Here is a 56057-nt window from a genome sequence, read left to right as displayed (position 1 = left end):
GCGCGTACGGAGGTGCCAGTTAGACGAAGGCAAGTGGGGTGGATTTAGGGGAAGGCAGTCAGTGAGTTGCTGAGAATAATTATAATTTGTAAGATCGCACGCTGATATCATTCAGACCTCGTCCCGGCCAGACAGGACGCCCTCAGGTGCCGTCGTGGAACATTACTATCGCGAACTGGTGAGTTTTCTTTCAGCCCGCCTGGGCAGTCGCCAGGCAGCTGAAGATGTGGCTCACGATGCCTATCTGCGGGTGCTGGAACGCACCGATCCACAGCAGATCGAGCACCCACGCGCGTTCCTCTACCGCACGGCGCTGAACCTTGTGATCGACCGCCATCGGCGCCACTTGCTGCGCCAGGCCGAGCCGCTCGAAGTGCTGGACCTCGATGAGCGCTGGCATAGCCCGGCACCCACGCAGCACATGCAGTTGGACCAGCGCCTGGCCTTGATGCAGAAGGCACTGGACGAACTGAGCAAGCCCTGCCGCGACAGCTTCCTGTTACGCAAGCTCGATGGCCTGTCACACCAGCAGATTGCCGATCACCTGGGCATCTCCCGCAGCCTGGTGGAAAAGCACATCGTCAACGCCATGAAGCATTGCCGCGTGCGCATGCGCCAATGGGAATCCTGAAAAAGCGGTGAAAGGCCGGTGAAAATTCTGTGTGCTGGCAACTTGATTTCTAGATGTTTCACGACAACTATCTAACTTGACCCCTCCAAGTGTTCAGCCTTGGTGGTTGCCTGTTGCTGGCGCAGTTTGGTCAGGGAGCGTGCCCTATCTACCTGACTGCCCAGGTCCGACAATGACCAACAAGACCCTGCGCATCCTCATTGCCGACGAGCACCCGTCCCAGCGCTTGCAGCTGGAAAGGCTGCTCAATGGCCTGGGCTATTACCGGATCGCTCCGGTCGAGTGCTTCGATGAGTTGCAGCGCCTGGTGCACTGCGCGCTGCAGCCGTTCAACCTGCTGGTTGGCAATATCGAGCTGGCCAGCCATGCCGGTGTCGACCTGGCACGATTTTGCCGGGTCAGCACGCAAATCCAGCATGCCCTGCTGTACCACTCCCGCCAGTTGAAGGTGCCTGCAGTGCCGCAGACCGAGCGCCAGGCGGTGAACGTAAGCCTGCCGCAGGTGCCGGACAACGAGGCCCTGGAGTCTTTCATGGCGATCATCGACGCGCCGGTAGTGGTCGGCAAGCTGGCCTTGCCGCCCGGCCTCGCCAGCGGCGGGCCACCGGCCTACCCGCGCAGGAACTTCGCCCACACGGTGTTCAGCCGATAGCGGGGGCGGGCAGGGCGGCGAGGATTTGCTATCCTCCTGCCCTTTGCCGATTTGCGGACCCTTGTCATGACTGCCATCGATACCGCTCGCCCGCCCCGGTTCAGCCGCGGTGACCACCGGACCCTGGGCCTGGCGGCGCTGGGCGGCGCGCTGGAAATCTACGATTTCATCATCTTCGTATTCTTCGCCCTGACCCTCAGCCAGCTGTTCTTCCCGCCAGAAATGCCCGAGTGGCTGCGCCTGCTGCAAAGCTTCGGGATTTTTGTCACCGGCTACCTGGCCCGGCCGCTGGGCGGCATCCTCATGGCGCACTTCGCCGACCACCTGGGGCGCAAGCGGGTGTTCAGCTTGAGCATCCTGATGATGGCCCTGCCGTGCCTGCTGATCGGGGTGATGCCGACCTATGCCGACATCGGCTACGCGGCGCCGCTGATCCTGCTGGGGCTGCGCATTCTGCAGGGCGCCGCAGTCGGGGGTGAGGTGCCAAGCGCGTGGACCTTCGTTGCCGAACATGCCCCGCACGGGCGGCGCGGCTATGCCCTGGGCTTCCTGCAAGCCGGCTTGACCTTCGGCTATCTGCTGGGTGCGCTGACCGCCACATTGCTGGCGCAGGCCTTTACCGCGCAGGAGATTCTCGATTACGCCTGGCGCTACCCCTTCCTGCTGGGCGGGGTGTTCGGTGTGATCGGTGTGTGGTTGCGCCGTTGGCTGAGTGAAACACCGGTGTTTCTGGCCTTGCGCGAGCGTCAGCAGCAGCCGGTGAAGTTCCCGTTGCGGCGCGTGCTGGGGGAGCACCGTCGGGCGTTGATCCCGGCAGCGCTGCTGACCTGCGTGCTGACCTCGGCAGTAGTGGTGCTGGTGGTGATCACCCCGACGGTGATGCAGCAGCGTTTCGGCATGACCGCCGGGCATACCTTCGCCTTGAGCAGTGTCGGCATCGTCTTCCTGAACATTGGCTGCGTGCTGGCCGGGCTGCTGGTCGATCGCCTGGGCGCCTGGCGTGCGCTGATGATCTACAGCCTGCTGCTACCGCTGGGCATCGGCGTGCTTTATGCCAGCCTGGTAGGGCAGTGGGGCCTGACCTGGCTGGCCTATGCGCTGGCAGGGCTTTCGTGCGGTGTGGTGGGTGTGGTGCCGTCGGTGATGGTCGGGCTGTTCCCGGCCGAGATCCGGGTGTCGGGTATTTCCTTTACCTATAACGTCGCCTATGCACTGTGGGCCAGCACCACGCCGTTGGCGTTGATTGCACTGATGCCGTGGAGCCCGTGGGTGTGTGTCGGGTTCTGTCTGATCATGGGTACTGTCGGGTTGCTGACAGCATTGTATTTCGGGCGCCGCGAGCCATTGGCGTTCGCGGCCGAACCCATGCCGATCATGTGTGGTGACAAATGACACCCTAAGTGTTTGCAGGTGATGAGGCAGACTTTCAGGTGGAGGCTATTGGAATAACCTATTAGCCAAATTTAACCTAGAAGGTTAATTTCTCATGGAAAAGAGAACGCCTCATTGCCCGCTGGAGCGGGTAGGGGCATTGATTGCGGCGGGGCGCATTCGCACGACTAGCACCGCATTGCAGGGTGCTCAGGCTTTTGGAATGGATTACCCATGCATGCTCGAGGTCATCATGAGTTTGAAGCGCACGGATTTCCACAAGAGCATGACCAGCCATGTCGATCACCGAATTTGGCAGGATGTGTATCGTCCACAGACTGCACGGGGAAGCGTTTACCTCAAGCTGTCCGTAATCGACGACGTGCTCATCGTGTCTTTCGAGGAGCTGTGATCATGAGATGTCCTATTTGCGGTGGTGCGGAGCTCGCACCTGACACCCAGGATATGCCGTATTGCTACAAAGGTGAGTCGACGCAGATCCCTGATGTCAGTGGCGATTATTGTTCTGTCTGTGGCGAGTCTGTACTGAGCCATGATGAGGCCATGCGTGTCAGTAACCTGATGTCGGCTTTCAACCGCCAAGTGAATGCTATGGCGGTCGATCCTGGATTCATCACCTCGGTGCGCAAGAAATTCGATCTGGACCAGCGCGAGGCTGGGGAAATTTTCGGCGGAGGGGTGAATGCTTTCTCACGTTACGAAAATGGCAAAACCAGGCCGCCAGTGGCTTTGGTCAAACTGTTCAAACTGCTGGATCGTCACCCCGAACTGTTCGAGGAAGTCAGGACTGCCTGACACCGCACATACAAAAAAGCCCCCTTACCGCGAGGCCAGGGGGCTTTTTATTGCCGCAGGGGCGGGCTTACATGTTCGGGTAATTCGGCCCACCTGCGCCTTCAGGGGTAACCCAGGTGATGTTCTGGGCCGGGTCCTTGATGTCGCAGGTCTTGCAGTGCACGCAGTTCTGCGCGTTGATCTGGAAGCGCTTGTTGCCGTCTTCCTGGGTGACCACTTCGTACACGCCCGCTGGGCAGTAACGCTGCGCCGGCTCGTCGTACAGCGGCAGGTTGCTGGCGATCGGGATGTTCGGGTCGGTCAGTTTCAGGTGGCAGGGTTGTTCCTCTTCATGGTTGGTGCTGGAGAGGAATACCGAGCTGAGCTTGTCGAAGCTGAGCTTGCCGTCCGGTTTCGGGTAGTCGATCTTTTTCGAGTCGGCCGCGAGTTTGAGGCAGGCGTAGTCCGGTTTGGTGTCATGCAGGGTGAACGGCAGCTTGCCGCCGAACCAGTTCTGGTCGACGTAGTTGAACGCGCCGCCGAGCAGCGGGCCGAACTTGTGCAGTGCCGGGCCGAAGTTGCGGCTGGCGAACAGCTCTTCGTGCAGCCAGCTGGCCTTGAAAGCATCGACATAGGTGTTGAGGGCGTCGCCGCCCTCGCTGCCTGCGATCAGCGCGTCGGCCACGGCGTCGGCCGCGAGCATGCCCGACTTCATGGCGGTGTGGCTGCCCTTGATCTTCGAGAAGTTCAAGGTACCCAGGTCGCAACCGATCAGCGCACCGCCGTTGAACACCATCTTCGGCAGCGAGTTCAGGCCGCCTTTGCAGATGGCGCGGGCGCCGTAGCTGATGCGCTTGCCGCCTTCGAGGTACTGCTTCATCACCGGGTGATGCTTGAGGCGCTGGAACTCATCGAATGGCGACAGGTAAGGGTTGGCGTAGGACAGGTCGACGATCAGGCCGACCACCACCTGGTTGTTTTCCAGGTGATAGAGGAACGAGCCGCCGGTGTTGTCGGCGCTTACCACGTCCAGCGGCCAGCCAGCGGTGTGCACCACCAGGCCCTGCTCGTGCTTGGCCGGGTCGATTTCCCAGATTTCCTTCAGGCCAATGCCGTAGTGCTGGACGTCAGACTCGCTGTCGAGGTTGAAGCGCTTGATCAGCTGCTTGCCGATATGGCCGCGGCAGCCTTCGGCAAACAGGGTGTACTTGGCGCGCAGCTCCATGCCGGGGGTGTACAGGCCGTCTTTCGGGTTGCCTTCACGGTCGACGCCCAGGTCACCGGTGACGATGCCGCGGACCACGCCGTTGTCGTCGATCAGCGCTTCCTGGGCGGCGAAGCCGGGGTAGATTTCCACGCCGAGGTTTTCCGCCTGCTGGGCCAGCCAGCGGCACAGGTTGCCCAGCGAAATGATGTAGTTGCCCTGGTTGTGCATGGTCTTGGGCACGAACAGGTCAGGCACCTTGGTCGAGCTGCCGGCATCCTTGAGCACGTAGATGTCGTCGCGCTTGACCTCGGTGTTCAGCGGCGCGCCGAGTTCCTTCCAGTCGGGGAACAGTTCGTTCAGGGCGCGCGGCTCGAACACCGCGCCGGAGAGAATGTGGGCGCCGACTTCGGAGCCTTTCTCGACCACGCAGACGCTGATTTCGCTACCGGCTTCGGCGGCCTTCTGCTTCAGGCGGCAGGCGGCTGACAGGCCTGCCGGGCCAGCGCCGACGATGACCACGTCGAATTCCATGTATTCGCGTTCCACTGGTTCTCTCCTACTCATCAAGGCTGGTGCTGTTGCTTTGTCTTATGGGTGTGGGGTGATCATGCGCACCGCGCTTCACGGGAGCGGAGCTGTAGCAGCGCAGAGGATGGACTACACCGTTTTGTCTTGGCCGCGCATTATATCTACACCACTTGGCGGGTCCAATACAAACGTTTGTTTGAATTTGCCGCAGGCCAGTAAAATCACAGGAACGCGGCTGAAGGGTGACCGATTTGCCGTATTGACCGGATTGGGTGTTGCAGTCAAGATAGGAGCGGTTTTACGTTCGCCGTAGGCTTATCGCCGGGCGCAGGTACACCTCTAAAAACCAGGTATGGAGCAGGGCTTTCGGGCCAGATCACGGTTTGTAGTGGAGTTTACACGCCACCACAGAAAATGACCCGCAGCTATTTGCCGCAATGGTCTGAACAAGACTGATTGGTCACGCTGAAGTTTGCGCCCCCCGGCACGTTTTTAGAGGTGCCCTTGTACCCACGCGCATCGCCGGGCATAGCCCCAGGCGACTATCTATTCACCGGAGAGTAACGAGGAATCCATGAAGGTTCTTGTAGCTGTCAAACGAGTGGTCGACTACAACGTCAAGGTTCGCGTCAAGGCGGACAACTCCGGCGTCGACCTTGCTAACGTCAAGATGTCCATGAACCCCTTCTGCGAAATCGCCGTGGAAGAAGCCGTACGCCTGAAAGAGAAGGGCGTGGCGAGCGAGATCGTCGTCGTCTCCGTCGGCCCGACCACTGCCCAGGAGCAGTTGCGTACTGCGCTGGCACTGGGTGCTGATCGTGCCATCCTGGTCGAAGCCGCCGATGAGCTGAATTCGCTGGCCGTGGCCAAGGCGCTGAAAGCCGTTGTCGACAAAGAGCAGCCGCAGCTGGTCATTCTCGGCAAGCAGGCCATCGACAGTGACAACAACCAGACCGGCCAGATGCTGGCCGCGCTGACCGGCTACGCCCAGGGCACCTTCGCCTCCAAGGTCGAAGTGGCTGGCGACAAGCTGAACGTCACCCGTGAAATCGATGGCGGCCTGCAGACCGTATCGCTGAACCTGCCGGCGATCGTCACCACCGACCTGCGCCTGAACGAGCCGCGCTACGCGTCGCTGCCGAACATCATGAAGGCCAAGAAGAAGCCGCTGGAGACCGTCAAGCCTGACGATCTGGGCGTTTCCCTCGCCTCCACCAACAAGACCCTGAAAGTCGAAGCGCCTGCTGCACGCAGCGCGGGTATCAAGGTCAAGTCGGTGGCCGAACTGGTCGAGAAGCTGAAGAACGAAGCGAAGGTAATCTAAATGACTATCCTGGTTGTCGCTGAATACGAGAACGGTGCCGTAGCCCCGTCCACCCTGAACACTGTTGCCGCAGCCGCCAAGATCGGTGGTGATGTGCACGTGCTGGTCGCAGGCCAGAACGTCGGTGGCGTTGCCGAATCCGCTGCCAAGATCGCTGGCGTTGCCAAGGTGCTGGTGGCTGATAACGCCGCCTACGCCCATGTCCTGCCGGAAAACGTCGCCCCGCTGATCGTCGAGCTGGCTACGGGTTACAGCCACGTGCTGGCCCCGGCCACCACCAACGGCAAGAACATCCTGCCACGCGTTGCCGCGCTGCTGGACGTCGATCAGATTTCCGAGATCATCTCGGTCGAATCCGCCGACACGTTCAAGCGCCCGATCTATGCCGGTAACGCCATTGCCACTGTGCAATCGAGCGCTGCGGTCAAGGTCATCACCGTGCGTACCACTGGCTTTGATGCCGTGGCCGCCGAAGGTGGCTCGGCCGCTGTTGAGGCCGTTGGCGCTGCGCACAACGCCGGTATCTCCACCTTCGTCGGTGAAGAGCTGGCCAAGTCCGACCGCCCAGAGCTGACCGCTGCCAAGATCGTCGTTTCCGGTGGCCGCGGCATGGGCAACGGTGACAACTTCAAGCACCTGTACAGCCTGGCCGACAAGCTCGGCGCCGCCGTGGGTGCCTCGCGCGCTGCGGTCGACGCAGGCTTTGTGCCCAACGACATGCAGGTCGGCCAGACCGGCAAGATCGTTGCGCCGCAGCTGTACATCGCCGTCGGTATCTCCGGCGCGATCCAGCACCTGGCCGGCATGAAAGACTCCAAGGTGATCGTTGCGATCAACAAGGATGAAGAAGCGCCGATCTTCCAGGTGGCCGACTACGGGCTGGTCGCTGACCTGTTCGAAGCGGTTCCAGAGCTGGAAAAGCTGGTCTGATCCGCCTGCTTCACTTATAAAGAAGCCCGGCCCTTGTAACGAGGGCCGGGCTTTTTTTATGCGGGCAAGGAGTAAAGGATGGCGTTTCGCAAAGCAGGCAAGGTGCTGGCATGCACGGTGGCGATGCTGTCGCCGCTGGCAATGGCGGCAGGCAAATGTGAGCGCCTGGTGGCTACCGGCAGCCCGGATGCCCCGCCTTATTCCTGGCAAGACCCGAAAGACCCTGAACACCTCGTCGGCGCCAACGTCGACCTGTTGCGCCAGGTGGCCGGCGAGCTGGGCGTGAAGGTGGAGGTGTTGAATGCCGGCAGGCGCGACCAGGCTTTGGAAGAGGTGCGCAGCGGGCGCATGGACCTGCTGCTCGATACGCCCATGCAAGTGGAGCAGCTGACGGCACTGGACTACATTCACCCGCCCTTGCAGCTCAACGAATACCTGGTCTGGACGCGGCATGACGCCGAGGTCGACTTTGACGGGCCGGCGGACCTGGCGAAATACCAGGGCACGCTGTCGGAACGCGCCCGCCTGACCCCCGCTTTCAGCGCCTTTGCCAAGGCGCAGCTGAAGCTGGTGCCCGCGCAGAACCTGACCCAGGCGTTTCAAAAACTGGTGCTGGGCCAGGTCGATTATGTGCTGGCCGGCCGCTACTCGGGCATGGCCATGACCCAGAGCCTGGGCATGAGCAACGACCTTATCGCGCGCGGCCTGCCGGTGGATCGCCCAGGGCTGTACCTGGCCGTCTCGCACAACTCGGCGTGCAATGACGCGTGGTTGCGTGGGCAACTGGCAAAAAAACTGACAGAATTGCCGATCTCCGGTGCGTCTGAAGCCGTGCTGCAACGCAATGTCGAGCGCTGGAAAGCGCAGATGCACGTGCAGGCGGATGCCCCCAAACAGTAGGAAGAGTGCGTGAGAACCCAATCACTGATCCTTGCCGTGGCCATGCTCGGCCTGGCCGGCTGCGCCAATGACCCGGCGCCCAACGAGCAGATGCGTATTTCCGAGCAGGCGCTGGAGCAGGCCAAGGCGGTCGGTGCCACCGACCAGGTCGAGGAGCTGAAGCTGGCCGAAGACAAGCTTGCCCGGGCCAAGACCAATATGCTGACCGAAGACTACCGCGACGCCCGCATGCGGGCCGAGCAGGCCGAGCTGGATGCGCGGCTGGCCGAAGCCCGTGTGCTGAACCAGAAGAGCGACGAGCAACTCGACGCGCTGCAGTCTCGGGTCAAGCGCTTGCGCAAGCAGCTGGAGGTGCAGCCATGATGCGCTACAAGCCAGTGGCCGCTCTGGCCCTGCTGGCACTGACCGCCGGGCTGCAAGGTTGCGCCAGCCAGCGCAGCGAGTCGGCGCTGGATGACGCCGCCACGGCGTTTCAGAAGGTCAAGGATGATTCCGATGTGCTGCGCAGCGCGCCGCGTGACGTGATCCGTGCCGGTGAATCGCTGGCCCGCGCCGAACGCCTGTCCAGCTACATCGGTACAGGCACCGACGTGCGCCACTATGCCTACTTGAGCCAGCGCTACAGCGAGATCGCCAGCGAGCACGCCAAGCTGGCGCTGAACCAGGAGCGCCTGGCCAAGCTCGACCTCGAACGCCAGCGCCTGCAACTGGCCCTGCGCGAGGCCAAATTGGCCAGCGTGCAGCAGCAAGGCAAGTGGGTCGAGACGCAGATCGCCGCGTTGGCCTCCGAGCAGGCTGACCGTGGGTTGGTGATGACGCTGGGCGATGTGCTGTTCGATACCGGCCGCGCTGACCTGAAGAACTCGGCCAGCCGCACCGTGCTGAAGCTGGTGCAGTTCCTGCAGCTCAACCCTCGCCGCGTAGTGCGGATCGAAGGTTACGCCGACAACACGGGCGCGCCGGAGGACAACCTCAAACTATCGCGTGATCGGGCGCAAGCGGTGGCCGATATGCTGGTCGATCTGGGCATCAACGAAAAACGCCTGCAGGTCGAGGGGTATGGCGATCAGTATCCGATCGAGGCCAATGCCTCCGAGCGGGGCAGGGCGCAGAATCGCCGGGTCGAGATCGTCTTTTCTGACGAGAAAGGCAAGCTGGCGCCAGCGCGCTGATCATTGAAAAAAGGGGGGCTGCATTGCAGCCCCTTTTTTATCGGCGCGTGACGGGTTAATCGTTTCGACAGGTGTTACGCAACTGTAATGTCGACTATTCTGCAATCTGTCCCAGTACACTTCGCAACTGTTACGGTATTCTCTGCCGTCAGTGAGTCGCACAAGAACAACGAGCCCGTCCGCGCGTCGAGATATCGCCATGACCAACCTGCTGTTGTACCAGCGTATCGCCCAGCAACTGGCCGATGACATCCGTCGTGGTGTCTACCAGCCAGGGGAGCGGGTACCGTCCGTGCGCAAGATGAGCGCTCAGCTCAATGTCAGCCATGCCACGGTGCTGCAGGCCTATGCCAATCTCGAGGATCAGGGGCTGATCCGCGCCCGGCCGCAGTCGGGGTACTACGTGCACCAAACGCCGGCGCTGACCGCGCAGACACCAGACATCGCCAGGGTCGAACGCCCCGGCCTGGTGACCCGGGCCAGTATCATCCAGCAAGTATTGACCGAGGCGCGTCGTGATGGCGTATTCCCCTTCGGGGCCGCCGTGCCCCATGTCGATTACTTGCCGGTGCGCGCCCTGCATCAGCAGATCGCCAAGGTCACCCGGTTTCACAGCCCGCGTGCGTTCAGCTACATGTTCAGCCCAGGTTTCGAGCCGCTGCGCCGGCAGATCGCCATACGCATGCGCGATGCCGGCGTACTGGTTGACCCGCGCGAGGTGATCGTCACCCATGGCTGTGTCGACGCGCTGCAGATGTCGCTGCGCGTGCTGACCCGCCCGGGTGACCTGATCGCCGCCGAGTCACCCACTTATTACGGCCTGCTGCAGTTGGCCGACCTGCTCGGCCTGAAGGTCATCGAGATTCCCAGTGACCCGTCTACCGGCATCAGCCTGGAGGCCTTGCAGCTTGCAGCCAATCAGTGGTCGATCAAGGCCCTGGTGCTGACCTCGCGCCTGAGCAACCCACTGGGTGGTACCATCCCCGAAGAGCGGCAGAAGCAGTTGCTGCGCCTGGCGTCGGACTTCGACATACAGATCGTTGAAGACGACATTTACGGCGAACTGATGTTCGAGCAGGGCAAGACCAAGGCGCTGAAAGCATTCGACCGGCTGGACCGGGTCATCTACTGTTCGAGTTTTTCCAAGACGCTGTCGCCCGGTGTGAGGGTTGGCTGGATGGTGGCGGGGCGCTACCAGGACGAGATCCAGCGGTTGCAGACCTTCACCACGCATTCCGCGTGCAGCGTCACGCAGATGGGGGTGGCGGCTTACCTGGAAAACGGCGGCTACGATCGCCACCTGCGGTTTATCCGTCAGGAGTATCGCAAGAACCTCAGCGCTTACCAGCTGGCGGTGCAGCAGCACTTCCCGGAAGGCACGCAGATGACCCGGCCCACGGGTGGGTTCATCCTTTGGGTGAGCCTGCCGGGAAGGGTCAATACGCAGGAATTGCACGTGCGCGCGCTGGAGCAGGGTATCAGCATCGCGCCGGGGCTGATCTTCAGTAATACCGAGCAGTTCAATCACTGCATCCGGCTGAACTGTGGCATCCCGTGGAACAAGGAGGCCGAGCGGGCGGTGATGACGCTCGGGCTGCTGGCACAGCAATTGTGCAGGGAGTCGCAACCCTCACTTTTGTAAGGCTTGCCAGGCGCGGGCGGAACGGAGAGCATACGCACATTTCCTGCCTTGCTAGCCGGTGTCCATGAAACTGTTGCGTTGTATTGCCCTGATCGTCTGCCTTGTGCCGTTTGTTGCGCTTCCTGGCGTATCCCAGGCGGCGCAGCCTGCGGTTCAAGCGCAGCAGGGCAAGGCGGCTGCAAAGCCTGCGACCAGGCAGCCAGCCAAGTCCAAACCCAAGCCCAAGCCGAAAGCCAAGGTGGCACGCAAGCCGGTCAGCAAGGCGGTGGCCAAGCCGCTGCCGAAAGCCAAACTCGACCTGAGCCTGCCGGCTGATATGGTCGATGATCTCGAACCCAGCGTCGGCAACTCTGCCAACCGTCGCAAACCTTTGCTGCCCGCCATGTTCACCGAGAAGCCACAAAGCGACGACAGCCCGTTCCAGCTCAACGGCCGGTTGATCAGCAACGAAATGCAGTTGCAGATGCGCAACGATAGCCGCCGTGATGTGGAAGGGGCGGCCATCGACTTCGAGTTCCGTCAGTAGCCAGCGGTAACTGACTGTTGAGTCACGGGCGATTTCATCAGGCCAGCAATTTCAAACGTATGTTTGAGCGGTTACTATCCAGGGACGTTCGTCCCGTTTTGTTTCAGGGAGTCTTGTTGTCATGAATTGCCGTGAGGGCTGCGGTGCCTGCTGCATCGCCCCGTCCATCAGCTCTGCGATGCCTCGCATGCCCCACGGCAAGCCGGCTGGCGAGCGCTGCCTGCATTTGACCGTCGAGAACCTCTGCGACCTGTTCGGCAAGCCCGAGCGGCCGGCGGTGTGCGGCGGGTTCAAGGCGGATATCGAGGTGTGCGGCAACGATCGCGACGAGGCAATCAGGATTCTCGGCTGGTGGGAGCAGATGACGGCGGCGTGACAGGCTGGATCTTCGACAACAAGGATAAAGATGATGAGATCGTTCAAGCGTATTGCACTGCTGTGTGGCATGGGTGTCCTGCTGGCGCCTGCCGCCTGGGCGGAAAACTGGCAGGTGGCCAAGGACGAGGAGGGGATCAAGGTCTCCCTCAGCGAAGTGCCGGGCTCCAAGTACAAGGCCTATCGCGGTGTCACCGTGATCAAGGCGCCGCTGGCCAAGGTCGAGGCGCTGCAAGAGGATGTGGCTGGGGCCTGTTCCTGGATCCACGAGTGCAAATCGCAGAAGCTGCTCAAGCACGAAGGTGACCAGAGCTGGACCTACACCCAGTTCAATACGCCGTGGCCCGTGACCCCGCGGGATTCGGTACTGCATGTCACCACGGTCAAGGCCGCTGATGGCAGCCTGACCCGCAACCTGAAAGAAGAGCCGACGTATGTCCCCGAAGAGAAGGGGTTCGTGCGGGTGGCGAAAGTCGAAGGCTTCTGGAAGCTGGTGCCCAAGGGCGACAGTACAGAGGTCACCTACCAGGTGCACACCGAGCCGGGTGGCAGTGTGCCGGCGATGGTTGCCAACAAGTTTGTCGTGGAGGCGCCGTTCAATACCTTGAAAGGGTTGCGTGAGCGGGCCGAGAAAAACTGAGGCTCGCAGCGCCGTAATGCTCATGCCTGCATAAGCGGTTCAGCACAATGGCAATAAAAAAGGCTGCCCAGGGGCAGCCTTTTTGCGTTCGGCTCAGGGAGCTTACTTGCGGTCTTTCAGTTCGACGATGTCGCGCTGCAGCTCGCCGGTGTACAGCTGGCGCGGGCGGCCAATCTTGTACGGGCTGGAGAGCATTTCTTTCCAGTGCGAGATCCAGCCCACGGTACGTGCCAGGGCGAAGATGACGGTGAACATGCTGGTCGGAATGCCGATCGCCTTCAGGATGATGCCCGAGTAGAAGTCGACGTTCGGGTACAGCGAGCGCTCGATGAAGTACGGATCGGTCAGGGCGATCTCTTCCAGGCGCATGGCCAGTTCCAGCTGCGGGTCGTTCTTGATGCCGAGCTCGCCCAGGACTTCGTCGCAGGTCTTCTTCATCACGGTGGCGCGTGGGTCACGGTTCTTGTAAACGCGGTGACCGAAGCCCATCAGCTTGAACGGGTCGTTCTTGTCCTTGGCCTTGGCGATGTACTTGTCGATGTTCGAAACATCGCCAATTTCGTCGAGCATGGTCAGCACGGCTTCGTTCGCGCCGCCGTGGGCAGGGCCCCACAGTGCGGCGATACCGGCGGCGATACAGGCGAACGGGTTGGCACCCGAAGAGCCGGCCAGGCGCACGGTGGAAGTGGAGGCGTTCTGTTCGTGGTCGGCATGGAGGATGAAGATCTTGTCCATTGCCTTGGCCAGCACCGGGCTGATCGGTTTGATCTCGCACGGGGTGTTGAACATCATGTGCAGGAAGTTTTCCGCGTACGACAGGTCGTTGCGCGGGTACATCATCGGCTGGCCCATGGAGTACTTGTAAACCATCGCGGCCAGGGTCGGCATCTTGGCGACCAGGCGCACCGCGGAAATTTCGCGGTGTTGCGGGTTATTGATGTCCAGGGAGTCGTGGTAGAACGCCGAGAGGGCGCCAACCACACCGCACATCACCGCCATCGGGTGAGCGTCGCGGCGGAAACCGTTGAAGAAGGACTTCAGCTGCTCGTGAACCATGGTGTGGTTCTTGACGGTGCTGACGAACTGGGCCTTCTGCTCGGCATTCGGCAGTTCGCCGTTGAGCAGCAGGTAGCAGGTTTCCAGGTAGTCCGATTGTTCGGCGAGCTGTTCGATCGGGTAGCCGCGGTGCAGCAGCACGCCCTGATCGCCATCGATGTAGGTGATCTTCGACTCGCACGAGGCGGTCGCCATGAAACCTGGGTCGAAGGTGAAGTGACCTGTGGCCCCCAACCCGCGGACGTCGATTACATCAGGACCAACGGTGCCGGTTAAAATGGGCAGCTCGACGGGGGCAGCGCCCTCGATGACCAACTGCGCTTTTTTGTCAGCCATGTGGCCTCCTATTAATGCTTGAAATCATCAGACAGACCCCCCACGCAGGGCCCGCACCACTATAGAGAAGTAAATTTGAATGTCAATTTGCCTAAAGGCTGGTTGAAACCGGCTCTGAGGCCTGATTTTTCACGAAATTCTCGCCCATTTACGCCTTTTGTTCGCTAAAGGCAATGCGCTATTTGGGCTACCCCGTCACGTTGTCATAAGCAGCCTAACTGTCTATACTCGGCACCCGACTCCCAGGGGCTTGCAAGCCCGAACTGCTGGGTGTCGCCGTTCCCTGGGTGGTGGGTACCTGACCAGTACACTTACCAACAACTTTGCCCTGATTCGCTAGGGGCTCTTCAGTGTGAAAAAAGCCGTGAAAAGCCAACGACCTGTAAACCTAGACCTAAGGACCATCAAGCTTCCTGTCACTGCGTACACGTCCATTCTTCACCGTATCTCCGGCGTCATCCTGTTCCTCGGCCTTGCCATCATGCTTTATGCACTGGGCAAATCGCTGGGTTCCGAGGAAGGCTTCGGTGAGGTGAAGGCGTGTCTGACCAGCCCGCTGGCCAAGTTCGTGACCTGGGGCCTGTTGTCCGCCCTGCTTTATCACCTCGTGGCAGGTGTACGCCACCTGATCATGGACATGGGCATCGGTGAGACGCTGGAAGGCGGCAAGCTGGGCTCGAAAATCGTGATCGTCATCTCCGTGGTGCTGATCGTTCTGGTGGGAGTTTGGGTATGGTAACCAATGTCACGAACCTGTCGCGTTCGGGCCTCTATGACTGGATGGCGCAGCGCGTATCGGCGGTCGTTCTCGCGGCTTACTTCATTTTCCTGATCGGCTACGTGGTCTGCCACCCAGGCATCGACTACACCCAGTGGCATGGTCTGTTCTCCAACAACGCGATGCGGATCTTCAGTCTGCTGGCCCTCGTTGCCCTGGGCGCTCACGCCTGGGTCGGCATGTGGACCATTGCGACCGACTACCTGACGCCTATGTCGTTCGGCAAGTCGGCAACTGCGATTCGTTTCCTGTTCCAGGCGGTATGCGGCGTTGCGATGTTCGCTTACTTCGTCTGGGGTGTGCAGATTCTCTGGGGTATCTGATCCATGGCTAGCATTCCTACTATTTCCTTCGACGCCATCATCATTGGTGGCGGCGGTGCCGGCATGCGCGCAGCGCTGCAGCTGGCTCAGGGCGGTCACAAGACTGCCGTAGTCACCAAGGTCTTCCCGACCCGTTCGCACACTGTATCCGCTCAGGGCGGCATTACCTGCGCCATCGCTTCGGCTGACCCGAACGATGACTGGCGCTGGCACATGTACGATACCGTCAAGGGTTCCGACTACATCGGTGACCAGGACGCTATCGAATACATGTGTCAGGAAGGCCCGGCTGCGGTCTTCGAACTGGACCACATGGGCCTGCCGTTCTCGCGTACCGAAACCGGCCGCATCTACCAGCGTCCGTTCGGTGGCCAGTCCAAGGACTTCGGCAAGGGCGGCCAGGCTGCTCGTACTTGCGCAGCATCCGACCGTACCGGTCACGCGCTGCTGCACACCCTGTACCAGGGCAACCTGAAAGCCGGTACCACCTTCCTCAACGAGTACTACGCCGTTGACCTGGTAAAAAACCAGGAAGGCGCCTTCGTCGGTGTGATCGCGATCTGCATCGAAACCGGCGAAACCATGTACATCAAGTCCAAGGCCACCGTTCTGGCGACTGGCGGTGCGGGCCGTATCTATGCCTCCACCACCAACGCCCTGATCAATACCGGCGACGGTATCGGCATGGCCCTGCGTGCCGGTGTACCGGTGCAGGACATCGAAATGTGGCAGTTCCACCCGACCGGCATCGCCGGCGCCGGTGTACTGGTCACCGAGGGTTGCCGCGGTGAGGGTGGCTACCTGATCAACGCCCACGGCGAGCGCTTCATGGAGCGTTACGCGCCGAACGCGAAAGACCTGGCCGGCCGCGACGTGGTTGCCCGTTCCATGGTCAAAGAGATCATCGCCGGCAACGGCGTGGGCCCGAACAAGGACCACGTACTGCTGAAGCTGGACCACCTGGGCGAGGAAGTGCTGCACAGCCGCCTGCCAGGCATCTGCGAGCTGTCCAAGACCTTCGCCCACGTCGACCCTGTCGTCGCGCCGGTGCCGGTCGTTCCGACCTGCCACTACATGATGGGTGGCGTCGCTACCAACATTCATGGCCAGGCCATCACCATGGACGAAGAAGGCAAGGATCACATCATCCCTGGCCTGTTCGCCGTAGGTGAAGTGGCGTGCGTATCGGTTCACGGTGCCAACCGCCTGGGCGGCAACTCGCTGCTCGACCTGGTGGTGTTCGGCCGTGCTGCCGGCCTGCACCTGGAGAAGGCGCTGAGCGACGGCATCGAGCACCTCGACGCCAGCGACACCGACATCGACGTTGCCCTGAACCGCCTGAACAAGCTCAACGAGCGCTCCACTGGCGAAGACGTTGCCAGCCTCAAGCGCGAGCTGCAGAGCTGCATGCAGAACTACTTCGGTGTATTCCGTACTGGCGAATACATGCTCAAAGGTATCGAGCAACTGGCTGGTCTGCGCGAGCGTATCGCCAACGTCAAGATCAACGACAAGTCCCAGGCCTTCAACACCGCGCGTATCGAAGCGCTGGAGCTGCAGAACCTGCTGGAAGTTGCCGAAGCTACCGCCATTGCGGCCGAAGCCCGTAAAGAGTCCCGCGGCGCCCACGCCCGTGAAGACTTCGAAGACCGTGACGACGAAAACTGGCTGTGCCACACCCTGTACTACCCAGGTGTCAAGCGCGTTGCCAAGCGCGGCGTCAACTTTGCGCCGAAGACTGTTCCAGCCTTCGAACCAAAAATCCGGACTTACTAAGGGTGGCTGCTATGTTGAAAGTCGAAGTTTATCGCTACAACCCCGACACCGACGCGGCGCCCAAGATGGAGTCGTTCGACGTCGACACCGGCGGCAAGGACCTGATGGTTCTGGATGTGCTGGCGCTGATCAAGGAAAAGGACGAGGGTTTCTCGTACCGTCGCTCCTGCCGTGAAGGCGTGTGCGGTTCCGACGGCATGAACATGAACGGCAAAAACGGCCTGGCCTGCATCACCCCGCTGTCGGGCGTGGTCAAGGGCAACAAGCTGGTGCTGCGCCCGCTGCCGGGCCTGCCGGTCATTCGTGACTTGGTCGTCGACATGAGCATCTTCTACAAGCAGTACGAGAAGGTGAAGCCATTCCTGCAGAACGACACGCCGGCCCCGGCCATCGAGCGTCTGCAGTCGCCAGAAGAGCGTGACAAGCTGGACGGTCTGTACGAGTGCATCCTGTGCGCTTGCTGCTCGACTTCCTGCCCATCGTTCTGGTGGAACCCAGACAAGTTCCTGGGCCCAGCGGCCCTGCTGCAGGCCTATCGCTTCCTGGCCGACAGCCGTGACACCAAGACCCAGGAGCGCCTGGCGTCCCTGGATGACCCGTTCAGCGTGTTCCGCTGCCGCGGGATCATGAACTGCGTCAACGTTTGCCCGAAGGGTCTGAACCCGACCAAGGCAATCGGCCACGTACGTAACATGCTGCTGCAAAGCGGCACCTGATTCAAAGCGTTGTAACTGCAGTAAGCCGAGGTGCGGGTGGTGAGCCCGCACTGAGGTAAAACCTGAGCAAGGGCCCACAAAGCCCGCGCTCGATACCTATGAAGATATGAGACCAGCAGGGGCTTTCCGGGCTGGTACCCGGAAAATCAGCAAGATCCAAGTGGCGTGGTTCAGTCGCTGTGTTCGGACTTTTCCAGGTTTGCTGTGGCTCTCGCCGATCAGTCCCCTAATCGAGGGTGACCAAGCATGCAAGAAAGCGTGATGCAGCGCATGTGGGAAAGCGCCCACCTTTCAGGTGGTAACGCTGCATATGTGGAAGAGCTCTACGAGCTCTACCTGCACGACCCTAACGCTGTGCCAGAAGAGTGGCGCACTTACTTCCAGAAGTTGCCTGCTGATGGCAGCACCGCTACTGATGTATCGCACTCGACAATCCGCGACCATTTCGTACTGCTGGCAAAGAACCAGCGCCGCGCCCAACCGGTGTCCGCCGGGAGCGTGAGCAGTGAACACGAGAAGAAGCAGGTTGAAGTTCTGCGACTGATCCAGGCCTATCGTATGCGCGGCCATCAGGCTGCCAAGCTCGACCCGTTGGGGTTGTGGCAGCGCCCTGCGCCCGTAGACCTGTCGATCAATCACTACGGCTTGACCAATGCCGATCTTGATACGACCTTCCGTGCCGGCGACCTGTTCATCGGCAAAGAGGAAGCGAGCCTACGCGAGATCGTCGAAGCGCTCCAGAAGACATATTGTCGCACCATTGGCGCCGAGTTCACCCACATCGTCGATTCCGAGCAGCGTAGCTGGTTCCAGCAGCGCCTCGAAAGCGTGCGCGGTCGTCCGGAATTCTCCGCCGATGTGCAGGCTCACCTGCTCGAGCGCGTGACGGCCGGTGAGGGCCTCGAGAAGTACCTGGGCACCAAGTACCCGGGCACCAAGCGTTTCGGCCTGGAAGGCGGCGAGAGCCTGATTCCGATGCTGGACGAAATGATCCAGCGCTCCGGCTCCTACGGCACCAAGGAAGTCGTGATCGGCATGGCCCACCGCGGCCGTCTGAACGTGCTGGTCAATACCTTCGGCAAGAACCCGCGCGAGCTGTTCGACGAGTTCGAAGGCAAGAAGATGAACGAGCTGGGCTCCGGTGACGTTAAGTATCACCAGGGCTTCTCCTCGAACGTGATGACCACTGGTGGCGAAGTTCACCTGGCCATGGCGTTCAACCCGTCCCACCTGGAAATCGTCTCGCCAGTGGTTGAAGGTTCGGTGCGCGCCCGTCAGGACCGTCGCAACGACACCGTCGGCGACAAGGTACTGCCGATCTCGATCCACGGCGACGCGGCCTTTGCCGGCCAGGGCGTGGTCATGGAAACCTTCCAGATGTCGCAGACCCGCGGTTTCAAGACCGGCGGTACCGTGCACATCGTGATCAACAACCAGGTTGGTTTCACCATCAGCAACCCGCTGGACGCGCGTTCCACCGAGTACGCCACCGACGTTGCCAAGATGATCCAGGCGCCGATCCTGCACGTTAACGGTGATGATCCGGAAGCCGTGCTGTTCGTGACCCAGCTGGCCATCGATTACCGCATGCAGTTCAAGCGTGACGTGGTCATCGACCTGGTCTGCTACCGCCGCCGCGGCCACAACGAGGCCGACGAGCCCAACGGTACCCAGCCGCTGATGTATCAGCAGATCAGCAAGCAGCGCACCACCCGTGAGCTGTATGCCGAAGCGCTGATCCAGGCTGGTCGCATCGACGCCGAGCGCGCTCAGGCCAAGATCGACGAGTACCGCAACGCCCTGGACAACGGCCTGCACGTGGTCAAGAGCCTGGTCAAGGAGCCGAACCGCGAGCTGTTCGTGGACTGGCGTCCATACCTGGGCCACGCCTGGACCGCGCGTCACGACACCCGCTTCGACCTCAAGACCCTGCAGGACCTGTCGGCCAAGCTGCTGGAGCTGCCGGAAGGTTTCGTGGTTCAGCGCCAGGTCTCGAAGATCTACGAAGATCGCCAGAAGATGCAGGCCGGTGGCTTGCCGATCAACTGGGGTTATGCAGAGACCATGGCTTACGCCACGCTGCAGTTCGAAGGTCACCCGATCCGCATGACCGGCCAGGACATCGGCCGTGGCACCTTCTCGCACCGCCACGCGGTGTTGCACAACCAGAAGGACGCCAGCACCTACGTACCGCTGCAGAACCTGTTCCCGGGCCAGCCGCGCTTCGACCTGTACGACTCCTTCCTGTCGGAAGAAGCGGTACTGGCCTTCGAATACGGTTACTCGACCACCACGCCGAACGCGCTGGTGATCTGGGAAGCCCAGTTCGGCGACTTCGCCAACGGTGCGCAAGTGGTGATCGACCAGTTCATCACCAGCGGTGAGCACAAGTGGGGCCGCCTGTGCGGTCTGACCATGCTGCTGCCACACGGTTATGAAGGGCAGGGCCCGGAGCACTCCTCCGCGCGCCTGGAGCGTTACCTGCAGCTGTGCGCCGAGCACAACATCCAGGTCTGCGTACCAACCACGCCAGCACAGATCTACCACCTGCTGCGTCGCCAGGTCATCCGTCCGCTGCGCAAGCCGCTGATCGTCCTGACGCCGAAGTCGCTGCTGCGCCACAAGCTGGCCATCTCGACCCTGGAAGACCTGGCAGAAGGCTCGTTCCAGACCGTGATCCCGGAAATCGACACCCTGGATCCAGCCAAGGTCGAGCGCCTGGTACTGTGCGGCGGCAAGGTGTACTACGACCTGCTGGAAAAACGCCGTGCCGAAGGCCGCGAAGACATCGCCATCGTGCGTATCGAGCAGCTGTACCCGTTCCCGGAAGACGACTTGGTCGACATCCTGGCGCCGTACACCAACCTCAAGCATGCCGTCTGGTGTCAGGAAGAACCGATGAACCAGGGCGCCTGGTACAGCAGTCAGCACCACATGCGCCGTATCCTGGGCCGCCACAACAAGGCGCTGGTCCTGGAATACGCCGGCCGCGACGCCTCTGCCGCGCCAGCCTGTGGTTACGCTTCGAAGCACGCCGAACAGCAGGAAAAACTGCTGCAAGACGCCTTCACTGTTTAACGCCTTCGCGCACCTGAAACCGAATTTAAGGAAACACAGATAATGGCTATCGAGATCAAAGCCCCAACCTTCCCGGAATCGGTTGCCGACGGCACCGTTGCCACCTGGCACAAGAAGCCGGGCGAAGCCGTCAAGCGTGACGAGCTGATCGTCGACATCGAAACCGACAAGGTGGTCCTGGAAGTACTGGCTACCGCCGATGGCGTGCTGGGCGACATCGTCAAGGGGGAGGGCGACACCGTCCTGTCCGACGAACTGCTGGGCTCGATCGTTGAAGGCGGTGCTGCCGCTGCTCCAGCGGCCGCCGCTGCCGCTCCTGCTGCTGCTCCGGCTGCTGCTCCGGCTGCCGCTGCCGCCGATGCTGGCGAAGATGACCCGGTTGCTGCCCCGGCCGCGCGCAAGCTGGCTGAAGAAAACGGCATCGACCTGGCTACCGTTGCCGGCACTGGCAAAGGCGGTCGCGTCACCAAGGAAGACGTGGTGGCTGCAGTCGCCAACAAGAAGTCGGCACCTGCCGCTGCGCCGGCTGCCAAGCCTGCCGCTGCCGCTGCTGCCCCGGTTGTGGCCGCCGCTGGCGACCGCACCGAGAAGCGCGTGCCGATGACCCGCCTGCGTGCCAAGATCGCCGAGCGCCTGGTCGAAGCCCAATCCAACATGGCGATGCTGACCACCTTCAACGAAGTCGACATGACCGAAGTCATGGCCCTGCGTTCGAAGTACAAGGACCTGTTCGAGAAGACCCACAACGGCGTGCGCCTGGGCTTCATGTCGTTCTTCGTCAAGGCCGCCACCGAAGCGCTGAAGCGCTTCCCGGCTGTCAATGCCTCGATCGACGGCAACGACATCGTCTACCACGGCTTCGCCGACGTCGGCGTTGCCGTCTCCAGCGACCGTGGCCTGGTGGTCCCGGTACTGCGTAACGCCGAGTCGATGAGCCTGGCTGAAATCGAGAACGGCATCGCCACCTTCGGCAAGAAAGCCCGTGACGGCAAACTGTCGATCGAAGAAATGACCGGCGGCACCTTCACCATCACCAACGGCGGTACTTTCGGTTCGATGATGTCGACCCCGATCGTCAACCCGCCGCAGGCCGCCATTCTCGGCATGCACAACATCATCCAGCGCCCGATGGCCATCAACGGCCAAGTGGTTATCCGCCCGATGATGTACCTGGCGCTGTCGTACGATCACCGCCTGATCGACGGCAAGGAAGCGGTAACCTTCCTGGTCACCATCAAGAACCTGCTGGAAGATCCGTCTCGCCTGCTGCTGGACATCTAATCGCGCAGCTGTAAGCTGCAAGCCGCAAGCTTCAAGCCGAAGCCTGCTGGTCTTGCGGCTTGCAGCTTGCCGCTTGAAGCTAAAAAGGAATCTTTTATGACCCAGAAATTCGACGTAGTGGTGATTGGTGCAGGTCCTGGCGGCTATGTGGCTGCCATCAAGGCTGCCCAACTTGGTCTGAAGACTGCCTGTATCGAGAAATACACCGACGCCGAGGGCAAACTGGCCCTGGGCGGCACCTGCCTGAACGTAGGGTGCATCCCGTCCAAGGCGCTGCTGGACAGCTCCTGGAAGTACAAGGAAGCCAAAGAGAGCTTCAACGTCCACGGTATCTCCACTGGCGAAGTGAAGATGGACGTCGCCGCGATGGTTGGCCGCAAGGCTGGCATCGTCAAGAACCTGACCGGTGGCGTTGCCACCCTGTTCAAGGCCAACGGCGTTACCTCGATTCAGGGCCACGGCAAACTGCTGGCTGGCAAGAAAGTCGAAGTCACCAAGGCTGATGGCACCACCGAAATCATCGAAGCCGAAAACGTGATCCTGGCCTCCGGCTCGCGTCCGATCGACATTCCGCCGGCTCCGGTCGACCAGAACGTCATCGTCGACTCCACCGGCGCCCTGGAATTCCAGACCGTACCTAAACGCCTGGGCGTGATCGGTGCTGGCGTGATCGGCCTGGAGCTGGGTTCGGTATGGGCTCGCCTGGGTGCTGAAGTCACCGTCCTGGAAGCCCTGGACACCTTCCTGATGGCTGCCGACACCGCCGTGTCGAAAGAAGCTCAGAAGACGCTGACCAAGCAAGGCCTGGACATCAAACTGGGCGCTCGCGTCACCGGTTCGAAAGTCAACGGCAACGAAGTCGAAGTCACCTACACCAACGCCGAAGGCGAGCAGAAGATCACCTTCGACAAGCTGATCGTCGCGGTCGGCCGTCGCCCGGTGACCACTGACCTACTGGCCTCCGACAGCGGCGTGACCATCGACGAGCGTGGCTACATCTTCGTCGACGATCACTGCGCCACCAGCGTTCCGGGCGTGTTCGCCATCGGTGACGTGGTACGCGGCATGATGCTGGCACACAAGGCCTCGGAAGAGGGCATCATGGTCGTCGAGCGCATCAAGGGCCACAAAGCCCAGATGAACTACGACCTGATCCCGTCGGTTATCTACACCCACCCGGAAATCGCGTGGGTCGGCAAGACCGAACAAGCCTTGAAGGCCGAGGGTGTTGAGGTTAACGTAGGCACCTTCCCGTTCGCCGCCAGCGGCCGTGCGATGGCAGCCAACGACACCGGTGGTTTCGTCAAGGTCATCGCCGATGCCAAGACCGACCGCGTACTGGGTGTGCACGTGATTGGCCCATCGGCTGCCGAACTGGTACAGCAGGGCGCAATCGCAATGGAATTCGGCACCAGTGCCGAGGATCTGGGCATGATGGTCTTCAGCCATCCAACCCTGTCCGAAGCGCTGCATGAAGCAGCGCTGGCAGTGAATGGCGGCGCCATTCACGTAGCCAACCGTAAGAAGCGTTAATTATAAGAAACCACGGCGGGCTGCCCGTCGTGAGTCTTGCGTGCATGACTCACCGCGGAACGTTCGCCGGACCGAACTACACGGGAAAACCCGGGGTTGACGGTCACAGGTGGTGCGGCGCCAGCAATGGCGCAGCGCCGAAGCGCAGTACCTAACGAAGACGGTAAAAAGCATGAATCTTCACGAGTATCAGGGTAAGCAGCTGTTCGCTGAATACGGCCTGCCAGTTTCCAAGGGTTTCGCAGTCGACACCCCTGAAGCTGCAGCAGAAGCTTGCGACAAGATCGGCGGTTCCGAGTGGGTTGTCAAAGCCCAGGTTCACGCAGGTGGTCGCGGTAAAGCGGGCGGCGTCAAGCTGGTTCGCAGCAAGGAAGACGCCAAGGCGTTCGCTGCGCAATGGTTGGGCAAGCGTCTGGTAACCTACCAGACCGACGCCAACGGTCAGCCAGTGACCAAGATCCTGGTCGAATCCTGCACTGACATCGCCAAAGAGCTGTACCTGGGCGCTGTAGTCGATCGCTCGAGCCGCCGCATCGTGTTCATGGCCTCCACCGAAGGTGGCGTGGACATCGAGAAAGTCGCTCACGAAACTCCTGAGAAGATCATCAAGGCTACTATCGATCCGCTGGTCGGCGCTCAGCCGTTCCAGGGTCGTGAACTGGCATTCCAGCTGGGTCTGGAAGGCAAGCAAGTTGCACAGTTCGCCAAGATTTTCGTAGGCCTGGCCAAGCTCTTCAAAGAGCACGACCTGGCCCTGCTGGAAGTCAACCCGCTGGTCATCAAGGCCGACGGCGACCTGCACTGCCTGGATGCGAAGATCAACATCGACGCAAACGCCATGTACCGTCAGCCGAAGCTGAAAACCTTCCACGACCCGTCGCAGGACGATCCTCGTGAAGCCCACGCTGCCAGCTTCGAGCTGAACTACGTGGCCCTGGAAGGCAACATCGGCTGCATGGTCAACGGTGCTGGCCTGGCCATGGGTACCATGGACATCGTCAACCTGCACGGCGGCAAACCAGCCAACTTCCTCGACGTAGGCGGCGGTGCCACCAAAGAGCGCGTTACCGAAGCGTTCAAGATCATTCTGTCCGACAGCAATGTCGCGGCCGTTCTGGTCAACATCTTCGGCGGCATCGTTCGCTGCGACATGATTGCCGAAGGCATCATCGGTGCAGTGAAAGAAGTCGGCGTTAAAGTTCCGGTCGTCGTTCGCCTCGAAGGCAACAACGCCGAACTGGGCGCTAAAGTACTGGCAGAAAGCGGTTTGAACATCATTGCGGCAACCAGCCTGACCGACGCTGCTCAACAAGTTGTCAAAGCTGCGGAGGGCAAGTAATGAGCGTCCTGATCAATAAAGACACCAAAGTCATCTGCCAGGGCTTCACCGGCTCGCAGGGTACTTTCCACTCCGAACAAGCCATCGCCTACGGCACCAAGATGGTCGGCGGCGTTACCCCAGGCAAGGGTGGCAGCACCCACCTGGGCCTGCCGGTGTTCAACACCGTCAAGGAAGCTGTGGAAGCGACCGGCGCTGACGCTTCGGTGATCTACGTTCCGGCTCCGTTCTGCAAGGACTCGATCCTGGAGGCGGCCTTCGGCGGCATCAAGCTGATCGTCTGCATCACCGAAGGCATTCCTACCCTGGACATGCTGGATGCCAAGGTCAAGTGCGACGAGCTGGGCGTTACCCTGATCGGCCCTAACTGCCCAGGCGTGATCACGCCGGGCGAGTGCAAGATCGGCATCATGCCAGGCCACATTCACTTGCCAGGCAAGGTCGGTATCGTGTCGCGTTCCGGCACCCTGACCTACGAAGCCGTGAAGCAGACCACCGACGCCGGCTTCGGCCAGTCGACCTGCGTCGGCATCGGCGGTGACCCGATCCCGGGCTCCAACTTCATCGACATCCTGAAGCTGTTCCAGGAAGACCCGAAGACCGAAGCGATCGTCATGATCGGTGAGATCGGCGGTTCGGCTGAAGAAGAAGCTGCGGCCTATATCAAGGCCCACGTCACAAAGCCTGTCGTTTCCTACATCGCTGGTGTTACTGCACCTGCGGGCAAGCGCATGGGCCACGCTGGCGCCATCATCTCCGGCGGCAAAGGCACTGCGGACGAGAAGTTCGCTGCGCTGCAGGACGCGGGTGTGAAAACCGTGCGTTCCCTGGCTGACATCGGCAAGGCCCTGGCCGAGCTGACTGGCTGGGAAGCCAAGAAGTAAGTAACACGTAATACCCCCACGCGCACAAAGGCCACCTTCGGGTGGCCTTTGTCGTTTTTCAGATGTAAGTGCGCTTCAGAAAATTCGATTACCCCTATCAGGATTTTCAACCAGACATTCGCGTGATTCAGCAATAAATTGTCGTCTGAGACGGTCAACCAGACGACAAACATGTACGCACATCGGACAAGCAGCACTGTGCCAGTGCGTTTGTGGGGTAAAACGGTTAATCTAAGCGTTCACTCTGTGCCCGTACCCCAAAAGGGAACGACACGCTAAACGGGTCTGGCCTATCAAGCCGGGCAGCATTTCCCTCATCCATGGGGAAATCCCTTCTCGAATCCCGATTTCAGCAGTGTGGTACTACCCTAAATGAAAGTTTTAAAAGGCCAGGATATCCTGGCGCTTGGCTTTATGACGTTTGCGCTTTTCGTAGGCGCCGGCAATATCATCTTCCCACCTATCGTTGGCCTGCAGTCCGGGCCGCACGTGTGGATGGCCGCACTAGGTTTCCTGGTGACTGCCGTGGGCCTTCCGGTCATCACCGTGGTCGCCCTGGCCAAGGTCGGTGGCGGCATGGATGCGCTCAGCAGCCCGATTGGCAAGTTCTTCGGTGGCCTGCTGGCGGCCGTTTGCTACCTCTCGGTGGGCCCGCTGTTCGCGACCCCGCGGACCGCGACCGTGTCGTTCGAAGTGGGCGTGGCGCCGCTGACCGGCGAAAGCCCGTTGGCGCTGTTCATCTACAGCCTGGTGTACTTCATCGTAGTGCTGGCGGTTTCCATGTATCCGGGCAAGCTGCTCGATACCGTGGGCCGTTTCCTCGCGCCGCTGAAGATCATTGCCCTGGCCGCATTGGGCATCGCTGCCTTCGCGCTGCCGGCGGGCAGCATTGGTGAGGCGCAGCCAGCATACGCTGCGGCGGCCTTCTCCAAAGGCTTCTCGGATGGCTACCTGACCATGGACACACTGGGTGCTCTGGTCTTCGGTATCGTCATCGTCAATGCCATCCGTTCGCGGGGTGTCGAGTCGCCGAAGCTGATTACCCGCTATGCCATCATCGCCGGCCTGATTGCCGGTGTGGGCCTGGCGCTGGTGTACATCAGCCTGTTCCGCCTGGGTGCCACCAGCCACGACATCGCGGCTGACGCCACCAATGGTGCGGCGGTTCTGCACGCTTATGTGCAGCACACCTTCGGCTCGCTTGGCAGTGGTTTCCTTGCCGTGCTGATCGCGCTGGCCTGCCTGGTAACGGCCGTTGGCCTGACCTGCGCCTGTGCCGAGTACTTCAGCCAGATCCTGCCGCTGTCGTACCGTGCATTGGTGGTGATCCTGGCGGGCTTCTCGCTGCTGATCTCCAACCTGGGCCTGACCAAGCTGATCATGTTCTCGATCCCGGTGCTGACCGCCATCTACCCGCCCTGCATCGTGGTGGTGGGTTTGAGCTTCGTCAAAGACCTGTGGAATTCGCCGACGCGCATCCTCGCGCCGGTAATGCTGGTGTCGCTGGTGTTCGGCATCGTCGATGCGGTCAAAGGCAGCAGCATTGCCCACGTGCTGCCAGACTTCATGGCGCACTTGCCGCTGAGCGATCAGGGCCTTGCCTGGCTGGTGCCTTCGGTGGTCACCCTGGTGGGCGCCGTGGCGTGCGACCGTATGCTCGGCAAGCCGCGCGAAGCGCTGGCCTGATGCGTTGAAGCCCGCCGCTGGTACCGGCCACAAGCCGTAGGGTGCCAGCCGCAGGTCGATACCCTGAACCCCGTATCCTCAAGGATGCGGGGTTTTTTTGTTACAGGGGTGTGCCTTTCCGTGTTTGCGGGCGTCGAAACCCGGTCTCTATCCTTAGTGCACCTGGCCTTCGGGAGCCCTGCATGAATTTCATCCAAAGCAACCTCCACAATTTGCTGGCCGTCAGCTGGTTCGTCCTCTGCTGGGGCGGCTACACCCGCTACGCCATCTGGAAGGGGCGCGACACGGCCTGCCTGGCCAGTGTGCTGCACTTGTACCGGGAAGACTGGATGCGGCGCATGTTGCTGCGCGACAACCGCATCGCGGATGCCAGCGTGATCGGCAACCTGGAGCGCAACGCCTCGTTCTTTGCGTCCAGTACCCTGATTATCCTCGCCGGCATCCTCACCGTGCTGGGTGCCTCGGATCGTGCCTTGTCACTGTTGGCAGACCTGCCCTTGGTGCAGCAGGCGTCGCAGGGGATGTCGGAAATCAAGTTGCTGTGCCTGGCGGCGGTTTTCGTCTACGCCTTCTTCACCTTCAGCTGGTGCATGCGCCAATACAACTTCGCTGCCGTATTGGTAGGGTCCGCGCCAATGATCGGTGAGCGCCTGGTCAATGAACTCGAGCGCAAGGCATTCGCGTCCCGCGCGGCGAGGGTGTTGTCGCTGGCGGCCAACCAGTTCAACTTTGGCCTGCGCGCTTATTACTTCGGCATGGCCATGCTCACCTGGTTCATCAGCCCGTGGTTGTTCATGGTGGTGAGTGTGGGTGTAGTGCTGATCCTGTATCGGCGCGAGTTCCATTCCGATGTGCTGGAAGTGATGGTATTCACGCCCACCGAAAGTGCACCGAGCGACGCCAGCAAAGAAAACGCCAGCGTTAATACCTGAAACGTTTAACCGCTAAGTTGCAGGCACAAAAAAACCCGACACTGTCGGGTTTTTTTGTACGGCGCGATTACTGCTTGGCAGGCTCGGCAGGCGCGGTCGATGGAGCCGGAGTAGCCGGTGCGGCTTCTTCGGCAGCCTTCTTCTCGGCTTCGGCCTGATCTTTGGCGGCTTCGGCGTTTTCCTTGGCAGCGTCGTTCATCTTATCCTGAGCTTCGCCCATCTTTTCCTGGGCTTGCTCGGCGTGTTCTTGTGCGTCCTGGGCTTTGTCTTCGCTCGCTTTATCGCAAGCAGCCAGGCCCATGGCAGCAGCCAGCATCAGAGCAAAAGCAAATGGTTTACGCATGGGGGTGTTTCTCCTTGGTGGAATAAGTGACTTGTTCCTTCGAGTTCGCCCGTGCAGAAATAGTTCCGCATCAATTACAGATATATAACACCGCGTTCTATATAGACTTTTTACCGGTTTTATGCCGCCGTGGCAGTAATCATGCGCATTGATCAGGGACACTACCAATGACCGATTCAACCTTGATGGCCATGGCCGAACGCTTCTTGTCGGCGCTCAGGCATTGCCAAGTATTGCACATGCAAGTGGCCTATGCGGATGCCGAGGGCATGACCCTGCTGTTGCCCTGGTCGCCTGCCATTGTCGGCAACCCGCAAACCGGCGCAGTGCATGGCGGCGCCTTGACCACGCTGATGGACACGACGTGCGGCATGGCCACGCTTTGCGTGCTGCCAAGCTTTGAGGTGTGCCCGACCCTCGACCTGCGCATCGACTACATGCATCCCGCGCAAGCCGGTAAAGCCATCTACGGCCACGCCCAATGCTACCGGGTCACCCGTGACGTGATCTTTACCCGTGGAACGGCCTACCAGGATGACCCCAGCCAGCCGATCTGCCAGGTGGTGGGCACTTTCATGCGCCTGGGCCAGGGCATCAAAGGCGGTATCCGTTTCGGCAAAGACCTGAAAGAGGGCCGCGCATGATTCCGCACGATGTCCGTAAACGCCTTAACGAGGCCCACGCGGTTGGCGATTATCAGCCATTGCTGGAACTGATCCCCTACGCCGGCCTGATCGGTATCGAGTGCGAGCGTCAGGGCGATGACCTGCTGTTCCGCCTGCCGGCCAATGCGGACAACATTGGCAACCCTTTGCTGCCGGCGGTGCATGGTGGCGTGATCGCCGGGTTCATGGAGCTTTCTGCCGCCTTGTATCTGCTTATTTACAGCGAGAGTGCGAGCATTCCGAAGATCATCGATTTTTCCATCGATTACCTGCGTGCCGGGCATTTTCGCGATACCTACGCGCAGTGCCAGCTGTGGCGCCAAGGCCGGCGCGTGACCAACGTGGCGATTACCGCCTGGCAGGGCGATCGGCAAGCTCCGATCGCCACTGCGCGTGCTCATTTCAAGATCGAACCGGAAAAGCCCTTGAAATCGTCTGGGCAGCCCCCATCTGCATGACATCCGCCGTTAACGCAGGCCGAATCGGCTGCCCGGCGCCCACTGCCATCAGATCGGAGTTTTGAAGACCATGAGTGTGGAAACACAAAAAGAAACCCTGGGCTTCCAGACCGAGGTAAAGCAGCTGCTGCACCTCATGATTCATTCCTTGTACTCGAACAAGGAAATCTTCCTGCGTGAGCTGATTTCCAACGCTTCCGACGCCGTCGACAAGCTGCGCTTCGAAGCCTTGGCCAAGCCGGAGCTGTTCGAAGGCGACAGCGACCTGAAGATCCGCGTGAGCTTCGACAAGGACGCCGGTACCGTGACCCTTGAGGACAACGGCATCGGCATGAGCCGTGAAGACGTGATCGCACACCTGGGCACCATCGCCAAGTCCGGCACTGCCGACTTCATGAAAAACCTCACCGGTGACCAGAAGAAGGACTCTCACCTGATCGGCCAGTTCGGCGTGGGCTTCTACTCGGCCTTCATCGTCGCCGACAAGGTCGACGTGTTCAGCCGCCGCGCCGGCCAACCGGCTGCCGAGGGCGTGCACTGGTCGTCGAAAGGCGAGGGTGACTTCGAGGTGTCCACGGTCGAAAAACCACAGCGCGGCACCCGCATCGTCCTGCACCTGAAGAAGGACGAGCTGGAATTCGCCGATGGCTGGCGCCTGCGCAACGTGGTCAAGAAATACTCCGACCACATTGCCCTGCCAATTCAGCTGCCCAAGGAGCAGGCTGCCGCCGAAGGCGAAGAACAGCCAGCCGAAGAATGGGAAACCGTCAACCGCGCCAGCGCGCTGTGGACCCGTCCGCGTACCGAGATCAAGGACGAGGAATACCAGGAGTTCTACAAGCACATCGGCCATGACTTCGAAAACCCGCTGGCCTGGAGCCACAACAAGGTCGAAGGCAAGCTTGAGTACAACTCGCTGCTGTACGTGCCGGCCCGCGCACCGTTCGACCTGTACCAGCGCGAAGCACCGCGCGGCCTGAAGCTTTACGTGCAGCGCGTGTTCATCATGGACCAGGCCGAGTCGTTCCTGCCGCTGTACCTGCGCTTCATCAAAGGTGTGGTCGACTCCAACGACCTGTCGCTGAACGTTTCCCGCGAGATCCTGCAGAAAGACCCGATCATCGATTCGATGAAGACCGCGCTGACCAAGCGCGTGCTGGACATGCTGGATAAACTGGCGAAGAACGAGCCTGAACAATACAAAGGCTTCTGGAAAAACTTCGGCCAGGTGCTGAAGGAAGGCCCGGCCGAAGACTTTGCCAACAAAGAGAAGATTGCCGGCCTGCTGCGCTTTGCCTCCACCCAAGACGACAGCGGCGAGCAGAGCGTTGCCCTGGCGGATTACCTGGCCCGCGCCAAAGAAGGCCAGGACAAGATCTACTTCCTCACCGGCGAGTCGTACGCGCAGGTCAAGAACAGCCCGCACCTGGAAGTCTTCCGCAAGAAAGGCATCGAAGTGCTGCTGCTGACCGACCGTATCGACGAGTGGCTGATGAGCTACCTCAACGAGTTCGACGGCAAGGCCTTCGTCGACGTCGCCCGCGGCGACTTGGACCTGGGCAAGCTGGACTCCGAAGAAGACAAGAAGGCCCAGGAAGAAGTCGCCAAGGACAAGGAAGGCCTGGTCGAGCGCCTGAAAGGTGCGCTGGGTGACAGCGTCGCTGAAGTGCGTGTGTCCCACCGCCTGACCGACTCGCCGGCGATCCTCGCCATCGGCGAGCAGGACCTGGGCCTGCAGATGCGCCAGATCCTCGAGGCCAGCGGGCAGAAGGTGCCGGACTCCAAGCCGATCTTCGAATTCAACCCAACCCACCCGCTGATCGAGAAGCTCGACAACGAGCAAAGCGAAGACCGCTTCGCCGAGCTGTCGCACATCCTGTTCGATCAGGCAGCGCTGGCGGCCGGTGATAGCCTGAAGGACCCGGCGGCTTACGTTCGTCGCCTGAACAAGCTGCTGGTCGAGCTGTCTGCTTGAGTTGATGCAAAGGAAAGCCCGCTTCGGCGGGCTTTTTTCATGGTGAAGCCTTAAGGAGTGCTTGATGAGCAAGGTAATCGTCGAATCGCTGGTTTATCACCTGTCTGGCAAGACCTATGAAAGCCGCCTTGTATACGAGCCCGGCGCGCTGGGGCGCCCTGGGCTTGTCATGGCGCCGAACTGGATGGGTATTGGCGAAGGTGCCGAGCGCATTGCCAAGGAAGTGGCCGAGAAGGGATACGTGGTGCTGATTGCCGACCTGTATGGGCAATCGGTGCGGCCGTCAAATGCCGACGAGGCGGGTGCGGCGATGATGCCGTTGAAGAACGACCGCAGCGAGCTGCGCAAGCGCATGAAGGGGGCGCTGGAGCAGCTGCTGGCGCAGTCGAAGGCACTGCTGGAGCCTGGCAAGGTGGCCACCTTCGGCTTCTGCTTTGGCGGTTGTTGCGCCCTGGAGCTGGCCCGTACCGGCGCTGATCTGAAGGCTGCGGTGTCGTTCCATGGCACGCTGGATACCCCGAACCCGGAAGATGCCAAGCACATCAAGGGTTCGGTGCTGGTGTTGCACGGCGCGTCGGACCCACTGGTGCCGAAGGAGCAGTTGCCGGCGTTCGAGGAGGAGATGAACGCGGCCAAGGTTGACTGGCAATTGCTGAGCTATGGCGGGGCGGTGCACTCGTTTACCGACCCGAATGCCAATGTACCGGGCAAGATGCAGTATGACCGTCGCACTTCGGAGCGGGCCTTCCGCTCGATGCACAACCTGCTGACTGAAGTGTTCCAGCGCTGATATAGCAGCGGGCGCTTTGCGCCCCATCGCCGGCAAGCCAGCTCCTACATGGCAGCGTAGGCCGCTTTTTGTAGGAGCTGGCTTGCCGGCGATGGGCTGCAGAGCAGCCCCAGAATTACCGTGGCAACTCGATCCTTGAGGTTTCCCCAGGTACCCGCGGCCAATCCCCCGCAGCCCAGCGGGCTCTGGCTTGCTCGATCAGTTCCGGGGCACTGGCCACGAAATTCCAGTTCATCCGCCGCGGCCCGTCCAGCGGCTCCCCGCCAATCAGCACCAGCTGGCACTCGCCCTGCGCATACAGCGTCACGTCCTCGCCCTCGGGCAGCAGCACCAGGCTGCAAGGCTCCACGTCCTCATCGCCCAGCAGCAACTCGCCATCCAGCAGGTAAAGCGCCCGCTGCGCGTGTTCAGTCGGTATCAGCAGCGTCGTTGCCGGCTGCATCTGTACGTGCGCATAAAGGGTAGGGGAGAGCACAGGCACCGGCGAATCCAGGCAGAAACCGCTGCCGGCAATCATGCAGATACGCACGCCCAGGGTATCGCTCACCGGCAGGCTGGCTGCGGGATGATGGCTATAACTCGGTTCGCCTTGCTCGAGCGAGCGGGGCGACGCCAGCCACACCTGCAGCCCATGCAAGCGCGAACCGTGTGCCAGCGCATCCGCCGGTGTGCGCTCGACATGCGCCACGCCGCTGCCGGCCGTCATCCAGCTGACATCGCCCGGCAATACACGCTGATTCGAGCCCAGGCTGTCCTTGTGCAGGATCGCCCCTTCGAACAGGTAGGTCAGCGTCGACAGCCCGATATGCGGGTGTTGGCGGATGTCCATGCCATGGCCCGGGGCGTAGTCGGTTTCCAGCATATGGTCGAAGAACACGAACGGCCCGACGCTGCGGCACTGCGCCGAAGGCAGTGGGCGCAGGATCGGCTGGCCCTCGACCGATTCGGCGCGCGGGCGGATGATCAGGGGGCTGCTCATGCTGGGCTCCAGGCGCGGTGCAAGTGCCCCCAGCATAGCTGTTTGCGCTGCATTGCTGAACCGCCAGCTGCGCGGCCGGGTCTACTCTGCTCATACCCGGAGAAGGAAGCTGCCCATGATCGCCAGAGCGCTGGCCTGCCTGCTGTTATGTGGAGGGTTGTGCCAGGCGGCACCGGCGCGTGACTACCGTTACAGCGATGCCCACCTGCACTATGTGGACTTCTTCCAGGAGACCGAGGGCATGCCTGCCCTGATCAAGGCGATGGATGATGCCGGTGTCGAGCACTCGATGATCTCCGGCGTACCGGTGGCCAAGAAATGGCATGAAGACGAGCCCAAGCGCCCGCGCTACTACGCCGGTGACGATGCCGATGCGTACTGGTACAGCGCCACGGACACCTACGTGGCGGCAGCGTTGCAGAAATTGCCCGAAGCGCAACGTAAACGCTTTCATCCGTTCCTGACGGGCTTCAACCCGGTCGACAAGAACGCGGTTAGCCATATCGAGCGCATGCTCGATCTGTATCCCGGGCTGTGGCAAGGCATTGGTGAAGTCTTCACCCGCCACGACGACCTTACGGCCTTGACCAGCGGTGACACGCCCCGTGCCAACAACGAGGCGATGACGCGCATCTATCACTTGGCCGCCGAGCGCGACATGCCGGTGCTGCTGCACTCGAACATCACCTCCAAGCGTGAGCGCAACCCGCTGTACCTGGCCGAGATCGAAGAGCCGCTGCGTAACCATCCGCATACCCGGTTCATCTGGGCGCATGCGGGCACCAGCATGGAGATCCATCGGCATCAGACGCAGATGGATTTTCTGCTGCCGGTGCTGACGCGTTTGCTCGAGGACTACCCGAACCTGTATATCGACCTGTCCTGGAGTGTGCTGGAGCCCTATCTGCTGGATGACCAGGGCGCGCCGCGCAAGGAGTGGCTGGCGTTGGTCGAGCGGTACCCGGAGCGCTTCATGCTGGGGTCCGATGTGGTGGGTAAATTCGGTAGCGTTGGTGAGCAGATGCACGGCTTCAAGCCGTTTCTGGATGCCTTGCCGGAGGGGGTGGCGAAGAAGGTGGCGCGGGACAACTTCCTGGCGGTGTTGCCCAAGGCTCGCTAGCCCTACACAAAACCTGCAGGCAAAAAAACGCCCCGAACCTGTCGGGGCGTTTTTGTTACAACATCAAGGCCTTACTTGCCTTCCCAGCGCTTGAGCACCAGGGTGGCGTTGGTGCCGCCAAAGCCGAAGCTGTTGCTCATGACCGTATCGATCCTGGCGTTTTCTTCGGTTTTGCGCACGATCGGCAGGTCCGCAACTTCCGGGTCCAGCTCGTCGATGTTGGCGGAGCCGGCGATGAAGTTGTTTTCCATCATCAGCAGGCAGTAGATCGCCTCGTGCACGCCAGCGGCGCCCAGCGAGTGGCCCGACAAGCTCTTGGTCGAGCTGATCTTCGGCGCTTTGTCGCCGAACACTGCACGAACACCCTTGATCTCGGCAACGTCACCGACCGGGGTCGAAGTGCCGTGGGTGTTCAGGTAGTCGATCGGGGTGTCGACGGTGGACATCGCCTGCTGCATGCAGCGGATTGCACCTTCGCCGCTTGGCGCGACCATGTCGTAGCCGTCGGAAGTCGCGCCGTAGCCGACGATTTCGGCGTAGATCTTGGCGCCACGGGCCAGGGCGTGCTCCAGTTCCTCGACCACGACCATGCCGCCGCCGCCAGCGATGACGAAGCCATCACGGTCGGCGTCGTAGGCGCGCGAGGCCAGTTCCGGAGTGTCGTTGCGCTTGGTCGACAGGGCGCCCATGGCATCGAACAGGAACGACTGGCTCCAGTGCTCTTCTTCACCGCCACCGGCGAAGACGATGTCTTGCTTGCCCCACTGGATCTGCTCCAGTGCGGTGCCGATGCAGTGGGCCGAGGTGGCGCACGCCGACGAGATCGAGTAGTTCAGGCCCTTGATCTTGAACGGGGTAGCCAGGCATGCCGAAACGGTGCTGCCCATGGTGCGGGTGACGCGGTAAGGGCCGACACGCTTGACGCCTTTCTCGCGCAGGGTGTCCAGCGCTTCCATCTGGTTCAGGGTCGAGGCGCCGCCGGAGCCAGCCACCAGGCCGGTACGCGGGTTGGAAACCTGCTCTTCGGTCAGGCCAGCGTCCTTGATCGCGTCCTGCATCGCCAGGTAGGCGTACGCCGCAGCGTGGCCGACGAAGCGGTAGACCTTGCGGTCGATCAGTTCTTCGAGGTTGAGGTCGATGGACCCGGAAACCTGGCTGCGCAGCCCCATTTCCTTGTATTCCGGGTTGAAACGGATACCCGGACGGCTGTTACGCAGGTTTTCGGTGACGGTAGCTTTGTCATTGCCCAGGCACGATACGATGCCCAGACCAGTGATAACGACGCGGCGCATGCGAATAACCCTTAGAAATTGTCAGTGGAGGTGAACACGCCGACCCGCAGGGCTTCGGCCGTGTAGATCTCGCGGCCGTCAACGCTGACCGAGCCATCGGCGATGGCCATGTTCAGCTTGCCCTTCAGGACGCGCTTGATGTGAATGTTGTAGGTGACTTTCTTGGCGGTAGGCAATACCTGGCCAAAGAATTTCACTTCACCCGAACCCAGGGCGCGGCCACGGCCTGGCAGGCCTTGCCAGCCGAGGAAGAAACCGACCAGCTGCCACATGGCATCGAGGCCCAGGCAGCCCGGCATTACCGGGTCGCCTTCGAAGTGGCAGGCGAAGAACCACAGGTCCGGGGTGATATCCAGCTCGGCGACCAATTCACCTTTGCCGTACTTGCCGCCTTCTTCGCTGATATGGGTGATGCGATCGACCATCAGCATGTTCGGCGCGGGCAGTTGCGCATTACCTGGGCCGAACAGCTCACCGCGACTGCAGCGCAGCAGGTCTTCCCGAGTAAAGGCGTGTTGTTTGGTCATGCGAGCTCCTCAATAACCCCCTGTGGCAGGGGATGAATCTTCCCGGCCAACCCGGCATCTCTCCGAGCGGCAGCCTACAGGTAGACTATTGCGTTGTGGTGAAAGTCACAGCGCACCTGGCGAAAGAAGTACAGGTGTGCACTGAAACGTCTATTTTCAGGGCCGAAGAAGGTCCTGTCCAGTCCTTAAGACTGCCGCACTTTAGCATTTATCGCCAGTCGCGGCTGTCTGGCCGGGTAACCAGCGTTGCAATACCCGTTGCAGCTCGGTGCGGCGGAAGGGTTTGCTCAGGTAATCGTTCATGCCGGCGTCGATGCAGCGTTCACGATCGCCCTGCAAGGCATTGGCGGTCAAGGCGATGATCGGTAGCAGGCCGCCATTGGGCAGCAGGCGGATCCGCCGGGTGGCTTCATAGCCATCCACCTGTGGCAGCCGGCAGTCCATCAGAATGGCGGCAAACCGATGCTGGCTGACCTGCTCGACCGCTTGAATGCCGTCGTGGGCCACGCTGACCTCAAGGCCCAGGCTACGTAGCATGGCCTCGATGACACTCTGATTGACCGGGTTGTCCTCAACCAGCAGGATGCGTTCGCCTTGCGCGAGCTGCCCGTGGGCCACCGCCGCGCCTGGCAGTGCTGCAGGCGTGGCGGTGGCCAGTGCCAGCGGCATCTCCAGGGTGAACGTCGAGCCCAGCCCTTCGCGGCTTTCGCCACGCAGCTTGCCGCCCATGCGTTCCGCCAGGGTGCGGGCGATGGACAAGCCCAGGCCGGTGCCGCCATAGCGCCGCGAAATCGAACTGTCAGCTTGCTGAAACGCAACGAACATCATCTCCAGGCGCTCGCTGTCGATGCCGATGCCGGTGTCGCGCACGCTGCAGGTGAACCAGAGCGTCTGGCGGTCGAGTACCTGCCAGCGGGCCTCGACCTGGACCTGGCCACGTTCTGTGAACTTCAAGGCGTTGCCGACCAGGTTGAGGAGGATCTGGCGGATGCGCGTGGGGTCGCCCACCACCTGCAACGGCCCATTGTCGTCGGGTAGCTGCAGGTGCAAGTGCAAGCCGCGCTGCTGTGCACTGTGCTGGAACGACTGCACGCTGCTGGCGATCAGCTCGCCCAGGTTGAAATCGATGTGTTCCAGCTGCAGCGTGGTGCGTTCGATCCGCGAGAAATCGAGGATGTCGTTGATCACCTTCAGCAGGTGCCCGGTGGATTCGCTGGCCACCGCCGTGTACTCGGCCTGTTCGCTGGTCAGCGGGGTGGTTTCCAGCAGTTGCAGCATGCCCAGCACGCCATTCATGGGCGTGCGCAGCTCGTGGCTCATCATCGCCAGGAATTCGGACTTGGCGCCGTTGGCTTGTTCGGCCTCTTCACGGGCCTGGATCAACTGGGCAATGGCCTGCTTCTGTTCCGTACTGGCCTGTTCAAGGGCGTTGGCCAGGTTGTTGATGTGGTGCGCCAGGTGGCCCAGTTCGCTGTCGTCGACCACCGGCAGCGGCGTGTTGTACTCACCTTGTTGGATGGCCTTGACCGCGTGGCCCATGTCGCTGATGGGCTTGGCCAGGCTCATGGCCAGGCGGCGGGCTAGAAGGAAGGTGAACAGCAGCGCGAACAGCGCCAGGATGCCGGCCTTGATCACGATCTCCTGCTGGCGCTGGCTGAAGGCGTCGTCCGACATGCCGACGATCACCCGCCCCAGGTAGTCGTCGCCTATCGCCGGCTGCGGGGCCTTGCCCTGCTGCAGGAAGTCGTTGTCCAGGCGGATTTGCTGCAGGCGGATCGGCGCCTGGAATACTTCCACGCGCTGAGCCCGGTTGGCACTTTCGTCGGACTGCTCGACGTACACCAGGATGTGGTTGCGGCTGTCCTGCACCTCTAGGAAGCGCACATGGGGGATGCTCAACGTGGCGCGCATCAAGCCTTCGAGCACTTCGTTGTTGCCCGAGATGACACCGTATTCGGACGCTGGGGCCAGTTGGTTGGCGATCAGTTGCCCGGTGTGGTTGAGCTCTTGGCGCAAGTCCTGGATGCGCACGAAGGTGAAGAAACTGATGAGCAGCAAGGTCAGCAGCAGCGCGGGGCCCAGGCTGATGATCTGGGTGCGGGTATGGATGTCCCAGCTCAGGCGTTTGCTCATGGGGTGTGTTCTCCTTCGGCCAGGGCCTTGGCGGTGGCGTTCGGATCGATCGGTTCAAGGCCCAGGGCGCGGGCCACCTGCTGGTTGCCGCTGACGCCAAAGCGTGCCGGGTAAAGGCTGCGGGGCCAGCGTGCCGGCGGATGGTCGAGCAGTTGGTCGAGGACCGCCAGCCAGTCATCCTGGTCGCTGTAGGTGCTGGCCAGTGCGCCAGCGCGGACGAAACCGGCGTTCGGGCCGATCAGCGCCATCTGCCGGCCATAACTGCTGAGTAGCAGGTTCTTGGCGGTCTTGGAGTTGTACAGGTCGGGGTCGTCGAGCCCCAGCAGCACGTCGCTGTTGCCCAGCACATGCTGCAGCGGGCGGCTGTCGCGCTGGTCCGGCCAGTCCTGGGCCACGACCTCCAGCCCCAGCGGGCGCGCCGCCTGGCGCAGTTCATCGAGCAGAAAATGGCTATGCTCGCCGTACAGCACGCCGATGCGCTGGGCCTGGGGCAGCAGGTAGCGGGCCAGGCGCAGTTGCCGGGCCAGTGGCGCGTCACTCCACAGCAAGGTCAGGAAGGCCGGGCGCGACTTTCCCAGGCGTTGCTCGGCCTGCACGCGGCTGATGCGCATGGCCAGTGCCGGTGGGCCGGCAGTTTCGCCCAGGCGCCAGTCCAGCGCGGCGCTGTCCAGCAGCACCAGGCGCGTATCTGCCGTGAGCAGGCCGGGGCGGGGCAGTTCGGCGACGGTCTGAAACCGCACCTGGTCATGGCTGCGGCGGCTTTCGAGCGCTGCGACAAAGCTGCGGATGCCGGGCTGGTCCTCGCCGCCGACCAGCAGGATTTCGCTGGCAGACAGCGAACCCAGTGGCAACAAGCAGAACAGCAGCAGGCGCAGCAGTCGGGCCATCAGAACTCCAGCTCTGCGCTGACACTCAGGCGGTGTCGGCTGTCGTAACGGTTCTGGGCCGTGGTAATCGGCTCGTCGTCCAGGCGCTGCTGCCACAACGCGGCGAGCTCCAGGTTGCTGCCCTGGATGCGCATGCGTTTGGCCACGCGCAGGTCGAGGCGCTCGTAGCGATACTGGTTGAGCGTAGCGTCACCGTAATAGAACAGCGCGCTCGACCAGCCTTGGCCCCATTCGCGCATCCAGCCGGCCGAGCCACTGTTGCGGGCCGTGTTGGCGCTGTCGACGGGGTTGCTGGCCCAGGCGTCGACGTAGGCGTAGGTGAAGCGCAGGCGGTCACGCCGGGTGGGGCGCCAGTCCAGCTGCGCCTCGCTGCCGCTGAAGCGGGCCTTGTTGGCGTTGCTGGCGATGTACTGGTTGTTCTTCAAGGGTTCGCTGATCATTCCGGTGATCTCGTCGTAGAACAGCTTCACATCCATGTTCAGGTCAATGTCGCTGAACTGCCCGTTGTAGCCCAGCTCGCGCGAGCGCATGCGTTCCTGGTCGAGGTCGCCCGGCCCGCGCGTCTTGACGAAATATTCACCGTGCTGCTGGCCGAATGCGGTGGGTGTGAGGTTCTTGACCGTGTAGCTCCAGTTGACGTTGTTCTCGAACATGTCCGGCGAGCGCACGGCTTCGGAGTACACCGCGCGCAAGCCGTGGCGTGGCGTGATCAGGTAATTGACCGCCATGCGCGGGGTCAACGAGCTGCCGGACAGCTGCGAGTCTTCGAACATCGCGCCGCCCTGCACGATCCAGTGCTCGTCGGCGCGCCACTCCAGCTGGCCGAACAGGCGCCAGGTCTGATCGTCCAGGCTGCCGTCGAAGTAAGTCTGCGAGTCGGCGCGATCATAGCGGTAGTTCATGCCGCTGAGCAGGCGCAGGCTGTCGGTCAGGCTCAGGGTGTCCTGGATTTCCAGGTCGTAGCGGGTTTCGCGGGTGCTCTGATCGACATCGCCGCACACCACATTGCTGCCACCCTGGTTGTTCCACTGGTTCTTGATGGCGTCGACCAGCGCCTGTTCTTCAGGGTTGCTGCTGCTGGGCGGGTTGTTGGCCCCGCGGGCGACCTGTTCGGCGAAATTCGGGTTCAGTTGCCACAGCCGGGTCAACTCCGGGCTGAACGACAGTGCCGCGTCGCACGCGCGCCAGACCTGCTGGCGGTCGAAGTGCTGGGCCGAGCCCTGCACGTACAGGCTGTGTTCGGGGTTGAAATCGATGTTCCAGCGCACCGAGCCCGCATAATCCTTGGCGTTGACGTCTGCGTTGTCGCCGCTTTCGGTCACGAAGGGGAACACCGGCTGATAGGTGTAGGGCCGCTGGTTGCTGCCTTCCTTGGCCGCCAACTGCCATTCCAGCGTCTGGTTCGGCGCCAGGGTGTGGCTGACGCTGAGGTTGAAGCGGTTGAGCCGGCGGCTGTCGCGGTAATCCTGGCCGAACTGGTTTTCATCGAAGCCGTCATCTTTCTGGCCCGATACCGACAGGCGCAGGTCGCCGCCGTCCCAGCCCAGGCCCTGGCTGAGGTAGTAATCGTCGATGCCGTTCTGGCCGCGGGTCAGCTTCATGCGCGTGCCGTGGCTGTCGGCCGGGTTGCGGGTGAGGATGTTGACCACCGCCATCAGCGCGTTGGCGCCGTAGCTGACGGTGTTGGGGCCGCGGAACACCTCGATGCGCTCGATATCCTCGAGCGCTACCGGGATGTCGCTCCAATCGACTGTGGCCAGGCCCGCGCGGTACACCGATCGGCCGTCGATCAGCACCTGCATGCGCCGGGCTTCGTTGACGCTGGTGCCGTGGTAGTTGACCGTCGGCTGGTTGCCGGCGCCGTAGCCGATCATCATGCCTGGCACCAGGCGCAGCAGCTCGGGAATATCACGGGCGCCGCTGGCACGAATCAGCTCGCTGTCGAGCACGGTCATGCTGCCCGGCACGGCGGCCGGGGATTGTTTCAGGCGCGTGGCGGTCAGAACCTGCGGCAGGTCGGCGTTGTCGATGAACAGGTCGTCGGCAAAAGCCTGGCCGCCGAGCAAGGCGGTCAGCAGCAACAGGCGAGGGTAGTGAGGCGTGCCAGGGAACACGATACGGCCTTGTATCAGGGTTGAAACAGGCATGTTAACTGACCGTGGAGGTTTTGCCAGTGATCTGCGGCATGAGTGCCGACCGCTTCACGGGCACTGCCACTGGCTCTGTCGCCTGCGCACCGTATAATGCCCCCCGTCGCCACTTCATTAATGGCTCTAACGGATTGAATATGACTCAACAGCAACCTGTTGCAGTTCTGGGAGGCGGTAGCTTCGGCACCGCCGTGGCGAACCTGCTGGCGCAAAACGGTGTGCCGGTGCGCCAATGGATGCGCGACCCCGCGCAGGCCGAAGCCATGCGCGTCAATCGCGAGAACCCTCGCTACCTCAAGGGTATTCGGCTGCATGATGGCGTCGAGCCAGTCAACGACCTGCTGGCCACCTTGCAGTCCAGCGACCTGGTTTTCGTCGCGCTGCCATCGAGTGCCCTGCGCAGCGTGCTGGCGCCGCATGCCGAGTTGCTGAGTGGCAAATGCCTGGTCAGCCTGACCAAGGGCATCGAAGCGCAGAGCTTCAAGTTGATGAGCCAGATTCTTGAAGAGATTGCCCCGCAAGCGCGTATCGGCGTGCTGTCCGGGCCGAACCTTGCCCGCGAGATCGCCGAGCATGCGCTGACCGCCACGGTGGTCGCCAGCGAGGACGAAGCGCTCTGCGAACGTGTGCAGGCCGTGCTGCATGGCAGCACCTTCCGGGTCTATGCCAGCAACGACCGTTTCGGCGTCGAGCTGGGTGGCGCGTTGAAGAACGTCTACGCAATCATCGCCGGCATGGCCGTGGCGTTGGGCATGGGCGAGAACACCAAGAGCATGCTGATCACCCGCGCACTGGCCGAGATGACCCGCTTCGCCGTGAGCCAGGGCGCCAACCCCATGACCTTCCTTGGCCTGGCCGGCGTAGGCGACCTGATCGTTACCTGCTCCTCGCCCAAGAGCCGCAATTACCAGGTAGGCCACGCCCTGGGCCAGGGCCTGACCCTGGAGCAGGCGGTCAGTCGCCTGGGCGAGGTGGCAGAAGGGGTCAATACCCTCAAGGTGCTCAAGGCCAAGGCGGAGGAAGTACAGGTATACATGCCGCTGGTGGCCGGCCTGCATGCCATCCTCTTCGAGGGGCGCACGCTGAACCAGGTGATCGAGCGCCTGATGCGTGCCGAACCCAAGACCGATGTCGACTTCATTTCCACCAGCGGTTTCAATTGAGCCACCAGCGTCTCGAATGAGCCTTTAGCGTCTTTGATCAGAGCAAGGAGCGATACATGAACGATACCCCCGAGCGCGCCCAGCGCGAGTCGATCATCCTGCGCGTGGTGTGGATGCTGGTGTTCCTGGTGGTCTGGCAACTGGCCGAACTGCTGCTGGGCGGCCTGGTGCTGGTGCAGCTCATCTACCGGCTGATTTACGGTGCGCCGAGCGCCAGCCTGATGAACTTTGGCGACAGCCTCAGCCAGTACCTTGCGCAGATCGGACGCTTCGGCACCTTCCATACCGACAACAAACCCTGGCCGTTTTCCGACTGGCCTGCCCCACGTGCCCCGGAAGGTGAAGCGCCACATACCGTGGCCCCAGCCCCGCACCCGGTGCGCGACGAGGAGCCCAAGCTGTGAAGCTGTGGGTGCTACGCCATGGCGAGGCGGAGCCACGGGCCAATACCGATGCCGAGCGGCGCCTGACGGCCCATGGCCGTGAACAGGTACTGCGAAGTGCGGCGCATCTGCTCGGCCAACCGCTACAGGCCATCATCGCCAGCCCCTACGTGCGGGCGCAGCAGACGGCAGCCTTGGTGCATGACACCCTGGGTTTTGCCGAACCCGTGCGCACCGTGCCCTGGCTGACGCCGGAGAGCAGCGTCCAGCAGGCCATCGGTGAAATCGAGCGCCTGGGCCTTGAGCACGTGCTGCTGGTCAGCCATCAACCGCTGGTGGGCTCGCTGGTCGGCATGCTCGAGCACGGGCACCTTCAGCAGCCGGCGCCCATGAGCACGGCGAGCCTGGCAGAACTCGAAGGCGATTGGCCGCTGTCTGGCCTGATGACGCTTCGCGCGCTTAATTCACCTGGCTGACTGCGGCAACTGGCAGTTTTGCCAGTTGCCCGTGGATTGGATCCATTGTTAGCGTTGGTTCAGGATGACAAGCGAATCAGTGCGGCATGGAGTGGTGGAATGAGCGGTCTGATGCCCGAGTTGTTGCGTTCGTTGGACCTGCAGCCCATGGTTGAAAGCGTGCAACGCGGCGTTGTGCTGGACTTTGCCCAGTACAGCCTGCTGCGCGAGTCGGCAGATGCCAAGCTTTACCATTTACTGGGCAAGCTGCGCCGCAGAGGCCAGCAGAGCGATACCCGCCATCAGCAAGGTGAAGACGATTTACGCAAGCTGCAGGACGCCTGCCTGCGCGTCTCCCATCTGTTGCAGACCAGTTGCCTGGCGTTGCGGCGGCTGGAGCTCGACCACCAGGATCAGCGCCTTGCCCGAGAGGTTCTGGAGAGCCAGTTGGCCTACATGCAAGCCTGCCTGCGACGTTCCCTTGCGAGCTTTGACAGCAGCGCATGACCTGATTGCCCTTGGCGATGACCTTTACAGATGTTGCCGAGCATCAGCGCGATGCCGACAATGGGCCATCATCCCCGCTCCGGACCAGGCGCCATGTCGCAGCAGATCTTCTTCGCCCATGCCAACGGTTTTCCGTCTGCCACCTACTGCAAGCTGTTCGCTGCCCTGGCACCGGACTATCAGGTGCAGCACCTGCCCCTGCACGCCCACGACCCGCGTTTTCCGGTCAACGACAACTGGCAGAACCTGGTCGACGAACTGTTGCACCACCTGGCCCGTCAGGGCCAACCGGTCTGGGGCGTCGGGCACTCGCTAGGGGGCGTGCTGCACCTGCATGCGGCGCTGCGTTGCCCTGAATACTACCGAGGGGTGGTGATGCTCGATTCGCCGGTGCTGACCCGTGCCGACCAGTGGTTACTGCGCACTGCCAAGCGTTTCGGCTTCATCGACCGCATTACCCCGGCAGGCCGCACCCTTGGCCGGCGTGAAGCGTTCGCCGACCGCGACAGCGCGCGTGACTACTTCGCCAGCAAAAGCCTGTTCCGGCATTTTGACCCCGAATGCCTGGAGGCGTACCTGGAACATGGCCTGGAAAACTCAGAGCAAGGCCTGCGTCTGCGTTTCGACCCGGCTACCGAAATCAGCATCTACCGCAGCATCCCCCACGCCAGCCCGGCACCGGCACGCCAGCTCAAGGTGCCGCTGGCGATGGTGCGGGGTGACCGCAGCAATGTTATCCGGCGCCATCACACGCTGGCCGTGCGCGCCATGCCACGTGGCGAGTATCACAGTGTGCCAGGCGGGCACATGTTCCCGCTGGAACGGCCAACCGACACCGCCAGCCTGATCAAAGGCCTGTTCGACCGCTGGAGCCAGGCATGAGCGCGCATGTCGAGGAAATTCGCCTCAGCCTCGGCCATATCGAACTGGCGGCGCACTTGTTCGGCCCCGAGCAGGGGCTGCCGACGATCGCCCTGCATGGCTGGCTGGACAATGCCAACAGCTTCGCCCGCCTGGCGCCGCAATTGAAAGGCCTGCGTATCGTCGCCCTGGATCTGGCCGGGCATGGTTACTCCGAACACCGCCCGCCAGGGGCTGGCTATGCGCTGGCCGACTATGCCCACGATGTGCTGCGGGTTGCCGAGCAGCTGGGCTGGCAACGGTTTGCCCTGCTCGGGCATTCGCTGGGGGCGATCATCTCGGTGCAACTGGCCGGCGCCTTGCCGGAGCGGGTCAGCCACCTGGTGCTGATCGACGGCGTCATTCCGCCGACCGGTGCCGAGGCGGATGCCGGGGAACGTCTGGGGCTGGCGCTGCAGGCGCAGCTTCGCCTGGATGGCAAGCGCAAGTCGGTTTACAAGTCGCTGGAGGAGGGCGTGCAGGCGCGTATGAAAGGGATGGTTGCAGTCAGCCGGGACGCCGCCGAGCTGCTCGCCCAGCGCGGGCTGATGCCGGTCCCCGGCGGCTACAGCTGGCGCAGCGACAGCCGCCTGACCTTGCCCTCGCCTGTGCGCCTGAGCCAGGCCCAGGCCATGGCCCATGTGCACCGGGTTAGTTGCCCGGCCTGCCTGGTAGTGGCCGCCGATGGCATGCTGGCACGCCACACCGAGCTGCTGCAGCAGCTAACCTTTGAACAGACGGTGCTGCCCGGTGGGCATCACCTGCACCTGAACGATGAACAGGGCGCGGCCCTTGTCGCAGACTGTATCAATCGCTTCTTTGGCTTTGCTTGACTTGCATCGGACAAGTGTCGAGGCTTGGCGGGTTGAAAGGGAGACAACCATGCAACTGCCAGACATTCTGGAGCTTCACTTCGGCGCCGGTCGCCGTCTGGGCCGCCGATGAGCGCGCCCGTTGCCATGCGCACCGTCATTTGCGCCAGCCTGCTGTTCGCCAGCCCGTTGCTGTGGGCCGGCAACCTGCCGGTCCCCGTGGACGCCAAGGTGGTCGACCAGCGGCCGGTGGTCGAACAAGAACGCATCTACCCCATGGGGCCGCTGCGCAAGATCAGCGGCCGCTTGAGGGTCGACGACAAAGTCGAGAGCCGCGGGCAGGTCAGTTCCGTCACCTATGAATTGCCGGTGGAGCGCACCGCCCGCGAAGCGTTCACCAGTGCCCGCGAGGAACTGCAGCGCGACGGTGGCTACCCGTTGTTCTGGTGCCAGGGCCGCGATTGCGGCGAAGCCAGCCTGTGGGCCAATGATGTGTTCGCCAGTGCACGGCTCAATGGTGGTGACGAGCAGCAGGCGTTCATCCTGCTGCGCCGCTCCGCCGAAGAGGCCGATACCCTGGTGGCGCTGTACAGCGTCACGCGCGGTAATCGCCGTGCCTACCTGCATGTGGAAGAGTTCGTCGCCGGCAGCCCGCTCGGTGAGCTGCTGCCCACGGCAGCTACGGTGTTGCGCGAAATGCGCGACACCGGCAAGCTCGACTACCCTGACCTGACCACGCCGCAACCTGCCTGGGTGGCGTTGCTGGGCCGCAGCCTCAACCTCGACAGCACCTTGCGCGCCAGCCTTAGCGGCAACGAGGCCGAGGCCTGGCGCGAGCAACTGGTCAAGGCGGGCGTACGCAGCAACCGGCTCGAGGTCGGCAATGCTCCTACCGACGGCCTGCACCTGGAATTGATCCGTTGAACGAGCGCCACCATGGCCAACAATGATCGCCTGCTGATACAGATCGTCCTACTCGCCTTGCTCGGGGCTGCCCTGTGGGTGATGGCGCCGTTCATATCGGCGCTGTTGTGGGGGGCGATCCTGGCCTTTGCCAGCTGGCCGCTGATGCGCCTGCTGACGCGGGCGCTGGGCGGGCGCGAAACACTCGCTGCAAGCCTGCTGACCACCGCCTGGATCCTGATCGTGGCCTTGCCGCTGGTGTGGCTGGGGTTCAACCTGGCTGACCACATCCGCGATGCCACGGCCTTTGTGCGTGACGTGCAAGTGGACGGCCTGCCCGAGGCGCCGGACTGGCTGGGTGGCATCCCCTTCGTCGGCGAGCGCCTGGTGCGCTGGTGGCAATCCCTCGATCAGCAGGGCGCGGCGCTGATCGCCTCGGCCAAGCCTTACTTCGGCCAGGTGGGCAACTGGCTGCTGGCGCGCAGCGCACAGATCGGCAGCGGCGTGCTGGAGCTGACCCTGAGCCTGGTCTTCGTGTTCTTTTTCTACCGTGATGGCCCGCGCCTGTCGGCGTTCGTCCTGCGCTTGCTCAACCGCCTGGTAGGGGACCGCGCCGAGTATTACCTGGAGCTGGTGGCGGGCACCGTGCAACGGGTGGTCAACGGCGTGATCGGTACTGCAGCTGCCCAGGCGCTGCTGGCCCTGATCGGTTTCCTGATTGCCGGTGTGCCAGGCGCCATCGTGCTGGGCCTGGTGACCTTCATGCTCAGCCTGATTCCCATGGGCCCGCCACTGGCATGGATACCCGCGACGGGCTGGCTGGTGTGGAAGGGTGAGTACGGCATGGCGGTGTTCCTGGGGATCTGGGGCACCTTTGTGATCAGTGGCGTGGACAACGTGCTCAAACCGTACCTGATCAGCCGCGGGGGCAACCTGCCGCTGGTGATCGTACTGCTTGGGGTGTTCGGCGGTTTGATCGCCTTTGGCTTCATCGGCCTGTTCATAGGGCCGACCTTGCTGGCTGTGGGGTACAGCCTGCTGCTGGACTGGAGCCGCAACGCCGGGCAACAGACGCCCCAGCGGTAAGCGCGAACCGGCCCAGCGATTGGGCCGGCACAGCCACCCATGAATCGTTGATCTTTACGCTTTCTTTATCCCCATCCCCACCTCTCGATCTCGCCTCTTTACGCCCCTCCCTCGGACAATCTCCCCAAAGCGGCCCAAGCCGCACCCAGGGGAGATCTGCACATGAACATGCTCGACGGGCTGTCACTGCTTTTGGCAGTGGCATTGGCGGTTTACCTGCTGGTGGCGCTGCTGCGCGCCGATCGCAGCTAGGGAGCGGCCATGCACAGTTATGACTTCGCGTTGCTGTTGGCGTTTTTCGTCATCGTGCTGCTACCGGCACCGTGGCTCGGGCGGTTCTATTACAAGGTGATGGAGGGCCAACGTACCTGGCTGACGCCACTGCTTGGCCCGGTGGAGCAGGGCTGCTACCGGCTGGCTGGCGTACGCGCCAAGCAGGAGCAGAACTGGAAGCAGTACACCCTGGCCCTGCTGGCCTTCAACCTCGCCGGCTTTCTGGTGCTGTTCGCCGTGCTGCTGCTCCAAGGCCATCTGCCGCTCAACCCGCAGCACCTGCCCGGCCAGGAATGGTCGCTGGCCTTCAACACGGCGGTGAGCTTCGTCACCAACACCAACTGGCAGGCCTACAGCGGTGAAGCGTCGGTCAGCTACCTGAGCCAGATGCTCGGCATGACCGTGCAGAACTTCGTCAGTGCCGCCACCGGCCTGGCCGTGCTGGTCGCGCTGTGCCGCGGCATCGCCCGGCGCTCCACCAGCAGCCTGGGTAACTTCTGGGTCGACATGACCCGTGCCACCCTTTATGGCCTGCTGCCGCTGTGCCTGTTGCTGGCGCTGCTGCTGGTATGGCAAGGCGTGCCGCAGACCTTCGCCGATTACGCCCACGCCGTAACCCTGCAAGGCGCCGACCAGACCATCCCGCTGGGCCCTGCCGCCAGCCAGATCGCGATCAAGCAGCTGGGCACCAACGGTGGCGGCTTCTTCGGCGTCAACTCGGCGCACCCGTTCGAGAACCCCACGGCCTGGAGCAACCTGTTCGAAGTGGCCGCGATCATCCTGATTCCGGTCGCCTTGGTGTTTACCTTTGGCCACTACGTCAAGGACCTGCGCCAGAGCCGCGCGATCCTGGCCTGCATGCTCGGCCTGTTCCTGATTGGCGGTGCGACTGCGCTGTGGTCGGAGCACCAGCCGAACCCTGCTCTGGCAAGTGCTCAGGTGCAGCAAAGCGCGCCGATGGAAGGCAAGGAGAGCCGCTTCGGCACCACCGGTTCGGTGCTGTGGACGGTGACGACTACCGCAGCGTCCAACGGCTCGGTCAACGCCATGCACGACAGCCTCAACCCGCTGACCGGCATGGTTGCGATGGTCAACATGATGGTGGGTGAAGTGATCTTCGGCGGTGTCGGCGCGGGGCTGTACGGGATGCTGCTGTTCGTGCTGATCGCGGTGTTCCTGGCGGGCCTGATGATTGGCCGCACGCCGGAATATCTCGGCAAGAAACTGCAGGCGCGGGAGGTGCAGCTGCTGGTTGCGACACTGCTGGTAATGCCGGTCGGTGTGCTGGTGCTGGGCGCCATTGCCGCCAGCCTGCCGGGCCCCGCTGGGGCGGTCAGCAACCCTGGCGCCCATGGTTTCAGCCAGTTGCTCTACGCCTACACCTCCGGCACCGCCAACAACGGTTCGGCATTCGCCGGGTTCGGCGCCAATACGGTGTTCCACAACGTGATGATCGGCCTGGCCATGCTGATCGGCCGCTTCGGCTACATCCTGCCAATTCTGGCCTTGGCTGGCAGCCTGGCGGCGAAGAAAAGCGCGCCCCAAGGGCTGAACAGCTTCCCCACGCATGGCCCGCTGTTCACTGGCCTGTTGCTGCTGACCATCCTGCTGGTCGGCGGCCTGACCTTCCTGCCGACCCTGGCCCTTGGGCCAATCGCCGAACACCTGAGCCTGGGTTTCTGAGGACCGATCATGAACATGCCCATTCCTGAAGTGAATGCCCCACGCAGCGCCAAGGACCAGACCCGCATTGGCGCGCTGTGGCGCCCGGCGCTGGTGCAAGCGTTCGTCAAGCTCGACCCACGGCAGCTCAAGCGCTCGCCGGTGATGCTGGTGGTCGCCCTGACCGCGGTGTTGACCACCGTGCTGTGCTTCGCACCCGGCAGTGGCGTCAGCACCGGCGTTGCCGTGCAGATTGCCCTGTGGCTGTGGTTCACCGTGCTGTTCGCCAACTTCGCCGAAGCGTTGGCCGAGGGCCGCGGCAAGGCACGCGCCGACAGCCTAAAGGCGGGTAGCCAAGGCTTGACTGCCCAGCGTCGCAAGCACGACGGTACCTTTGAAACCGTCAGCGCAACCCAGCTGCGCAAGGATGACGTAGTCCGCGTCGTTGCCGGCGACATGATCCCCGGTGACGGCGAGGTGCTCGAAGGCATCGCGGCCGTCAACGAGGCGGCCATTACCGGCGAGTCCGCACCGGTCATCCGTGAGTCCGGCGGTGACCGTTCTGCCGTTACCGGCAACACCCGGCTGGTTTCCGACTGGTTGCTGATCCGCATCACCAGCAACCCAGGCGAATCGACGCTGGACCGCATGATCGCTTTGGTCGAAGGCGCGAAGCGGCAGAAGACCCCGAATGAAATCGCGCTGGATATCCTGCTGATCGGCCTGACCCTGATCTTCCTGGTGGTGGTGGTGACCCTGCAGCCGTTCGCCCACTTTGCCGGTGGCAGCCTGCCATTGATCTTCCTCGCGGCGCTACTGGTGACGCTGATCCCCACCACCATCGGCGGCCTGCTTTCGGCCATCGGCATCGCCGGCATGGACCGCCTGGTGCGCCTGAATGTGATCGCGCGCTCGGGCCGTGCGGTGGAGGCGGCCGGTGACGTGCACACGCTGATGCTCGACAAGACTGGCACCATCACCTTCGGCAACCGCCGCTGCAGCGCCTTGCATGCCGCCACGGGCGTAACCGCCAAAGAGCTGGGCGAGGGTGCCTTGCTCGCTTCGCTGGCCGATGACACTGCCGAAGGTAAGTCGATCGTCGAGTACCTGCGCCAGTTGCACGACTTCGTCGAGCCGGCAGCCGGGCAGTTCGAGCCCATTGCCTTCAGCGCCGAGACGCGCCTGTCGGGCATCGACTTGCAGCAACACCGTTACCGCAAAGGGGCTGTAGATGCGGTTCTGGCCTTCGTCGGCATGCAACGCCTGGAGATGCCGGCCGCGCTGGCCCGCGAAATCGAACGCATCGCCCAAAGCGGTGGCACGCCGCTGCTGGTTTGCGTGGACAAGCGCCTGCTGGGCGTGATCCACCTCAAGGATGTGGTCAAGCCGGGCATCCGCGAACGTTTCGCCGAACTGCGCAAGCTGGGCATCCGCACGGTGATGGTGACCGGCGACAACCCGCTGACCGCCGCCGCCATTGCCGCCGAGGCCGGGGTGGATGATGTGCTGGCCGAGGCCACGCCAGAGAAGAAGCTGGCGCGCATCCGCCAGGAACAGAACGACGGTCGCCTGGTGGCGATGTGCGGCGACGGTGCCAACGACGCCCCGGCACTGGCCCAGGCCGACGTGGGCATGGCCATGAACGACGGCACCCAGGCGGCGCGCGAGGCAGCCAACATGGTCGACCTGGACAGCGACCCGACCAAGCTGCTGGATGTGGTGCAGGTCGGCAAGGAGCTGTTGGTCACCCGTGGCGCGCTGACCACCTTTTCCATTGCCAACGACGTGGCCAAGTATTTCGCTATCCTGCCGGCGCTGTTTGCCGCCATCTACCCACAACTGGGCGTGCTCAACCTGATGCACCTGGACAGCCCGCAGAGTGCGATCCTTTCGGCCATCGTGTTCAACGCACTGATCATCATCGCGCTGATCCCCCTGGCCCTGCGCGGTGTGCGCGTGCAGGCCGCCAGCGCTGCCCACCTGCTGCGGCGCAACCTGCTGATCTACGGCCTGGGCGGCATCATTGTGCCGTTTGCCGGGATCAAGCTGATCGACCTGCTGCTCAACGCTCTGCACCTGGTCTGAGGAGGCCATCATGAACACATATGTACGCCCGGCGCTGAGCCTCATCCTGCTGATGACGGTGGTCACCGGCGCGCTGTACCCGCTGGCGGTGACCGGCATTGCCCAGGTGGCGTTCCCTGAACAGGCCAATGGCAGCCTGGTGCGCGATGACCAGGGCCAGGTGCGCGGCTCTGCGCTGATCGCCCAAGGTTTCCAGGGCGATGGCTGGTTCCACTCGCGGCCATCGGCAGGGGCTTATGCCACCGTGGCCAGCAGTGCGAGCAACCTGTCGCCGAGCAACCCGGCATTGGCCGAGCGGGTAGGCAGTGAAGCTGCGAAGCTGTATCAGGCTGAGCTTGGGCCGGTGCCGCAGGCCCTGCTGACCACCTCTGGCAGTGGCCTGGACCCGCATTTGCCGCCGGAGGCTGTGGCCTATCAGATTGCGCGCGTGGCGGCAGCGCGCAAGGTACCGGCCGAGCGCTTGCAAGCCTTGCTCGAAGAGGCCACCCTCCACCCATTGATCGGCCCGCCTGTGGTCAATGTGCTGGCGCTGAACCAGGCCTTGGAGAAGCTGGGGCAGTAAGCCTGCCCCCATAGGTATTGCACCGCTCGCAAGGCCTGCGAGTTCACTGTAGGAGCCGGCTTGCCGGCGATTGGCCTGCGAAGCAGGCCCAACCGTTGTCGATCGCCGCCATTTCGAAGGATGAAACATGAGTGACGCAGCCCGCGCAGACGCGCTGTTGGCCAACCTCCCGCGCGAAGGCCGTGGCAGGCTCAAGGTATTCCTCGGCGCCGCCCCCGGCGTAGGCAAGACCTACGCCATGCTCCAGGCCGCCCATGCCCAGCAACGCCAGGGCGTTCAGGTATTGGCGGGGGTGGTCGAAACCCACGGCCGCGCGGAAACCGAATCGCTGCTCGCCGGCCTGCTTCAGCAACCGCTGCTGCGCAGCGACTACCGTGGCGTCACCCTCGAAGAAATGGACCTCGATGGCCTGCTCAAGGCAACGCCTTCGTTGGCATTGGTCGACGAGCTGGCCCACACCAACGCGCCTGGCAGCCGTCACGCCAAGCGTTGGCAGGACGTGCAGGAACTGCTCGCCGCCGGCATCGACGTGTATACCACGGTCAACGTCCAGCACCTGGAAAGCCTCAACGACAAAGTCCGCGACATCACCGGCGTGCAGGTGCGCGAAACCTTGCCGGACTGGGTATTGCAGGAAGCCTTCGAGCTGGTGCTGATCGACCTGCCGCCGCGCGAGCTGCTCGAACGCCTGCGCGAGGGCAAGGTGTACGTGCCCGAGCAGGCGCGGGCGGCGATCGATGCGTATTTTTCCCAGACCAACCTGACCGCACTGCGCGAGCTGGCGATGCAGACCGCCGCCGCCCAGGTCGACGCCGACCTGGCCCACGGCTACCGTCAGCGCGGCCAGGAGGCGCCGGCCCTGCGTGGGCGCTTGCTGGTGGGCGTGGATGGCGACGACCAGGCCGAACGCCTGGTGCGCCATGCCAGCCGCGTCGCGCAGCGTCGGCATTTGCCCTGGAGCCTGGTGCACGTCGACAACGGCCGGCTGCGTGACGAAACCGCCCGCCAGCGCCTGCAGGCCGCCCAGCAGTTGGCGGAGCGCTTGGGCGGGGAAGTGGTGCTGCTGCGTGCGGGTGAAGTGGCGCGCACGCTGATCCAGCATGCTGGCGAGCGCCGTGCCAGCCTGGTGCTGGTAGGGCAGTCGCGTGATCGCCTGCGCCGCCGCCTGTTCGGCGCAGGCGTCGCCGCGCGGCTGCTACGCGAGAACCATGGCCTGGAAATCAACGTCCTCGACCGGGATAACCAGCCGCCGCCTGCGAGTGCTGCCGTGCAACGGGTATGGGTGTGGCGCCACTACGTGCTGGCGCTGGTCGCTACCGCGCTGGCGGCAGGCTTGTCGTGGGCGGTGTCCAGCGTGTTGGCGCTGCCCAACATCTCCCTGGTGTTTCTTGCAGCAGTGCTGCTGGTCGCGGTGCGCAGCAGCCTGGGCCCGGCGCTGGCCTGCGCCGCGCTGTCGTTCCTGACCTACGACTTCCTGTTCATTCCGCCAAACTTTTCCTTCAGCATCCAGCGTGAAGAAGATGTGCTGACCCTGGTCTTCTTCCTGCTGATGGCCGCGCTCACCGGCAACCTCGCCGCGCGCCAGCGCCGCCAGCTGCAGGCCCTGCGCGAAACCCAGGCACAGACCAATCAACTGCTCGACCTGTCGCGCCGCCTGACCGTCGCCGCCGACCGCCAGGCCGTGTTCAACGCCGCGGGCCAGCACCTCGATGGCTGGCAGGACGTGCAGGTCTGCCTGCTCGAACGCAACCCGGAAGGCTTGCTGCAGCTGGCCAGTGGCGAGGCGCATGGTTTGAGCGACAACGAACGTGCCGCCGCCGAATGGGCCTGGCTACACGGCCAGGCCGCCGGCCACGGCAGCGACACACTGCCCAACGGCCGCTGGTGGTGGTGGCCGTTGGCGGTCGATGAGCATCCCCTGGCCTTGCTTGGCGTGCGGCCACGTTCCGGCGAGCCGCTCAGTGCCCAGCGCCGCCGCTTGCTCATGGCGCTTGGCCAACCCCTGGCCCAGGCCTTGGCACGCGCACGCCTGGCCGAGCAGCTGGAAGCGGCCCGCTTGCACGGCGAAACCGAACAACTGCGCAGCGCCTTGCTGGCTTCGGTCTCCCACGACCTGCGCACCCCGCTGACTGCCATGCGTGGCAGCATCGACAGCCTGCTGGCGCTGGGCGAGGCCATCCCCGTCGAGGACCGCCGCGAGCTGCTGGAAGGCACCCGCAACGAAGCCGAACGCCTCGATCGCTACATCCAGAACCTGCTCGACATGACCCGCCTGGGCCACGGCGGCCTCAAGCTTGCCCGCGACTGGGTGGCGCCCGCCGATATCGTCGGTAGCGCCCTCAACCGCCTGCGCGTGGTGCTGGCGCCACTGCGCGTGCACACCGATGTCCCTGCCGAACTGCCACTGCTGTTCGTCCACGCAGCGTTAATCGAGCAGGCGCTGGTCAACGTGCTGGAAAACGCCGCGCGCTTTTCGCCGGCCCAAGGCCGCCTGGACCTGGTGGTTTCGGTGCACGACGAACACCTGTGTTTCGCCGTCGGTGACCAGGGCCCTGGCATCCCCGTGGCCGAGCGCGAGAAGATTTTCGACATGTTCTACACCGCCGCCCGCGGCGACCGTGGCGGGCAAGGTACCGGCCTGGGCTTGGCGATCTGCCAGGGCATGATCGGCGCCCATGGCGGGCAGATCCAGGTCAGCGAAGGCATCGATGGCCACGGCACCTGCATCACACTATGCTTGCCGCTGCCTCAACAACCTGAAGCCGAAAGCGAAGCCCCATGAGCCAGTCCGCCACCCTCTTGGTCATCGATGACGAACCGCAGATCCGCAAGTTCCTGCGCATCAGCCTGGCCTCCCAGGGTTACAAGGTGCTCGAAGCCGCCACCGGCAGCGAAGGCCTGGCCCAGGCCGCGCTGGCCAAGCCCGACCTTGTGGTGCTCGACCTCGGCCTACCCGACATGGACGGGCAGCAGGTGCTGCGCGAATTGCGCGAGTGGAGTGCAGTGCCGGTGATGGTGCTGTCGGTGCGTGCCAGCGAAGTGCAGAAGGTCGATGCGCTGGATGGTGGCGCCAATGACTATGTGACCAAGCCGTTCGGCATCCAGGAGTTTCTGGCCCGTGTGCGTGCGCTGCTGCGCCAGGTACCGCAGGCTGGTGGGGGCGAGGTGGCGGCAAGTTTCGGGCCGTTGACTGTGGACTTTGCGTTTCGCAAAGTGACCCTCGATGGCGCAGAGGTGGCATTGACCCGCAAGGAGTACGCGCTGCTGGCGCAGCTGGCCGGGCACCCGGGGCGGGTGATAACCCAGCAGCAACTGCTGAAGGATATCTGGGGGCCGACGCATGTGGAGGACACCCATTACCTGCGCATTGTGGTGGGGCATCTGCGGCAGAAGCTGGGGGATGACCCTACGGCACCGCGGTTCATCATTACCGAGGCGGGTGTTGGCTACAGGCTGGTGGCGCCTGTCAACTAACGGCATGCAGCAGCTGACTCATGGCGCTGTTGTCGACTCCTGGTCCATATCCGCTGGCCAGG

The 56057-nt window shown here is 62.5% G+C and carries 54 protein-coding genes (1 of these 54 only partly in view); 44 read left to right on the top strand and 10 right to left on the bottom strand.

What is annotated here, in order from left to right; translation table 11 throughout:
• The first annotated feature begins 109 nt into the window (after nt 1-109).
• The 5 genes from ACFY68_RS21325 (at nt 110) to ACFY68_RS21305 (ending at nt 3470) form a co-directional block, all read left to right on the top strand.
• Complete coding sequence (locus ACFY68_RS21325) at nt 110-631, top strand: sigma-70 family RNA polymerase sigma factor (protein ID WP_387531434.1); 522 nt, start codon at nt 110-112, stop codon at nt 629-631.
• A gap of 172 nt (nt 632-803) precedes the next feature.
• A complete protein-coding gene (locus ACFY68_RS21320) occupies nt 804-1283 on the top strand; it encodes a histidine kinase (RefSeq protein WP_387531386.1) in 480 nt (159 codons plus the stop codon).
• 66 nt (nt 1284-1349) lie between these two features.
• On the top strand, nt 1350-2675 hold the full coding sequence (locus ACFY68_RS21315) for an MFS transporter (protein WP_387531383.1): 1326 nt from the start codon (nt 1350-1352) through the stop codon (nt 2673-2675).
• 94 nt (nt 2676-2769) lie between these two features.
• The gene (locus ACFY68_RS21310) at nt 2770-3066 is read left to right on the top strand and encodes a type II toxin-antitoxin system MqsR family toxin (RefSeq protein ID WP_387531380.1); all 297 of its coding nucleotides are present in this window, start codon (nt 2770-2772) and stop codon (nt 3064-3066) included.
• A gap of 2 nt (nt 3067-3068) precedes the next feature.
• Nucleotides 3069-3470, top strand: coding sequence for a type II toxin-antitoxin system MqsA family antitoxin (locus ACFY68_RS21305; RefSeq protein ID WP_387531377.1), 402 nt, complete (start codon nt 3069-3071; stop codon nt 3468-3470).
• 67 nt (nt 3471-3537) lie between these two features.
• On the opposite strand, the gene ACFY68_RS21300 is transcribed toward ACFY68_RS21305, so the two are convergent.
• Nucleotides 3538-5202 (bottom strand): electron transfer flavoprotein-ubiquinone oxidoreductase, encoded by a 1665-nt coding sequence (locus ACFY68_RS21300; protein ID WP_387531374.1) that lies wholly within the window; start codon nt 5200-5202, stop codon nt 3538-3540.
• A gap of 556 nt (nt 5203-5758) precedes the next feature.
• Here ACFY68_RS21300 and ACFY68_RS21295 point away from each other — a divergent pair.
• The 9 genes from ACFY68_RS21295 (at nt 5759) to ACFY68_RS21255 (ending at nt 12693) form a co-directional block, all read left to right on the top strand.
• Complete coding sequence (locus tag ACFY68_RS21295) at nt 5759-6508, top strand: electron transfer flavoprotein subunit beta/FixA family protein (protein WP_346615630.1); 750 nt, start codon at nt 5759-5761, stop codon at nt 6506-6508.
• Nucleotides 6509-7438 (top strand): FAD-binding protein, encoded by a 930-nt coding sequence (locus ACFY68_RS21290; protein ID WP_346615631.1) that lies wholly within the window; start codon nt 6509-6511, stop codon nt 7436-7438.
• Between the two features lie 78 nt (nt 7439-7516).
• Entirely contained in the window at nt 7517-8338 is an 822-nt protein-coding gene (locus ACFY68_RS21285; RefSeq protein WP_387531370.1) for a substrate-binding periplasmic protein, read from the top strand.
• Between the two features lie 9 nt (nt 8339-8347).
• Complete coding sequence (locus ACFY68_RS21280; protein ID WP_346615633.1) at nt 8348-8701, top strand: DUF4398 domain-containing protein; 354 nt, start codon at nt 8348-8350, stop codon at nt 8699-8701.
• Complete coding sequence (locus ACFY68_RS21275) at nt 8698-9510, top strand: OmpA family protein (RefSeq protein ID WP_387531366.1); 813 nt, start codon at nt 8698-8700, stop codon at nt 9508-9510. Before ACFY68_RS21280 ends, ACFY68_RS21275 begins: the two co-directional genes overlap by 4 nt.
• Nucleotides 9511-9709: 199 nt before the next feature.
• Nucleotides 9710-11152, top strand: coding sequence for a PLP-dependent aminotransferase family protein (locus ACFY68_RS21270; RefSeq protein WP_346615635.1), 1443 nt, complete (start codon nt 9710-9712; stop codon nt 11150-11152).
• 64 nt (nt 11153-11216) lie between these two features.
• Nucleotides 11217-11678: a hypothetical protein gene (locus ACFY68_RS21265; protein ID WP_387531362.1), complete on the top strand. Its 462-nt coding sequence runs from the start codon at nt 11217-11219 to the stop codon at nt 11676-11678.
• Nucleotides 11679-11799: 121 nt separating this feature from the next.
• Entirely contained in the window at nt 11800-12054 is a 255-nt protein-coding gene (locus ACFY68_RS21260) for a YkgJ family cysteine cluster protein (RefSeq protein WP_346615637.1), read from the top strand.
• Between the two features lie 30 nt (nt 12055-12084).
• Nucleotides 12085-12693 (top strand): START domain-containing protein, encoded by a 609-nt coding sequence (locus tag ACFY68_RS21255; RefSeq protein ID WP_387531354.1) that lies wholly within the window; start codon nt 12085-12087, stop codon nt 12691-12693.
• A 102-nt stretch (nt 12694-12795) separates the two neighbouring features.
• On the opposite strand, the gene gltA is transcribed toward ACFY68_RS21255, so the two are convergent.
• Nucleotides 12796-14085 carry a citrate synthase gene (gene gltA / locus ACFY68_RS21250; protein WP_346615143.1) on the bottom strand — a complete coding sequence of 430 codons (1290 nt, stop codon included), beginning with the start codon at nt 14083-14085 and terminating at the stop codon, nt 12796-12798.
• Between the two features lie 352 nt (nt 14086-14437).
• Between gltA and sdhC the strand changes: the two genes are divergently transcribed.
• The 11 genes from sdhC (at nt 14438) to ACFY68_RS21195 (ending at nt 28411) form a co-directional block, all read left to right on the top strand.
• Nucleotides 14438-14824, top strand: a complete 387-nt coding sequence (gene sdhC / locus ACFY68_RS21245) for a succinate dehydrogenase, cytochrome b556 subunit (protein WP_012315350.1) — start codon at nt 14438-14440, stop codon at nt 14822-14824.
• Nucleotides 14818-15186 carry a succinate dehydrogenase, hydrophobic membrane anchor protein gene (gene sdhD, locus ACFY68_RS21240; RefSeq protein WP_027921320.1) on the top strand — a complete coding sequence of 123 codons (369 nt, stop codon included), beginning with the start codon at nt 14818-14820 and terminating at the stop codon, nt 15184-15186. The genes sdhC and sdhD overlap by 7 nt, the downstream gene beginning before the upstream one ends.
• 3 nt (nt 15187-15189) lie before the next feature.
• Nucleotides 15190-16962, top strand: coding sequence for a succinate dehydrogenase flavoprotein subunit (sdhA, locus tag ACFY68_RS21235; RefSeq protein ID WP_023533625.1), 1773 nt, complete (start codon nt 15190-15192; stop codon nt 16960-16962).
• Between the two features lie 11 nt (nt 16963-16973).
• Entirely contained in the window at nt 16974-17678 is a 705-nt protein-coding gene (locus ACFY68_RS21230; protein ID WP_346615142.1) for a succinate dehydrogenase iron-sulfur subunit, read from the top strand.
• 246 nt (nt 17679-17924) lie between these two features.
• Complete coding sequence (locus ACFY68_RS21225) at nt 17925-20756, top strand: 2-oxoglutarate dehydrogenase E1 component (protein WP_346615141.1); 2832 nt, start codon at nt 17925-17927, stop codon at nt 20754-20756.
• A gap of 42 nt (nt 20757-20798) precedes the next feature.
• Nucleotides 20799-22037 (top strand): 2-oxoglutarate dehydrogenase complex dihydrolipoyllysine-residue succinyltransferase, encoded by a 1239-nt coding sequence (gene odhB, locus ACFY68_RS21220; protein ID WP_387531346.1) that lies wholly within the window; start codon nt 20799-20801, stop codon nt 22035-22037.
• Nucleotides 22038-22133: 96 nt separating this feature from the next.
• Nucleotides 22134-23570 carry a dihydrolipoyl dehydrogenase gene (lpdA, locus tag ACFY68_RS21215; RefSeq protein WP_346615139.1) on the top strand — a complete coding sequence of 479 codons (1437 nt, stop codon included), beginning with the start codon at nt 22134-22136 and terminating at the stop codon, nt 23568-23570.
• 172 nt (nt 23571-23742) lie between these two features.
• Entirely contained in the window at nt 23743-24909 is a 1167-nt protein-coding gene (sucC, locus tag ACFY68_RS21210) for an ADP-forming succinate--CoA ligase subunit beta (RefSeq protein WP_008091914.1), read from the top strand.
• On the top strand, nt 24909-25793 hold the full coding sequence (gene sucD, locus ACFY68_RS21205) for a succinate--CoA ligase subunit alpha (RefSeq protein WP_172230032.1): 885 nt from the start codon (nt 24909-24911) through the stop codon (nt 25791-25793). Before sucC ends, sucD begins: the two co-directional genes overlap by 1 nt.
• 372 nt (nt 25794-26165) lie before the next feature.
• Complete coding sequence (gene brnQ, locus ACFY68_RS21200) at nt 26166-27479, top strand: branched-chain amino acid transport system II carrier protein (protein ID WP_387531341.1); 1314 nt, start codon at nt 26166-26168, stop codon at nt 27477-27479.
• Between the two features lie 182 nt (nt 27480-27661).
• Complete coding sequence (locus ACFY68_RS21195; protein ID WP_387531338.1) at nt 27662-28411, top strand: DUF599 domain-containing protein; 750 nt, start codon at nt 27662-27664, stop codon at nt 28409-28411.
• Between the two features lie 67 nt (nt 28412-28478).
• On the opposite strand, the gene ACFY68_RS21190 is transcribed toward ACFY68_RS21195, so the two are convergent.
• On the bottom strand, nt 28479-28754 hold the full coding sequence (locus tag ACFY68_RS21190) for a hypothetical protein (RefSeq protein WP_346615136.1): 276 nt from the start codon (nt 28752-28754) through the stop codon (nt 28479-28481).
• Between the two features lie 167 nt (nt 28755-28921).
• Between ACFY68_RS21190 and ACFY68_RS21185 the strand changes: the two genes are divergently transcribed.
• The 4 genes from ACFY68_RS21185 (at nt 28922) to ACFY68_RS21170 (ending at nt 32642) form a co-directional block, all read left to right on the top strand.
• Nucleotides 28922-29398, top strand: a complete 477-nt coding sequence (locus ACFY68_RS21185; RefSeq protein ID WP_387531335.1) for a PaaI family thioesterase — start codon at nt 28922-28924, stop codon at nt 29396-29398.
• Nucleotides 29395-29877 (top strand): PaaI family thioesterase, encoded by a 483-nt coding sequence (locus ACFY68_RS21180; protein ID WP_387531332.1) that lies wholly within the window; start codon nt 29395-29397, stop codon nt 29875-29877. Before ACFY68_RS21185 ends, ACFY68_RS21180 begins: the two co-directional genes overlap by 4 nt.
• Nucleotides 29878-29947: 70 nt before the next feature.
• Nucleotides 29948-31852, top strand: coding sequence for a molecular chaperone HtpG (gene htpG / locus ACFY68_RS21175; protein WP_387531329.1), 1905 nt, complete (start codon nt 29948-29950; stop codon nt 31850-31852).
• A 64-nt stretch (nt 31853-31916) separates the two neighbouring features.
• The gene (locus ACFY68_RS21170; RefSeq protein ID WP_346615132.1) at nt 31917-32642 is read left to right on the top strand and encodes a dienelactone hydrolase family protein; all 726 of its coding nucleotides are present in this window, start codon (nt 31917-31919) and stop codon (nt 32640-32642) included.
• Nucleotides 32643-32757: 115 nt separating this feature from the next.
• Here the strand turns inward: ACFY68_RS21170 and ACFY68_RS21165 are convergent, their stop codons facing one another.
• Complete coding sequence (locus ACFY68_RS21165; RefSeq protein WP_387531326.1) at nt 32758-33621, bottom strand: pirin family protein; 864 nt, start codon at nt 33619-33621, stop codon at nt 32758-32760.
• 115 nt (nt 33622-33736) lie between these two features.
• Between ACFY68_RS21165 and ACFY68_RS21160 the strand changes: the two genes are divergently transcribed.
• Nucleotides 33737-34741: an amidohydrolase family protein gene (locus tag ACFY68_RS21160; protein ID WP_387531323.1), complete on the top strand. Its 1005-nt coding sequence runs from the start codon at nt 33737-33739 to the stop codon at nt 34739-34741.
• Nucleotides 34742-34812: 71 nt separating this feature from the next.
• Here the strand turns inward: ACFY68_RS21160 and fabB are convergent, their stop codons facing one another.
• From fabB to ACFY68_RS21135, 5 genes are all read right to left on the bottom strand, one after another.
• The gene (fabB, locus tag ACFY68_RS21155) at nt 34813-36033 is read right to left on the bottom strand and encodes a beta-ketoacyl-ACP synthase I (protein WP_346615129.1); all 1221 of its coding nucleotides are present in this window, start codon (nt 36031-36033) and stop codon (nt 34813-34815) included.
• An 11-nt stretch (nt 36034-36044) separates the two neighbouring features.
• Nucleotides 36045-36560: a 3-hydroxyacyl-[acyl-carrier-protein] dehydratase FabA gene (fabA, locus tag ACFY68_RS21150; RefSeq protein ID WP_012315334.1), complete on the bottom strand. Its 516-nt coding sequence runs from the start codon at nt 36558-36560 to the stop codon at nt 36045-36047.
• Between the two features lie 201 nt (nt 36561-36761).
• On the bottom strand, nt 36762-38693 hold the full coding sequence (locus ACFY68_RS21145) for an ATP-binding protein (RefSeq protein WP_387531319.1): 1932 nt from the start codon (nt 38691-38693) through the stop codon (nt 36762-36764).
• The gene (locus ACFY68_RS21140; protein ID WP_387531316.1) at nt 38690-39580 is read right to left on the bottom strand and encodes an ABC transporter substrate-binding protein; all 891 of its coding nucleotides are present in this window, start codon (nt 39578-39580) and stop codon (nt 38690-38692) included. The genes ACFY68_RS21145 and ACFY68_RS21140 overlap by 4 nt, the downstream gene beginning before the upstream one ends.
• Nucleotides 39580-41727, bottom strand: coding sequence for a TonB-dependent receptor plug domain-containing protein (locus tag ACFY68_RS21135; protein WP_387531313.1), 2148 nt, complete (start codon nt 41725-41727; stop codon nt 39580-39582). Before ACFY68_RS21135 ends, ACFY68_RS21140 begins: the two co-directional genes overlap by 1 nt.
• A gap of 140 nt (nt 41728-41867) precedes the next feature.
• Here ACFY68_RS21135 and ACFY68_RS21130 point away from each other — a divergent pair, with 140 nt between their 5' ends.
• The 14 genes from ACFY68_RS21130 to ACFY68_RS21065 all read left to right on the top strand — a co-directional run bounded on the left by ACFY68_RS21130 (nt 41868) and on the right by ACFY68_RS21065 (nt 55995).
• Nucleotides 41868-42893, top strand: coding sequence for an NAD(P)H-dependent glycerol-3-phosphate dehydrogenase (locus tag ACFY68_RS21130; protein WP_387531309.1), 1026 nt, complete (start codon nt 41868-41870; stop codon nt 42891-42893).
• Between the two features lie 56 nt (nt 42894-42949).
• The gene (locus tag ACFY68_RS21125; protein ID WP_387531306.1) at nt 42950-43297 is read left to right on the top strand and encodes a DUF4389 domain-containing protein; all 348 of its coding nucleotides are present in this window, start codon (nt 42950-42952) and stop codon (nt 43295-43297) included.
• The gene (gene sixA / locus ACFY68_RS21120; RefSeq protein WP_387531303.1) at nt 43294-43752 is read left to right on the top strand and encodes a phosphohistidine phosphatase SixA; all 459 of its coding nucleotides are present in this window, start codon (nt 43294-43296) and stop codon (nt 43750-43752) included. Before ACFY68_RS21125 ends, sixA begins: the two co-directional genes overlap by 4 nt.
• A 111-nt stretch (nt 43753-43863) precedes the next feature.
• Entirely contained in the window at nt 43864-44238 is a 375-nt protein-coding gene (locus ACFY68_RS21115; RefSeq protein WP_387531431.1) for a hypothetical protein, read from the top strand.
• A 93-nt stretch (nt 44239-44331) separates the two neighbouring features.
• Entirely contained in the window at nt 44332-45120 is a 789-nt protein-coding gene (locus ACFY68_RS21110) for an alpha/beta fold hydrolase (protein ID WP_387531300.1), read from the top strand.
• Complete coding sequence (locus ACFY68_RS21105) at nt 45117-45971, top strand: alpha/beta fold hydrolase (protein WP_387531297.1); 855 nt, start codon at nt 45117-45119, stop codon at nt 45969-45971. Before ACFY68_RS21110 ends, ACFY68_RS21105 begins: the two co-directional genes overlap by 4 nt.
• A gap of 108 nt (nt 45972-46079) precedes the next feature.
• The gene (locus tag ACFY68_RS21100) at nt 46080-46874 is read left to right on the top strand and encodes a DUF4892 domain-containing protein (RefSeq protein WP_387531294.1); all 795 of its coding nucleotides are present in this window, start codon (nt 46080-46082) and stop codon (nt 46872-46874) included.
• 12 nt (nt 46875-46886) lie between these two features.
• Nucleotides 46887-47939 carry an AI-2E family transporter gene (locus ACFY68_RS21095; RefSeq protein WP_346615119.1) on the top strand — a complete coding sequence of 351 codons (1053 nt, stop codon included), beginning with the start codon at nt 46887-46889 and terminating at the stop codon, nt 47937-47939.
• A 162-nt stretch (nt 47940-48101) separates the two neighbouring features.
• Nucleotides 48102-48191 carry a K(+)-transporting ATPase subunit F gene (kdpF, locus tag ACFY68_RS21090; protein ID WP_082422724.1) on the top strand — a complete coding sequence of 30 codons (90 nt, stop codon included), beginning with the start codon at nt 48102-48104 and terminating at the stop codon, nt 48189-48191.
• 9 nt (nt 48192-48200) lie between these two features.
• Nucleotides 48201-49895 carry a potassium-transporting ATPase subunit KdpA gene (kdpA, locus tag ACFY68_RS21085; RefSeq protein ID WP_387531289.1) on the top strand — a complete coding sequence of 565 codons (1695 nt, stop codon included), beginning with the start codon at nt 48201-48203 and terminating at the stop codon, nt 49893-49895.
• A 9-nt stretch (nt 49896-49904) separates the two neighbouring features.
• Nucleotides 49905-51959, top strand: a complete 2055-nt coding sequence (gene kdpB, locus ACFY68_RS21080) for a potassium-transporting ATPase subunit KdpB (RefSeq protein ID WP_387531286.1) — start codon at nt 49905-49907, stop codon at nt 51957-51959.
• A gap of 10 nt (nt 51960-51969) precedes the next feature.
• A complete protein-coding gene (gene kdpC, locus ACFY68_RS21075) occupies nt 51970-52521 on the top strand; it encodes a potassium-transporting ATPase subunit KdpC (RefSeq protein WP_387531283.1) in 552 nt (183 codons plus the stop codon).
• Between the two features lie 127 nt (nt 52522-52648).
• On the top strand, nt 52649-55303 hold the full coding sequence (locus ACFY68_RS21070) for a DUF4118 domain-containing protein (RefSeq protein WP_387531280.1): 2655 nt from the start codon (nt 52649-52651) through the stop codon (nt 55301-55303).
• Nucleotides 55300-55995 (top strand): response regulator, encoded by a 696-nt coding sequence (locus tag ACFY68_RS21065; protein ID WP_387531277.1) that lies wholly within the window; start codon nt 55300-55302, stop codon nt 55993-55995. Before ACFY68_RS21070 ends, ACFY68_RS21065 begins: the two co-directional genes overlap by 4 nt.
• 18 nt (nt 55996-56013) lie before the next feature.
• Here ACFY68_RS21065 and ACFY68_RS21060 read toward each other — a convergent pair whose 3' ends face one another.
• Nucleotides 56014-56057, bottom strand: the 3' end of a protein-coding gene (locus ACFY68_RS21060; protein WP_387531274.1) for a DUF6708 domain-containing protein. It continues 637 nt past the right edge of the window; the window shows 44 of its 681 coding nt (coding positions 638-681); its start codon lies beyond the right edge, outside the window; the stop codon is at nt 56014-56016.

Origin of the sequence: Pseudomonas sp. NPDC012596 (genome assembly GCF_042902325.1) — a bacterium.
GTDB lineage: Bacteria > Pseudomonadota > Gammaproteobacteria > Pseudomonadales > Pseudomonadaceae > Aquipseudomonas.
This window is presented reverse-complemented; position numbering and strand designations above follow the sequence as displayed.

What these genes read in the sequence shown, in the direction of transcription:
- ACFY68_RS21320 (WP_387531386.1), top strand. Translation starts at nt 804, where the DNA reads ATGACCAACAAGACCCTGCGCATCCTCATTGCCGACGAGCACCCGTCC.
- ACFY68_RS21315 (WP_387531383.1), top strand. Translation starts at nt 1,350, where the DNA reads ATGACTGCCATCGATACCGCTCGCCCGCCCCGGTTCAGCCGCGGTGAC.
- ACFY68_RS21310 (WP_387531380.1), top strand. Translation starts at nt 2,770, where the DNA reads ATGGAAAAGAGAACGCCTCATTGCCCGCTGGAGCGGGTAGGGGCATTG.
- ACFY68_RS21305 (WP_387531377.1), top strand. Translation starts at nt 3,069, where the DNA reads ATGAGATGTCCTATTTGCGGTGGTGCGGAGCTCGCACCTGACACCCAG.
- ACFY68_RS21295 (WP_346615630.1), top strand. Translation starts at nt 5,759, where the DNA reads ATGAAGGTTCTTGTAGCTGTCAAACGAGTGGTCGACTACAACGTCAAG.
- ACFY68_RS21290 (WP_346615631.1), top strand. Translation starts at nt 6,509, where the DNA reads ATGACTATCCTGGTTGTCGCTGAATACGAGAACGGTGCCGTAGCCCCG.
- ACFY68_RS21285 (WP_387531370.1), top strand. Translation starts at nt 7,517, where the DNA reads ATGGCGTTTCGCAAAGCAGGCAAGGTGCTGGCATGCACGGTGGCGATG.
- ACFY68_RS21275 (WP_387531366.1), top strand. Translation starts at nt 8,698, where the DNA reads ATGATGCGCTACAAGCCAGTGGCCGCTCTGGCCCTGCTGGCACTGACC.
- ACFY68_RS21270 (WP_346615635.1), top strand. Translation starts at nt 9,710, where the DNA reads ATGACCAACCTGCTGTTGTACCAGCGTATCGCCCAGCAACTGGCCGAT.
- ACFY68_RS21265 (WP_387531362.1), top strand. Translation starts at nt 11,217, where the DNA reads ATGAAACTGTTGCGTTGTATTGCCCTGATCGTCTGCCTTGTGCCGTTT.
- ACFY68_RS21260 (WP_346615637.1), top strand. Translation starts at nt 11,800, where the DNA reads ATGAATTGCCGTGAGGGCTGCGGTGCCTGCTGCATCGCCCCGTCCATC.
- ACFY68_RS21255 (WP_387531354.1), top strand. Translation starts at nt 12,085, where the DNA reads ATGATGAGATCGTTCAAGCGTATTGCACTGCTGTGTGGCATGGGTGTC.
- gltA (WP_346615143.1), bottom strand. Translation starts at nt 14,085, where the DNA reads ATGGCTGACAAAAAAGCGCAGTTGGTCATCGAGGGCGCTGCCCCCGTC.
- sdhD (WP_027921320.1), top strand. Translation starts at nt 14,818, where the DNA reads ATGGTAACCAATGTCACGAACCTGTCGCGTTCGGGCCTCTATGACTGG.
- sdhA (WP_023533625.1), top strand. Translation starts at nt 15,190, where the DNA reads ATGGCTAGCATTCCTACTATTTCCTTCGACGCCATCATCATTGGTGGC.
- ACFY68_RS21230 (WP_346615142.1), top strand. Translation starts at nt 16,974, where the DNA reads ATGTTGAAAGTCGAAGTTTATCGCTACAACCCCGACACCGACGCGGCG.
- ACFY68_RS21225 (WP_346615141.1), top strand. Translation starts at nt 17,925, where the DNA reads ATGCAAGAAAGCGTGATGCAGCGCATGTGGGAAAGCGCCCACCTTTCA.
- odhB (WP_387531346.1), top strand. Translation starts at nt 20,799, where the DNA reads ATGGCTATCGAGATCAAAGCCCCAACCTTCCCGGAATCGGTTGCCGAC.
- lpdA (WP_346615139.1), top strand. Translation starts at nt 22,134, where the DNA reads ATGACCCAGAAATTCGACGTAGTGGTGATTGGTGCAGGTCCTGGCGGC.
- sucC (WP_008091914.1), top strand. Translation starts at nt 23,743, where the DNA reads ATGAATCTTCACGAGTATCAGGGTAAGCAGCTGTTCGCTGAATACGGC.
- sucD (WP_172230032.1), top strand. Translation starts at nt 24,909, where the DNA reads ATGAGCGTCCTGATCAATAAAGACACCAAAGTCATCTGCCAGGGCTTC.
- brnQ (WP_387531341.1), top strand. Translation starts at nt 26,166, where the DNA reads ATGAAAGTTTTAAAAGGCCAGGATATCCTGGCGCTTGGCTTTATGACG.
- ACFY68_RS21195 (WP_387531338.1), top strand. Translation starts at nt 27,662, where the DNA reads ATGAATTTCATCCAAAGCAACCTCCACAATTTGCTGGCCGTCAGCTGG.
- ACFY68_RS21190 (WP_346615136.1), bottom strand. Translation starts at nt 28,754, where the DNA reads ATGCGTAAACCATTTGCTTTTGCTCTGATGCTGGCTGCTGCCATGGGC.
- ACFY68_RS21185 (WP_387531335.1), top strand. Translation starts at nt 28,922, where the DNA reads ATGACCGATTCAACCTTGATGGCCATGGCCGAACGCTTCTTGTCGGCG.
- ACFY68_RS21180 (WP_387531332.1), top strand. Translation starts at nt 29,395, where the DNA reads ATGATTCCGCACGATGTCCGTAAACGCCTTAACGAGGCCCACGCGGTT.
- htpG (WP_387531329.1), top strand. Translation starts at nt 29,948, where the DNA reads ATGAGTGTGGAAACACAAAAAGAAACCCTGGGCTTCCAGACCGAGGTA.
- ACFY68_RS21170 (WP_346615132.1), top strand. Translation starts at nt 31,917, where the DNA reads ATGAGCAAGGTAATCGTCGAATCGCTGGTTTATCACCTGTCTGGCAAG.
- ACFY68_RS21165 (WP_387531326.1), bottom strand. Translation starts at nt 33,621, where the DNA reads ATGAGCAGCCCCCTGATCATCCGCCCGCGCGCCGAATCGGTCGAGGGC.
- ACFY68_RS21160 (WP_387531323.1), top strand. Translation starts at nt 33,737, where the DNA reads ATGATCGCCAGAGCGCTGGCCTGCCTGCTGTTATGTGGAGGGTTGTGC.
- fabB (WP_346615129.1), bottom strand. Translation starts at nt 36,033, where the DNA reads ATGCGCCGCGTCGTTATCACTGGTCTGGGCATCGTATCGTGCCTGGGC.
- fabA (WP_012315334.1), bottom strand. Translation starts at nt 36,560, where the DNA reads ATGACCAAACAACACGCCTTTACTCGGGAAGACCTGCTGCGCTGCAGT.
- ACFY68_RS21145 (WP_387531319.1), bottom strand. Translation starts at nt 38,693, where the DNA reads ATGAGCAAACGCCTGAGCTGGGACATCCATACCCGCACCCAGATCATC.
- ACFY68_RS21140 (WP_387531316.1), bottom strand. Translation starts at nt 39,580, where the DNA reads ATGGCCCGACTGCTGCGCCTGCTGCTGTTCTGCTTGTTGCCACTGGGT.
- ACFY68_RS21135 (WP_387531313.1), bottom strand. Translation starts at nt 41,727, where the DNA reads ATGCCTGTTTCAACCCTGATACAAGGCCGTATCGTGTTCCCTGGCACG.
- ACFY68_RS21130 (WP_387531309.1), top strand. Translation starts at nt 41,868, where the DNA reads ATGACTCAACAGCAACCTGTTGCAGTTCTGGGAGGCGGTAGCTTCGGC.
- ACFY68_RS21125 (WP_387531306.1), top strand. Translation starts at nt 42,950, where the DNA reads ATGAACGATACCCCCGAGCGCGCCCAGCGCGAGTCGATCATCCTGCGC.
- ACFY68_RS21115 (WP_387531431.1), top strand. Translation starts at nt 43,864, where the DNA reads ATGCCCGAGTTGTTGCGTTCGTTGGACCTGCAGCCCATGGTTGAAAGC.
- ACFY68_RS21110 (WP_387531300.1), top strand. Translation starts at nt 44,332, where the DNA reads ATGTCGCAGCAGATCTTCTTCGCCCATGCCAACGGTTTTCCGTCTGCC.
- ACFY68_RS21105 (WP_387531297.1), top strand. Translation starts at nt 45,117, where the DNA reads ATGAGCGCGCATGTCGAGGAAATTCGCCTCAGCCTCGGCCATATCGAA.
- ACFY68_RS21100 (WP_387531294.1), top strand. Translation starts at nt 46,080, where the DNA reads ATGAGCGCGCCCGTTGCCATGCGCACCGTCATTTGCGCCAGCCTGCTG.
- ACFY68_RS21095 (WP_346615119.1), top strand. Translation starts at nt 46,887, where the DNA reads ATGGCCAACAATGATCGCCTGCTGATACAGATCGTCCTACTCGCCTTG.
- kdpF (WP_082422724.1), top strand. Translation starts at nt 48,102, where the DNA reads ATGAACATGCTCGACGGGCTGTCACTGCTTTTGGCAGTGGCATTGGCG.
- kdpA (WP_387531289.1), top strand. Translation starts at nt 48,201, where the DNA reads ATGCACAGTTATGACTTCGCGTTGCTGTTGGCGTTTTTCGTCATCGTG.
- kdpB (WP_387531286.1), top strand. Translation starts at nt 49,905, where the DNA reads ATGAACATGCCCATTCCTGAAGTGAATGCCCCACGCAGCGCCAAGGAC.
- kdpC (WP_387531283.1), top strand. Translation starts at nt 51,970, where the DNA reads ATGAACACATATGTACGCCCGGCGCTGAGCCTCATCCTGCTGATGACG.
- ACFY68_RS21070 (WP_387531280.1), top strand. Translation starts at nt 52,649, where the DNA reads ATGAGTGACGCAGCCCGCGCAGACGCGCTGTTGGCCAACCTCCCGCGC.
- ACFY68_RS21065 (WP_387531277.1), top strand. Translation starts at nt 55,300, where the DNA reads ATGAGCCAGTCCGCCACCCTCTTGGTCATCGATGACGAACCGCAGATC.